The following is a 55,467-nucleotide window of genomic DNA, read 5'->3' as shown; positions in this document are numbered from 1 at the left end:
CAACGAAGTCTATGCGACGCACCTGACCGACGACACCTTCGTCGATGCGCGCGTGCAGCAATACAATTTGCTGGGCGATACGACCGACCAGACGCGCGAGCAGCAGGGCATTGCATTCCCCAACCTGCGCGTCGAGCGGACCTTCGATTTGGCGCCAGGCGCTGGTCGCATCGATGTCGAAGCGCGGATGCTGAACATTTATCGGGCGCGCGAGTATACGACCTCGGTCAACGGTGTTCCTTATGATCTGGGCTATGGCGGAACCCGTCTACACGGCATGACGCAGGCAAGCTGGCAGAACCAGTTGATCTTCGGCGGAGCGGTGGTCACGCCGTTCGCCGGTCTGCGCATCGATGCGGCTTCCTACGACCGCTCCTCGGCAACCGATCTTTCCAATCCGGGCCTGCCTCCCGCCGATCAGGTTCTGTTCGGCGCGACGCCGATCGCTGCGCTCGACGTCCGCTACCCGCTGTCCGCCTATGGCAATGGCATCACGCATCTGATTGAGCCCATCGCGCAGCTGGTCTACCGGGGCGCATCGAGCACCCAGCCGGGGATCACCAACGAAGACTCGCAGAGCGTGTTCTTCGATGACAGCAATCTCTTCAGCTATAATCGCTTCACCGGTATCGACCGGCAGGAGACGGGCCTGCGCGCCAATTTGGGTGGCCGCTATCTGCTCGACTTCAACGATGGCAATTATCTCGAACTGATCGGCGGGCAATCGTTCCAGCTTGCCGGAACCAACGCCTTTGCCGAGCCGAACCGGCAGCAGGTGGGCGTAGCGTCTGGTCTCGACATGGCTTCGTCCTATGCCGTCTTGGGCGCCTATGGTGTCCTGGCCGACACGGTCAAGGCTGGCGGCAAGGTGCAGCTCGACAGTGGTACGCTCGATGTCGCTCGGGCATCGCTCGGCGCGACCTATTCGGGCGAGCTTTTCAGCGCCGGGGTGAGCTATCGCTATGCCGAGGCCACGCCCGCGGCCGGCAATATCCGGGCGCAGCACGAGCTTGGTGGCGAGCTGACCGTGCCCTTTGCCGACTATTGGTCGGCGACCGGCCAAGCCTATTGGGACCTTTCCGCCAATAGTTTCCTCCTTGCCGGCGCTGGCCTTACCTATGATGACGGCTATCTCAGTGTTGGCGGGTCAGCCGTCAGAACCGGGCCGACGCATACCAGCCCGAACGACATGCGCTTTCTTGCATCCTTCCGCCTCAAGGCGCCGGCCGGACTCGATATCGGCTATGCGGGCGCAGTGCCGGTGGTGCAGGATTGGCTGAGCCGGGCAGGGACGCAATGACGATGAAACAGCTTCTTGGCCCGATCGCCGCGGGTCTGCTTGCCCTCAGCCTTTCCGCCTGCACGAGTTTTGCGCCGGTCTATGGCGATGTGTCGAGCACCAGCGTTTCGGCCGCGCGTTTCAATTTCGCGCCGCCTAAGAACCGCCTTGAACAGATCATTCTCAACCGGCTCGATATCGCTTTTCCGGGCCCGGCCAACCCGAGCCATCCGGTTCTTACGGTTACCGCGGCGACCACCGGTTTGGCTGGCGGGCTATCCGATGCCATTGACGTGGGCAATCCGGTCTCGACGCGGGTCGAGGCTACCGTGACGATCACCCAGGGCGACCAGGTTGTGTTCACCACGCGCCGCTTCACAGACTCGACCTATCAGTCCGGCAAGCTGACGCCCACGGACGTGTTCTCGGCCACCGGGGCGCAGGAAACTGCGGCCAGGAGCACGGCAGAGTCCTTGCGTGCAGCAATCCTTGCCGGTTACCGGCCGGGCATGACGCCGGTTACGCCGGCCCGATAGACCGCTGATTGTTTGGCAATCGGCAACGCTGCGTGGCGCCGGCCCGCTGTTGCCTTGCGACGGGTTTGTCCTGATATCGTGGGCAACACCGAGGAGCCCGCTATGTCCGCTTACCATTTCCGCGCCGACCAGAATGCCGACGCCGATACGCTGATCTTTCTCTTTCATGGCACCGGCGGCGACGAGAACCAGTTTTTCGATCTGGCGGGCCAGCTCTACCCGGCGCACGGCGCATTGGCCCCCGCGGCGATGTCAGCGAGGGCGGCGCACTCCGCTATTTCCGGCGCACCGGCGAGGGCGTTTATGACATGCCTGATCTTGCGGTTCGCACGAAGGCCATGGCCGAGTTCGTGCGCGAGCAGATCGGCGCTCGTCGCCCCGGGCGCGTCCTGGGATTGGGATATTCAAATGGCGCCAATATCCTGGCATCGGTCCAGTTTGCCGATCCGGCCTTGTTCGACGGGACGATCCTGATGCATCCGCTGATCCCGTTTGCGCCGCCGGCGCAGGACTTCAGCGGGCGCAAGGTGTTGATCACTGCGGGGCGGCGCGATCCCATCGCTCCGGTTGCGGCGACGCAAGGCCTGGCGGACTATTTCGAGGCCAATGGCGCCGCAACGACCCTGGCCTGGCACGAGGGTGGGCATGAGCTGCGCAACGACGAACTGGCCGCTATCCAGGCTTTTCTCTAGGCTATCGTGACGCCGCCCTAGCGAGCCGCTATGGTGCCCTCGACCACAGGGTTCGAGGGCTCCCATGATCCGCTTTGTTGCACTGACAACGATGTTTTTGGCAGGACTCACCGTGCCCAGCCTGCCGGTGATGGCGGCGAGCTTTGATTGCAGCAAGGCCGGCACGCCGTTCGAGCATGCCATCTGCGACAGCGACGAGCTTTCGGCAGCGGACGAGCGTTTGTCGCGGACCTATGCAACGGCGGCCGGTGGCCTGAGCGATGCGGCAAGTGGCGATCTGCGGTCTGGGCAGCGCGAGTGGCTCACCTATGCGCAGCGGGCGTGCACCATGGATGCTGAGCCCATGACCAGCGGCAAGTATGGGGAAGAGGGCGTCTCTTGCCTCGTCGACCTCTTCAAGTCGCGCGCCCAGGTGCTGGAAACCAGCCGCATGATCCAGGGACTGCGGTTTTACCCCATGAGCCAGTATGAGGCACTGCCCGACCCTGAAAATAAAGGCGACGCTTATTGGGGCGTGGCTGAGCACGAGCTGTCGATCGTGCAGCTTGATGGCGACGAGCCTTTTGCCGCGGCGTTCAACGCGTTGGTGCGCGCCGAGCGTGAAACCATGCAGGGTGGTGACGAAGACGTCGCCAGCCATGCCAGCAGCGACACCAGCAATTCGATTTCCGTCAAGGAAGTGGCGGGCACCGGACGCATCACGCTCGACGTCAGCACCTATTGGTATGGGCATGGCGCCGCGCACGGCAATTACACCCTCAGCTACCTCCATTTCCTGACCGATGAAGCCCGGTTCCTCAAGGCCGAGGACTTCTTTACCGGCAAGAAGTGGAAGCAGGCACTATCGGATCTGACCATCGCCGCGCTCGAGCGCGAACACGGCGAAAACCTGATGATGGACGGAACCGAATATATCGAGGATACGGTGGCGGATCCGACAAGCTGGGACCTATCGAACCCTTATGGATTGGTGATCCAGTTCCAGCCCTACCAAGTTGCCGCCTATGCTTATGGCGCTCCGACGGCAACCGTGAGCTGGGATGATCTCGAACCCTACTTGACCGAGGGCTCCAACAGCATCCGCTTCGGCTTCTAGCGGCTAGGCCAGGAGGTCGCCCCATTCCTTGTGGCGCCGGAACTGGGCCACGACATAGGAACATACCGGGCGGATCTTAAAACCCTGCTCGCGGGCATCGGCGATGGCCGCATTGACGAGCTTCGAGGCGATGCCGCGACCTTCGAAGGCGGGCGGTACGCCGGTATGGTCGATAACCATGGGGCCGTCGCCGGACTTGCTGAATGTCATTTCGGCTTCGGCGCCGCCGCCAAGGTCGATGAAGTAGCGGCCGCGACTGGCGTCATCTTCGCGCTGGATGGTGTAGTCCTGATCGGCCATGGCTTAAAATCCTTCAAGTTCAGCTGCGGATCGGGGGCGGTCCGAGCTCGGGAAAAAGGCTGCGCTCCGGCAGGAAGGGGTGGATGTCCAGCCCTTCGAGCAGCGCTGCCTTGGCCTCTTCATATTGCCTTGCGTGTGGAAGATTAAAGCCCTGCCGGCGAGGGCGCCGAAATGGCGGGGCTCGAGCTCGAGCGTTTTTGCAACGTCGCCCAGGGCGCTTTCATAGTCGCCGCGGAGGAAATTGGCGGTGGCGCGAAGATTGTAAGCCTCTGCATAGTCAGGGTAATCGGTGACCAGGTCTTCGATCTGCGGCAGCTGCGCGGCTGGACCGGCAAAGCCGCCGCCCTTGATGATGGCTTCGACGCGGGCGGCAAGGTCGGGGTCGTCCGGATGGGTCCAAAGCTGCCAGATCCGGTCGGCAATGGCACGGGCGCTGGCCTCGTCGGTGGCGCTGCGCAGGTCGGCGAAGAGGCTGTCGAGTTCGGAGGATTGTTGGGCGGAAAACTGCGCGAGGGTCGCCGTGGCCGGAGCGGCGGCGAGGAGGACGGCGAGGATGAAAGCGTGCGCCAATCTTGCCATTTTGCGAGTGTGGCGTCTTCGTGGAGTCGCATCAAGTGCCAATGTGCTAACGGAGGGGTAACACTTGCCGGCCCCGACGCGTCAACAAAGGAAAAACCATGAGCGAACTGCAATATCATCTCGTTTCATCCGGGCCGCGGCCGGTGGCGCCGTTCAGCCATGCGGTTGAAACCGACGGCTGGGTCTTCGTCACCGGGCAGATGCCGACCGATCCGGCCGCACCCGACGCGCCGCTGCCGGATGGGGTGGAGGCGCAGACGCGGCGCGTGGTCGAGAACCTCAAGATCGTCCTTGGCGGGATCGGGCTGGGGCTCGAGCATGTGACCATGGCGCGGATTTACCTCACGCAGTTCGAACGGGACTATGCGGCGCTCAACGCGCTGTGGCCGACATTTTTCGAGCCAGGCAAATTGCCGGCGCGGACCACGGTCGGCGTGACGGCGCTGGCGGTGGGTGCACTGGTCGAGATCGATCTCGTCGCGCGGCGGCCCTAGCCCCCACCCGCCTCCCCGTCAGGCGGGGGAGGAGAAGAAAAAGCAAATCCTCTTGCAGGATTTCACGCGGCCGCCTAACCCTTGCGCCAGCTTTTCGGGAAGGACGACCATGCCGCAGGACGCCAACGCAATCCGCTCCATTCTGTCGCTGGCGCCGGTGGTGCCGGTGATCATCCTCGACGATGTGGCGCAGGCGCGCCCGCTTGCCGAGGCTTTGGTGGCCGGCGGCCTGCCGGTGCTGGAAGTGACACTGCGGACGCCCAATGCCCTGCGCGTGATGGAAGAAATGGCAAAGGTCACAGGGGCCATCGTCGGTTCCGGCACGGTGCGCAATGCGGGGCACATGAAGGCGTCGGTCGATGCCGGTTGCCGCTTCATGGTGTCGCCGGGGGCATCGCCGCGGCTCCTCGATGCGGCCGATGACGTGTCCATTCCGCTGTTGCCGGGCATCGGCACGCCGACCGAAGCGATGGCGGCGGCAGAACGGGGCTATTCTTTCCTCAAATTCTTCCCGGCCGAAGCGCTGGGTGGGGCGCCGGTGCTCAAGGCCTTTGCCTCGCCGCTGCCGGACATCACCTTCTGCCCCACGGGCGGGATCGATGCGGAAAAGGCCAAGACTTATCTCAGCCTGCCCAACGTGATCTGCGTCGGCGGCTCCTGGATCATGCCGGCCGACGCCCTGGCCAGCGGCGATTTCGCCCGCGTCGAGGCCCTGGCGCGCGAAGCGAGCGCGTTGCGAGGCTAGGCACATGGCCAAGGGCGTTCCCGAACACGGACTTGGCCACCTTCGTATCGTCCTGACCGATACGGCCTATCTGGGGCCAGGCCGTGCCGACCTGCTGGAGGGCATTGCGCGGACGGGCTCGATAGCGGCTGCTGGCAAGGCCATGGGCATGAGCTACAAGCGCGCCTGGAGCTTGGTGCAGGCATTAAACGAGGGGTTCGGGTCGCTGGTGCTGTCGAGTCGCGGCGGCGCGGGGCAGGGTGGCGCGAGCCTCACGCCTCGGGGTGAAGAGGTTTTGGCGCACTACCGGAACATGGAAGCGAAGGCGCAAGCGGCCATTGCCGAGGACGTGGCGGCTTTGCGCGCAGCCATCTCCGATATTTCCTCGTAAACATATCGCTTGCCAGAATGGATGCTCGTGGTCACGATGTGTTCAGAAGAACATATCGGAGTCGCTCATGTCTCGCCTGCTGTTAGTGTCGCTGTTTTTGGCCGGGACTGCGGTCCCGAGCTTGGCGGAAAGCGTCAATGTCGCCGTGGCGGCAAACTTTACAGCGGTTGCCGAAGAGTTGGCGGCAATGTTCGAGGCCGAAAGCGGGCACGAGGTCGAGCTGAGCTTTGGCGCCACCGGCCAACTTTATACCCAGATCAGCCAGGCGGCGCCCTATGGCGTGTTCTTGGCTGCGGATACCGAACGGCCGGAAAAGGCGATTGCCGAGGGCCTTGCGGTCGACGGCAGTTTCTTTGTTTATGCCGAGGGGCAGCTGGCGCTTTATGGCGAAGGCGTCGATGCAGAAAATGGCGAGGCGGCCCTGTCGGGCAATTTCGCCAAGCTTGCCATCGCCGATCCGCAGGCTGCGCCCTATGGGCAAGCGGCTGTCGAGGCGCTGACGGCATTGGGGCTCTATGAGGCCCTTCAGCCCAAGCTGGTGATCGGCGAAAACATCTCGCAGGCGCTGCAGTTTATCGAAAGCGGCAATGCGGAACTGGGTTTCGTGGCGGCCAGCCAGGTTGCCGACAAACCGTTCTGGCTGGTGCCGGCCGACCTGCACGAGCCGATTTCGCAGGGAGCGGTGCTCTTGAAAACAAGCGAGGGCAATGCTGCTGCCGAAGGCTTCTTGGCCTTTCTGCGGAGCGAGGCAGCTGTGGCGCTGATCGAGGCATCGGGCTACTCTGTCCCTTAATGGACTGGGATAGCCTTTTTCCGCCAATCATCCTGACCGGTGCCCTTGCGCTCTGCGTGACGTTTATCCTCCTTGTCCTCGCGACGCCGCTGAGCTTGTGGCTGTCGCGTGGGCGGGGCCAGGGGCGGGAAGTCGTTGGCGCGCTTGTAACCCTTCCTTTGGTTTTGCCGCCGACGGTCTTGGGATTTTACCTGCTGCTGGCGCTTGGGCCTTTGGGCCCGGCGGTTGGCTTGCAAGTTTTTGGGGCGCGCGGACGCTCGCCTTTTCCTTCGGCGGGCTGGTGATCGGTGGGGTGATCGCTTCGCTCCCCTTCATGGTGCAGCCGCTGCGCAATGCTTTTGCGACGATCGAAGCCGAAGTGCTGGAATCCGCCGACACTCTAGGAGCATCGCGCTGGCAGCGCTTTTTGCGGGTGGCACTTCCCTTGGCCAAGCCTGGCTATCTTGTCGGCGCGATCATGAGCTTTGCCCATACGATGGGGGAATTCGGCGTGGTGCTGATGATCGGCGGCAATATTCCGGGGCAGACCAAGGTCTTGTCGATTGCCATCTATGATTTCGTCGAGCGGCTGGAATGGGAGCGCGCCCATGTCCTTGCGGGCGGCATGGTGCTGTTCGGCTTTGCCGTGATCTGGAGCTCGTTGCTGCTGGGTCGAGATCGTGAGCGAAGCCAGAATTGACGACTAACATGTTAGTTGCTAGGCCGGTTACGACAACAGCCGGGGTGCCCCTATGCCTGCCATCGACAAGGTTCTTACCGTCGACGAAATGATGCGTCTGGCGCGGCGAAGGGTGCCGAAAATGTTCTTCGAATATGCCGATAGCGGCTCCTATACCGAGGGAACCTATCGCGAGAACGAGAGCGACTTTTCCAAGATCAAGCTCAACCAAAAGGTGGCGGTGAACCTTGAGGGACGCAACCTCAAGGTGACCATGCTGGGCAAGGATATCGCCATGCCGGTGGCCATCGCGCCCGCAGCAACCGGGGGCATGCAGACCGCGGACGGCGAGATCAAGGCGGCGCGGGCGGCGGCGAAAGCTGGCATCCCCTTCACCCTTTCCACCATGAGCGTCTGCTCGATCGAGGACGTGGCGGAGAACACGACGGCGCCGTTCTGGTTTCAGCTCTATGTAATGCGCGATCGCGACTTCATCTATCGGCTGATCGATCGCGCCAAGGCCGCCAGATGCCCAGCACTGGTTCTGACCATGGACCTCCAGATACTTGGGCAGCGGCACAAGGACATCCGCAACGGGTTGTCGACGCCGCCAAAGTTCACGCCCTATTCGGTGTGGCAGATGATGCAGCATCCGCTCTGGTGCATGCGCATGCTGGGCACCAAGCGGCACACCTTCCGCAATATAGTGGGGCATGTAAGCGGTGATCACGACCTGGCGTCTCTGTCGGCCTGGACGGCGTCGCAGTTCGACCCAACGCTCAACTGGTCCGATGTGCGCTGGATAAAGGAGCGCTTCGGCGGGCCGGTGATCGTCAAGGGCGTGCTCGACGCTGACGATGCGCAGGCGGCGGTGGACAATGGTGCCGATGCGGTCGTGGTCTCCAATCATGGCGGACGGCAGCTCGATGGCGCGCCCTCGACCATTCGCGTGCTTCCGGAGATCGTCGACCGGGTCGGCAAGCGCACCGAGGTTTATCTCGATAGCGGCATCCGTTCGGGACAGGACGTGATCAAGGCGCTGGCCTATGGGGCCAAGTCGACCTTTATCGGTCGGCCGATGCTTTATGGGCTTGGGGCTGGCGGCGAAGAGGGCGTGACGCGGGTGCTCGAGATCATCCGGCGAGAGCTCGACACGACCATGGCGCTGTGCGGCGAGCGGGATGTGCGCAATGTCGGGCTGCACAATATTTATTCGAACGACATTCCGGCGAGGAATGCGCCGATGGTGCAATAGACTGCGGTTTTGAGCATCCCTCCCCTTGATGGGGAGGGACCGAGGGTGGGGTGGGGCCGAGCACTCGGAACTGTGTGCTTGGCCCCCACCCCACCCAGCTGCGCTAGGCCTATGGCCAAGCTTCGCTACGCTCCCCCCTCTCGGGGAGGGAGGTGCAGGAACTGCAAGGCCCCGTTAGCTCTCGTAGAGAGCCGCTGCCCCCGGGGTGAGCTGAGCGAATACGGCGTTGGCGATGGCTTGCAATTGTTCCGGCGTGCCGGTGCCGACGATGGTGCAGGTGAAGCTCGTGTTGGCCCAGTATAGCACCTGGTCGGTGCCGAGGCGGACGCTTTCGTAAGATGGTCCGTCGACCCCGGTCGAGGGGGTAATGTAGAGCGTCGTGCGGTTGCCGGCGCCGTCTTCATACATCAGCTGCGCGGCGCGGCCGCCGGGGATGGCGGGGGCGGGGAGGAGGCGGCCGCCGAGAAAGGTGAGGCCCTGAACGGATAGATCGGGCATGGCCAACGCCGTATCGAGGCGGTTGGAGAGCCAGGTGGAGAGGTGTTCACTGTCGCTGCCGGCCACTTCGACGGCGTGGCGGTTTTCGGCAACGTAGACGGTGTGGGCGCTGACGGCATCGGCGATCAGGCGATCGTAGAGGTCGGGCGCATCGGCGCTGGGGCGCAACAGCCAGCCGGCGGCGATGCCGATGCCGAGGACGCACACGATAATCGCGGTCTGCGCCACCGAGCGCCATTGACGGCGCTGCGCTTCAAGCGCGAGACGATGGGGGTCGAGCCGCACGGGCACAGGCTCGGCACCAGCCGGCGCATAAAGCGTGCGAATGGCGTCGGACTGGCGCATGTAGGCTGCGATCTCAGCCATGGCGGCGGGGTCGGCCTCGAGTTTGGCGCGGCTTGCGCCGTCGAGCTCGTTGTCGAGATAGGCCATCAGCGTGTCGCGGGAAATTTCGCTCATTTGACCGTCCGCAAATGGGGCTGCGCTTCCGCTCCCGTCAACTGGCGCAGCGTGGCGCGGGCGCGGCCGAGACGGCTCATCAATGTGCCGGTCGGGATCTGCAGGATCGCGGCAGCTTCGGAATAGGCGAGGCCTTCAAGGGTCACGAGCAGCAAGGCTTCCTTTTGATCAAGCGGCAGGGTTTCGATAGCGCGAGCAAGTTCGGCAAGCGCCAAGTGGCCCGGTTGCGGGGCAGGGGTTGCGAGTTCGACCGTTGCGACATCGACAGCCTCGCCGCGGCGGCGATCACTGCGGCGGCTGTTGCGGTGGAGGTTTGTGAGGATCGTGAAGAGCCATGGGCGCAAGGGACCGCGCGGGCGAAACAAGCCGCGGCGGGCAATGGCGCGTTCCAGCGTATCCTGCACCAGATCGTCGGCGCGGTCGATGTTGCGGGTGAGCGCGCGGGCGTAGCGGCGCAAAGCCGGCACGTCCTTTTCGAGCTCATCGAGAAAATCGACCACGCCGCAGCTTTCAGGCTTATTCGACAGCAAGATGCCAAACGCCGCCGACGCCGTCACCGGTGACGTCGCCAGGCGCCTTGTCGTTGACCCAGTAATAAAGCGGCATGTCCTTATAGGCCCACATCTTGGTGCCGTCGGTGCGCTCGATGATGGTGAAATCGCCTTCGGCCTGGGTTGTTTCGTCAGCCATCAGCGGCGGCCACTTTTCGGCACAGCTGTCGTAGCAATTGGTGACGCCGGCCGTGTCCTTGTCGAAGATGTAGAGCGTCATGCCGTTGTCGCCGGTCAGCACCTGCTTGCCGCCAATATCGGTCGATTTGACCATGCCGCCGAGATAATCGACGGCAAAGCTGGGGTGGCGATCAGGGCGAGCGTGGCGGCGCCCAGAAGAAGCGAACGGATGTGCATTGGATTTCCCTCCTGTTGCGGGGCCGGCAAGGCGGCCTCCACCAAGACCAACACCGCCAAGCCGAGTTTAATCCGCAATTAGGTGCAGATTTTTCCTCAACAGCCACAAGGCGCTGGACAGGTTCCAAACAGATTGCTTTGTTATCGCCAACGCTGCGCCGCTCGCAAAAGCGCAGCGAAAAGACAGTTCATTCCGGGAGGAACACCATGATGAAGAGACGCGAATTTTTCAAACAAGCCTCGGTGGCCACCGTTGGTGCTGCCGCCGTTACGGCCGGGCTTGCCGCTCCGGCGGTTGCCCAGGGCAATATCACCTGGCGCATGGTGACCACCTGGCCCAAGAACTTTCCAGGTCTGGGCGTTGGCGCGCAAACGCTGGCCGATCGCATCACCAAGGCTTCGGGCGGCCGCTTGACCGTCCAAGTGTTTGCTGCCGGTGAAATGGTGCCGGGCCTTCAGGCTCTGGACGCCGTCATCGACGGTTCGGCCGAAATGAGCCACGGCACGCCCTATTATTGGCAGAACAAGAGCCAGGCCCTGTCGTTCTTCACCGGCGTGCCCTTCGGCATGACCAATCGCGAACTCACCGCCTGGGTGCGCTATCTGGGCGGCCAGGAGATCTGGGACAAGGTCTATGACCAGTTCGGTCTCCAGGGTTTCCTGTCCGGCGATACCGGCACGCAGGCTGGTGGCTGGTTCCGCAACGAGCTGACCGGCGTCGCCGATATCCAGGGCCTGCGCTTCCGTACGCCGGGCCTTGGTGGCCAGGTCTGGGCGAAGCTTGGCGCTTCGGTGACCAACCTTGCTGCCGGCGAAATCTTTGCCGCGCTCCAGTCGGGCACGCTCGATGCCGCCGAGTTCGTAGGACCCTATAACGACCTTGCGCTCGGCTTCTACCAGATCGCCAAGAACTACTACTTCCCCAGCTTTGTCGAGCCGGGTCTTGCCACCGAACTCGTGGTCGACAAGGCCAAGTTCGCGGAGCTGCCGGAAGACTTGCAGGAAATCGTGCGCATCGCCGCCCAATCGTCCTATGACCAGGTCGCGTCGGATATGTATGCCAACGATCCCCGTGCGCTCAATGCGCTCGTGGCCGAGCATGGCGTGCAGGTTCGTGCATTCCCCGAAGAGATCGTCGAAGCCGGCGCCAAGGCCTCGATGGAATTGATCGCCGAGATCCGCGAAGGCGGCGATGCCCTGACCAAGGAAACCGCCGAAAGCTTTGTTTCGGCCTTCAATCTCCTCCGTCAGCGCACCGAAGGCACCGACATGCCCTATCTCGCGGCACGCGAGAAATACATCAAGTTCGAATAAGGACCGTTTGGTCGAAATGGAAAGCCCGGGTGAAAGCCCGGGCTTTTTTATCCCCGTCGCATTATCCAAGCTTATCTTCCTCCCATCTCCACTGACGACACACGCGGCGCCGACGAAGTGCCGGGGTGGGGAGAAGGGTTCGACCGGGGTCGCCTGGACGAATGCGTGGATGCCTACGCCGGCCAGGCGGAGTAACCTGCAAGGAGAGAGGGCGCAGATCCGCTTTGCAGGCCAGTCCGCCGTCACCTCGAGTGGGCTGCCCGAGGCGTGCGCAAAAAATCCCGATCGTGTGGAAGCGGCATTCGCCTCTTCATTTCACTTTTCCACCGGGGCGAATGCCGCTTCCCGCCGTGTGCACCGATAGCCAATTGGCGAGGCGGTGTTTTGGCTCGCCAAAGAAAATGCCCCGGCACAAGGCCGGGGCATGGGATTGGAGAGACCGATCAGCTCAGTAGAGCATGCTGGGCAGCCAGGTGATGAGCTGGGGGAAGAAGAACAGCGTCACGAGGCCCAGGATCTGCAGCAGCACGAAGGGGATGACGCCCTTGTAGATCATGCCCGTCGAGACGCGGGAGGGGGCGACGCCGCGCAGGTAGAAGAGGGCGAAGCCGAAGGGCGGGGTGAGGAAGCTCGTTTGCAGGTTCACGCCCACCATGACGCCGAGCCAGATCGGGTCGACATCTAGCGCCAGGAGCACCGGCGCGGTGATCGGGATGACGATGAAGATGATCTCGAAGGTGTCGAGGATGAAGCCGAGGAGGAACATCACGAACATGACGATGATGATGGCGCCGATGGCGCCGCCCGGCATGGACGAGAGGAATTCGTGCACCAGATTGTCGCCGCCCATCATGCGGAAGACGACGGAGAACACCGCTGCCCCAAAGAGGATGATGAACACCATCGAGGTGATGGTGGCGGTGGAGATCACAGCCTGTTTGAGGATCGGGAAGCTCAACCGGCGACGCAGTGCTGCCAGCAGCAGCGCACCAACAGATCCCACCGAAGCGGCTTCGGTAGGAGTTGCGATGCCTGCGAGGATCGACCCCAGAACTGCCAGGATCAACAGCAGTGGCGGGATAAGCGCAACCACGACTTCGCGCAGAAGACCGGCACGTTCAGATTCCGGCACCGGAGTGGCAGGAGCCGATTGGGGATCACGCCAGGCCTTGAAGATGACGTATGCGGCATAAAGCGCCACCAGCAGAAGGCCGGGGATAATGGCACCGGCAAAGAGCGCGCCGACCGAAACGGGCTCGGGGGCAAAATTGCCCTTTTCCATCTGCACCTGGGCATTGATGCCCGAAAGGATGTCGCCCATGAAGATGAGGACGGTCGACGGCGGAATGATCTGCCCAAGTGTGCCCGAGGCGCAGATGACGCCGGTGGCGAGCTTTGGATCATAGCCGGCGCGCAGCATGGCTGGCAGGGAGATCAGGCCCATGGTGACGACGGTGGCGCCGACAACGCCGGTCGAGGCAGCAAGAAGCGCGCCGACGACGATCACCGAAAGAGCGAGGCCGCCGCGCAGGTTGCCGAAGAGCTTGCCCATGGTGAGCAGCAATTGCTCGGCAATGCCGGATCGCTCCAGCATCACGCCCATGAACACAAAGAGCGGCACGGCGACCAGCACTTCATTGGTCATGAGGCCGATATAGCGGCCAGCCAAGGAGCCGTAATTTGAGGGGTCGTAGACGCCGAGCCACCAGCCGACGAGGCCGAAAATGATGGCGGTGCCGGCCAGCGAAAACGCCACCGGGAAACCGATCATCAGGACGCCGATAACGCCCACGAACATGAGGGCGGCGAGGATCTCGCCAATAAGGACGGGATCCATCAGTGAACTTCCCTTGTGTCTTCGATGGGATAGCGGAGATCAGCCGGCAGCAGATCCTCGCGGTTGGCAATCACCAGAATAGCCCGGGCAGCCATGGCTATGCCTTGCAGCCCAACAAGTATTGCAAAGGCGATGATGAAGGTCTTCAGAACAAAGAGGCCGGGCATGCCGCCAATATTGGCCGAGCCCTCGTAATAGCCCCAGGAACGGGCGACCGCCGGATAGCAGTAGCGGATGACCACATACATGAAGGGAAGGAGGAACACGACAACGCCGAAAAGATCGGCCATGGCTTTGCGGCGGATCGAGGCGGGGCGATAAAAGATATCGACCCGCACATGATCGTCGCGCAGAAGCGCAAACCCCGCGACGCCAGTAAACATGGCACCGGCGATCCAGACGTAAAGATCCTGAACCCAAAGGGTGGATGTGTTGAAAAAGTAGCGCTGCACCACGACGGTGAAGCATACCAGCACGCAGGCCAGTGCGAGCCACGACAAGATCTGGCCGATCAGCCAGTTGATGGCGCTGATGCCTCGCACCAGCACGGCAAGTCCCTGCACGGAACGCCCTCCCCCAAATTCAATCAGTCACGCTGATTTCTTTTGAATGATTGAACATCATCCGCAAGAGGGGTCAACCAATTGTGCCGGTATTTGTGGGGGATCGGCTTAGTGGTCGAGGGCGCCGTCTACCATCGCTTCGTGCAGGTGGATGATCTGCTTGCGTTCAAAGGTCTGGCCGCCGACGCGCAGCATGGCGCCACGCAGGCTGACGGGGGCGGCGTGTTCCATGGCAAAGGCGACGGCCTTTGCGGCGGAGCGGAAATGCCGGCCGCCTTGTGCAATTGCGGTCTGGCGATCGGAGCCCAGATAGAGTTCGCCAGGGGCGTTGAGGATTTTGGAGTACATAGAAGTCTTTCTGCCGGCATCGGGCCGGCCGGATGGCGCGCACGCCAGGGTGCGGCGCTGGAGCAGCGCCAGAATGAAGCACCCACATGTCAAATGGATGATACCGGCCGGCGCCTATCTGGCGCGCGGTTTGCCGGTAAAACGACTGCGCTCAGCGGCGGCGAGAAACCGCGATGCTGATGCTGCTGCGTTCGCCTTCATCCGCAACGAGGGCGGACTTGGCGGCAGTGCTTGGAACAAGGTCGGTCTCTTCAACAACGCGCTCATTGCGCTCGTTCAAGGACTGGACCCGGTAAAGAACCGGCCCCTTATCATGGGGCAGGCAGGCGACCACTTCGCAGGTGCCGGCAGGACGATTGCTGAGCCGAGGCGCAGAGCGCAACTCCAGCAACTGGCCGACCTTGTAGAGATGCGACATTGGACGCCTTGGTTGGCAGCGCTTGCCAGAAGCATGCGCCAGTGAACAACCGCGCAAGGAACGCGCAGCCGAAACGTTTGCAGATGGAGGGAAAAACAAACATCCGCCTTGACCGGCGGGAATGAGATTGCCAACGAGGGCAGAACGTATGGAGCACATATCGGAGCTTCATGCGTTTTTGTCAAGTGTGAGGGGTGCCGGACGGCCTTGCGCGGCGGGGTGGAGCGTGCTTTAGGGCGCCGTTGAACCATCAGCATCGCGCTGACCCCCACCTCAGCTTTGCTAGGGCCCGAGGCCCAAGCGCCGCTATCCTCCCCTTTTAGAGGGAGGACGCGAAAGGCTCCAACTTCCCAGGCTCCCCATGATCCGGCTCGAAAGCATCGGCAAGCAAAACGGCAAGCAGATCGTTTTTATCGAGGCGTCGGCGGCGCTGCAGAAGGGCGAAAAGATTGGACTGGTTGGGCCGAATGGGGCCGGCAAGACGACGCTGTTCCGCATGATCACCGGCGAGGAAGCGCCTGACGAGGGGCAGGTGTCCGTCGATCGCGGTGTGTCGATCGGCTATTTCAGCCAGGATGTCGGTGAGATGGGCGGCAAGCCGGTCGTCGCCGAGGTGATGAACGGTGCCGGCCCCGTCAGCGAGATGATGGCCGAAATGGCCGAGCTCGAGGCGGCGATGGCCGACCCCGATCGCGCCGACGAGATGGACGTCATCATCGAGCGCTATGGCGAAGTGCAGGGACGGTTCCAGGAGCTCGATGGCTACTCGCTCGACGGCCGGGCACGCGAAGTGCTGGATGGCCTGGGCTTTTCGCAGGAGATGATGGACGGCGATGCCGGGGCCCTGTCCGGCGGCTGGAAAATGCGCGTGGCTCTGGCGCGCATTCTGTTGATGCGGCCCGATGTCTTGCTGCTGGACGAACCGAGCAACCACCTCGACCTCGAAAGCCTGATCTGGCTCGAGCAGTTTCTGAAAGACTATTCGGGCGCGCTGCTGATGACTTCGCATGACCGCGAGTTCATGAACCGGATCGTCAACAAGATCCTCGAGATCGATGCCGGAACGCTGACGAGCTATACCGGCGACTACGAATTCTACCAAAGCCAGCGCGAGATCACCGATCGCAACCAGCAGGCGCAGTTCGAACGCCAGCAGGCAATGCTGGCCAAGGAAATCGCCTTCATCGAACGCTTCAAGGCACGCGCCAGCCATGCGGCGCAGGTGCAAAGCCGGGTCAAGAAGCTCGACAAGATCGACCGGGTAGAGCCACCCAAACGCCGCCAAACGGTGGTCTTCGAATTCCGGCCGGCGCCGCGCTCGGGCGAGGACATCGTGCGCGTTGAGGGCGTGCACAAGCGCTATGGCAGCCGCACCATCTATGAAGGGCTCGACTTTCATGTGCGGCGGCGCGAGCGCTGGTGCATCCTGGGCGTCAATGGCGCCGGCAAGTCGACGCTGCTCAAGCTCGTTTCCGGAGCGTCCGACCCGGACGCGGGGAGCGTCGCGCGCGGGCCGAGCGTCAAGATGGGCTATTTTGCCCAGCATGCCATGGACATGATCGATGGCGACCAGACCATTTTCCAGACGCTGGAAAGCAATTTCCCGCAGGCTGGACAGGCGCCGATCCGCGCCCTGGCGGGCGCATTCGGCTTCTCCGGCGACGATATCGAGAAGAAGTGCCGCGTGCTCTCGGGTGGTGAGAAGGCGCGCCTTGCCATGGCGCTGATCCTCTTCGATCCGCCCAACTTCCTGGTGCTGGACGAGCCGACCAACCATCTCGACATCCAGACCAAGCAGATGCTGATCGAAGCACTGTCGAACTTCGAAGGAACGATGCTGTTCGTGAGCCACGACCGGCATTTTCTCGCGGCGCTTTCCAACCGGGTGCTGGAGCTGACGCCGGAGGGTGTGCGTGCCTATGGCGGCGGCTATACCGAATATGTGGCCGCCACCGGCCAGGAAGCGCCTGGGCTTCGAAGCTAGCTAAAAGGTATCAATGCGGCCACGTACTAACCCTTATTGACGCACCGTAAATAGTGGTACGTATTTGGTGCGGACCGGTTCGGGCAATCGCGCCATGCGGCTCCTGCACCTCACGCTTTAACATGCGTAAACTCTGGAAAATGCTATGATCGGCCGCTTCGTCTACATGGCTGGCGCACCAGCGGGCTACATCGTCTTGCAGATGGTCTGGCGGGACAATTTACCGATGGCGCGGGTTCGATCTCCCGAGATCGTCGTCGATCGCCTGCGCGACGACAACATGGATGTCCGGCGCGAGGACGAGTATATGAGCCTTGCCGTGGCGCTCGGCTATGGCGTGCTCCTGGCTGGTCTTTCCGGCGCCGGCATGGTGCTGTCAGGCGATCGCAGCGTCTGGCCGGATGAGTGGGGCGAGCTCATGGACATGCAGCCCCTGAGCCTCGCCTGGGCTAAATCTCGTTAAGGCGCAGGGCACGCACCACGGTGTGGACCCGGTTGAGGCCGCCAAGTTTGGTGCCGGCATTGGCAACGTGGCTTTCCACCGTACGGCGGGTAATGCCCATGGCTTCAGCGACTTCCTCGCTGCTTTTCCCTTCCGCCAGATGGCGCAGCACATCGCGTTCCCGGTCGCTCAGTTCCCGGTAATTGGGACCGCGATGGGTGAGCGCGCGAAGCTGGTCATGCTCGATGGGGAAGGTAGTGCCGAAATAGCCCTGAAACACGCCGGTGTCGCTGAACTTGGGCAGGCCCACCGCCCATGCCAGAGTATAATGCCCATCGGGGCGAACTAGACGGTAGGCGATGCCATAGGCTTGTTGGGTATCGTTGGCGGTGAAAAAGCCTGGCGGACGTTGACGACATCGTCCGGATGGATTGCAAGCAGCCAGTTAAACCCCAGTCCTGCCCCAGGATCGGTGCCGGTGAAGCGATGCCATTCCGGGCTCATGTAAAAACAATGCCCGTCCACATCGGTGGCCCAAGCCATCAGTGATGTGCCTTCAGTGACGGCCCTGAAATTTTGCCGTTCGGGTGTCCAAATCTCTACGCGTGGGGTCTGCTCTAGTATGCTCATTTGAAAATCTTTTTGTGACGAATGTCCCTCGTCAGTATTGGGCGTAGCGGATTCTGCCAAAGTTCGGAAGATGTAATCTTTAACGTGGGTTACACAATCAAGCGCTAGTGAGCGCATGAGCGAAATGCTATGCGCACGCAAAAGGAGCGCGAACCATGTTTGTTGTGGGCGGGGAAAGCCTTATTGATCTGGTGCCCGGGAGCGATGGCACTCGACTGGCATTGGCGGGCGGCTCGCCCTTCAATTGCGCGATCGCCCTGCGCAAGCTCGGCAACGAGACCGGCTTTTTGTGCCCAATCAGCCAGGACGAGTATGGCGATCTGCTGCTGATGCCGCTTGCCGAGGCGGGCGTTTCGGTGCTGCTCGAGGAGCGCGTCGCGGCACCGACCACCAAGGCCATCGTCAGCTTCAACGACAAGATGCAGGCGTCCTATGTGTTCGAGCGCGGCGCGGACCGGGCCTTTACGCGCGACGGCCTGATGGCGGCGCTGCCGCGCAGCGTCGAGCTTTATCAGATCGGGGGATTTTGCCCGATCCTGCCCGAAGACGCCGCGGTGTGGGGCGATGTGGTCAAGGCGGCGATCGGACGCGGCGCGACGGTCTCGTTCGACATCAATGTGCGCGAAAAGCTGGTCGATGACGAAACGGGTTATCGCGAGCGGCTGGGGCATTTTCTCGATCTGGCGCATATCATCAAGCTTTCGGAAGAAGACCACGAGTGGCTTCATCCGGGCATGAGCATCGAAAGCCATGCCGACGCGCTGCTCGATCGGCCCAATTGCGAACTGGTGGTCGTGACGCTGGGTGAAGGCGGATCGCGCGCCTTTACGCGCGAAGCAACGGCAACGGGCTCGATCTACCGGCCGCCGGTGTTTGGCGATACCGTGGGGGCAGGGGACAGCCTGATGGCTGGCATTCTCACCTGGCTCCAGGAGGCCGATGCGCTCAAGGCGGACGCCCTGTTGGGGTTGAGCGAGGCGCAGTTAGGCGAAATGCTGCGGTTTGGCGCCGTGGTAGCGGGGATCAATTGCGGCCGCAAGGGCTGCCAGCCGCCGAGCCGGGCGGAGGTGGATGCGGTGCTTGGTACAGTTTAGGTGAGACGGTTCGGGCCCGTCCATGTTCCTGACCAGAACTCGACGGCGGCTTCATCGAAGTCGCTACCAACAACCATTCCGATGACATCTTTATAGGTGGCGTCAGAGACTTCGAACATCCCTGGTGTTGCCGGAATTTCCTGGCGAAATGCGGCGACGCTCGGGAAATTTTGGATTGAACTCACCATGGCAACCGTGCCGTCGTTCTCGGTTGCAAAGCCGTCCAGCTCGCCAAGCGCTATGAAGCCTTGGTCCTGGGTTGAGCCAATATTGGCGATAAGCAGCGGCTCGCCGATTCGGCTTGAGAAGCTGAGTTCATCGCGAAATGTGCAGGCGAAACGCTCGTTCGTTCCGTCGTTCAAGATCCCGTTCTGCAGAATGAAGATTGCCAGCTTGGACAAAGGCGAGCCCCGGTGTGGGGCTCAGCCTAGCGTGGATAAACGATCGGATAAACTACTTATCTGCGGCGCTGTACGCCCGGACATTCTGGCGCTGTTCGCCTAGGCCTTCGATGCCCAGATGCATGACGTTGCCGGGTTTGAGCCAGACGGGCTCGGGCTTGATGCCCATGCCGACGCCGGGCGGGGTGCCGGTGGTGATGACGTCGCCAGGCTGGAGGCTCATGAAGTGGCTGACATAGGAGACGAGCTTGGCGACGCCGAAGACCATGGTCTTGGTGGAGCCATCCTGGTAGCGGTGGCCGTCGACTTCGAGCCACATGGATAGGTTCTGCGGATCGGCGACTTCGTCCTTGGTGACGAGCCAAGGGCCGATCGGGCCAAAGGTGTCGGCGCCCTTGCCCTTGTCCCAGGTGCCGCCGCGTTCGGTCTGGAAGTGGCGTTCGGAGACGTCGTTGCAGACGCAATAGCCGGCAACGTGGTCGAGCGCATCGGCTTCCTCGACATAGCGAGCTTCCTTGCCGATGACGACGGCGAGTTCAACTTCCCAGTCCGGCTTGATGGCGTTCTTGGGGATGATCACGTCGTCATTGGGGCCGATGATGGCGCTGGTCGCCTTCATGAAGATGATCGGCTCCTCGGGTATCTTGGCGCCAGTTTCGGCGGCGTGGTCGGCATAGTTGAGGCCGATGCAGATGAACTTGCCGACATTGGCGACGCAGGGACCGATGCGTTCGCTGGCGCTAAGCTCAGGCAGCGCGGATATGTCGGTGGCGCGGATTTTGTCCAGACCTTCGTCGAGAAGCGTCGTGCCGCCGATATCGGGAACAATGCCGGACAGATCGCGAATGATGCCGTCATCGGCGAGGATGGCGGGCTTTTCGGCGCCCTTGGCACCGACGCGGAGCAGTTTCATGCTTGGTCCTTCTTGGGTTAGGCGGCAGAGGGGCGAATGATGCCCTTCTTGAGGATGATGTTGGCATAGAGCCGGCTCTCGCCGGTCTGGATGACGGCTGCAGCCTTGCGGGCGCGGTCGTAGAAGGCGAAGCGCTCGATGGTGGTGAAGGACATCTTCGGCTCGTGCCGGGTGATGATGTCCTGAAATGCGTCATAGATCGGTTCGCGCGCATCGGGATTGCCGACCACGGCCATGCCGATGGCGGCTTCGTCGACGAATTCATCGAGCGGCATGACGGTGAGCACGGCTTCGAGCATGTCCGTTGCCGAAATGCCATCGGCGCGCATGGTCAGCGGTCCCAAGAACTCGGCTGGGAAATTGGCGTCGGCGATGACGATTTCGTCGCCGTGACCCATGGCGCGAAGCGTCGACAGCAGTTGGGGGCCGAGCAGGGGCGGGATATTCTTGAGCATGGTGGGGTCCGGTCAACCGAAGGGGAAGTCGTTGGTTTCGGCGGCAAAATCAGCGCCGTCGGCGAAAAGCTCGGGGTGTTCCTGAGCAAAGGCGAAAAGCTCGACCATGACCGCGTCGATGTGAGCACGGATGGCCGCCATGGCCATGGCGGTGTCGGCGGCCAGAATGCCATCGAAGATCGCCTGGTGCTCGTCGATCGTATGGGCGAGGCGGCGGGGCGTGATGATGAGGCGCCGGGCGCGATCGAGATTGGCTCGGGCCCGGTCGATGATGGACTTGACCTTGGTCAGGCGCATGCAGCGAAAGATGATGTCGTGAAAATCGACGTCGATGCCATGGAAGGTATCGGCATCATCGCGGGACGCGGCTTCGCGTTGCGCCGCCATATTGGCATGAAGGCTGTCGATGACCTCGGCGTCGTGCCGGCCGATTAAGACGCGCAAGGCTTCTGACTCAAGGCCTTTGCGGATGAGCATATATTCGCGCACGTCGGCAATCTTTACGAGGGACACGGTCGTGCCGCGCTGCGGGGCGATGTCGACGAGACCTTCGTCGGCCAGACGGGCCAAAGCTTCGCTGACCGGGAAGCGCGAAACGCCGAGCTGGGTGCAGAGCGCGGATTTGTCGAGCATGGCGCCTGGCGGCAAAGCGAGCGTCACGATAGCGTCGCGCAAGGTATTGGTCACGTCGACGGTCACGCTGCCGCGCGCAAAGGTGCCGGGGGCGGCAGAAATTGATAGGGACCGGCTTCCGTTTTCATGCTAACATGTTAGTCAGAGCTACGCTGAATAACAAGCCGATGTTCCCCCTATACGTTCGCCAATCGGGGTGCAGCATCCGGCAAGTTGCGATGCAGACCGCATTCCACTGGCCCCTGGAAGATCGACCACAATGACCGACATCATGACCCGCCCCGAGGGCAAGACACTGGTGCTGAACGCGCTCGACAATATTGCCGTGGCGCTGAGCAAATCTCGATGTGGGGACGCCGACGCAGCAGGGGATCAATGTCGTCCGGCGCGTGCCCAAGGGGCACAAGTTCGCCACGCGGCCGATCATGGCGGGCGAGGCAGTCCGCAAGTTCGGGCAGATCATCGGCTTTGCCAAGGAAGCGATCATTCCCGGCGACTGGGTGCATGAGCACAATTGCGGAATGGGCGGCGCCGATGGCACCCTCCATCACGACTACGCCTTTGCCGAAGGCGCCGTGCCGGTCGACTTCCTACCGGTCGAGCAGCGGGCGACATTCGAGGGATATCGCCGTGCCAATGGCTCGGTGGGGACGCGCAATTTCATCGGCATCCTGACCTCGGTCAATTGCTCGGCGACGGTGGCAAAGTTCGTGGCCGAGGCGATCAATCGCTCGGGCATCCTCGACGACTATCCGGAGATCGACGGCGTCGTACCCTTTGTGCATGGCACGGGCTGCGGAATGGAGTCGCGCGGCGAGGGCTTCGATATTTTGAAGCGCACGCAGTGGGGCTATACGTCCAACCCTAATCTCGGCGCTGCCCTGCTGGTGGGCCTTGGCTGCGAAGTGTTCCAGATCGGGCGGATGAAAGAGCTTTATGGCATTGAGGAGGGCGACGCTTTCCAGTCGATGACCATCCAGGAGCGCGGCGGCACCAAACGGATGATCGAGTGGGGTGTCGAAAAGGTCAAGGAGATGCTGCCTGTCGCCGCGGCGGCGCGCCGGACGACGGTGGATGCTAGCGAGCTGACGCTGGCGCTGCAATGCGGCGGGTCGGATGGCTATTCGGGCATCACCGCCAACCCGGCGCTGGGCTATGCAGCGGACATTTTGGTGCGTAATGGCGGCACCGCTATTCTCTCGGAAACGCCCGAAATCTATGGCGCTGAGCATCTTCTCACTCGCCGTGCGGCATCACGCGAAGTGGGCGAAAAGCTGATCAGCCGGATCAAGTGGTGGGAGGATTACACCCGGCGCAATCATGGCGAGATGAACAACAATCCCTCGCCGGGCAACAAGCTGGGCGGGTTGACGACGATCCTTGAAAAATCGCTTGGTGCGGCGGCCAAGGGTGGCACGACGCCGCTGACGGCGGTCTACGAATATGCCGAAAAGGTCACCGAAAAGGGGTTCGTGTTCATGGACACGCCGGGCTTTGATCCGGTGTCGGCGACCGGGCAGGTGGCTGGCGGCGCCAATATCCTCGCCTTTACCACGGGGCGCGGCTCGGCCTATGGATGTAAGCCGGTGCCGTCGATCAAGCTCGCGACCAACTCCGATGTTTATGCACGAATGACGGACGACATGGACATCAATTGCGGCGACATCGTCGAGGGCGTGAGCATCGAGGACAAGGGCCGGCAGATCTTCGATTTGATGCTACGGGTGGCGTCGGGGGAGCGGACGAAGTCGGAAGAGCTGGGCTATGGCGACAATGAGTTTGTGCCGTGGCAGGTTGGGGCGGTGATGTAGGGGGCCTGCGGGTGACCAACTCGGATCATCTGCTCCCTCCCCCTTGAGGGGGAGGGCTGGGGTGGGGGTGGTGCAGTGGTCCACTGATGGACCCCCACCCTCGGTCCCTCCCCTCAAGGGGGAGGGAGGCGCAAGAGCCGCGGCACTAGCTTTCGAGGAAGCGGACCTTGCCGATATGGGGCAGGTTGCGGTTGCGCTGGGCGTAGTCGATGCCGTAGCCGACGACGAATTCGTCGGGGATGTCGAAGCCGATCCATTTTGCCGGAACATGGGCCTCGCGGCGGGATGGTTTGTTGAGGAGGGCGCAGACTTCCATGCGGCGGGGGTGGCGCGTCTCGAGGATTTCGAGCACGTGCTTGAGCGTGTGGCCGGTGTCGATGATATCTTCGACGACGAGGACATCGCGGCCGGCGATTTCGCCGCGCAGGTCCTTGAGGATGCGCACTTCGCGGCTCGATTCCATGGCATCGCCATAGGACGAGGCTTCAAGGAAATCGACTTCCACCGGCAGGTCGATCTCGCGCACGAGGTCGGCGATGAAGATGAACGAACCGCGGAGGAGGCCCACGACGACGAGCTTGTCGGTATCCGCGAAATGGGTGGAGATATCTCGAGCCAGGCCCTCGACGCGGGCGGCGATGGCTTTGGCGGAGATCAGCTCGTCGACAGTGTAGGGGGCTTGGGGCATTTCAGATCCAAGGGAAATCGCGTTTGCGGGACAATACCCCCACCTAGCCTCCCCTGATAGGGGAGGGACAGATCGCGTTTGTGGCGCGTCTGGGCCATTCGGGCGTAGCCCTCAAGGCCTGCTCAGCTAAAATCTCGCCACCGGCGCGATTTTGCCTTCGGCACGCTTCTCAGCGCGGCAGGGCGGTCTTGCCCATCAGGTCGAGGTCGATGGAGCGGGCGGCCTGGCGGCCTTCGCGGATGGCCCAGACGACCAGGGACTGGCCGCGGCGCATGTCGCCGGCGGCATAGACCTTCGGTACGGTGGTGCGGTAGCTCATGGTGTCGGCGAAGAGATTGCCGCGCTTGTCGAGATCGGCGCCCAACTCGGTCAGCATGCCATCCTGGATCGGGCCGGCAAAGCCGATGGCGAGGAGGACGAGGTCGGCCTTGATAATGAATTCGGAGCCGGGGATGGCGACGCGCTTGCGGTCGACGCGGGCGCATTCGACGCCGGTAACCTGACCCTTGGCATTGCCGACGATCTTCATGGTGCCGGCGGAGAATTCGCGGATGGCGCCTTCGGCTTGCGACGATGACGTGCGCATCTTGACCGCCCAATTGGGCCAGTTGGTGAGCTTGTCTTCGAGTTCGGGCGGCATCGGGCGGACGTCGAGCTGGGTGACGGCAATGGCGCCCTGGCGGAACGAGGTGCCGACACAGTCGGAAGCCGTGTCGCCGCCGCCAACGACGACGACATGCTTGCCGGCGGCCGAAAGCTGGAACTGGTCGGAGACGTCTTCGCCACCGACGCGACGGTTCTGCTGCACGAGGAAGGGCATGGCGAAGTGGACGCCGGCATAGTCGAGGCCTTCGACATCGACAGGGCGGGGCTTTTCGGCGCCGCCGGTCAAGAGCACGGCATCATGGTCGCGCTGCAGATCGGAAAGGGGCAGGGTGACGCCGATATTGGCGCCGTAGTGGAAGGTGACGCCTTCCGCTTCCATCTGCGACACGCGGAAGTCGATATGGTCCTTTTCCATCTTGAAGTCGGGGATGCCGTAGCGGAGGAGACCACCGGCCTTGGGCTCGCGCTCGAAGAGGTGGACTTCGTGACCGGCGCGGGCCAGCTGCTGGGCGGCAGCCATGCCGGCAGGACCGGCGCCGACGATAGCGACCTTCTTTCCGGTCCTGGCTTCGGGCGTTGCGGGCTTGACCCAGCCATTGCGGATGGCCTTGTCGGCGATGGCCTGTTCCACCGTCTTGATGGCGACGGGGGTGTCCTCGAGGTTGAGGGTACAGGCTTCCTCGCAGGGCGCGGGGCAGATGCGACCGGTGAATTCAGGGAAGTTGTTGGTGGAATGGAGGTTGCGCGAGGCTTCCTCCCAATCGCCGTTATAGACGAGGTCGTTCCAGTCCGGGATCTGGTTGTGGACCGGGCAGCCGGTATCGCCGTGGCAGAACGGAATGCCGCAGTCCATGCAGCGCGCCGCCTGATCGGCGACGCGGCCTTCGGACATGGGGATGATGAATTCGCCGAAATGGCGAATGCGATCGGAAGCGGGCTCATAGCGCGCTTCTTCGCGTTCGATCTCGAGAAAGCCTGTAACCTTACCCATTTTGCTCTCCCTTACTCGGCCGCCACGTAGCCGCCGGTGCCGCGCTTCTTTTCCATTTCGAGGATGGCGCGGCGGTATTCGACTGGCATGACCTTGACGAATTTGGGCCGCATCTCGACCCAGTTGTCGAGGATGGCCTTGGCCTTGGTCGAGCCGGTGTAGTGCAGGTGATTGGAAATCAGCTGATGCAGGCGCTCGTCGTCGTGCTTGGTCATGTCGCCCGAAATGTCGACGCGGCCGTGCCATTCGAGGTCGTTGCCGTGGTGATGCAGCTTGCGCATGAGTTGCTCTTCTTCCTCGACCGGTTCGAGATCAACCATGGCGAGGTTGCAGCGACTGCGGAAGGTTTCGTCTTCGTCGAGGACGTAGGCGACGCCGCCCGACATGCCGGCAGCAAAGTTGCGGCCGGTGGGGCCGATGACGACGACGAGACCGCCGGTCATGTATTCGCAGCCATGATCGCCGGTGCCTTCGACGACGGCGATGGCGCCCGAGTTGCGGACGGCAAAGCGCTCGCCGGCGACGCCGCGGGCATAGAGTTCGCCGGCGGTGGCGCCATAAAGGACGGTGTTGCCGACGATGATCGAGTTTTCGGGCGCGAACTGCACCTTTTCGGAGGGGCGCACGACGATGCGGCCGCCGGAGAGGCCCTTGCCGACATAGTCGTTGGCGTCGCCGATCATGTCGATCGAGATGCCCTTGGCGAGGAAGGCGCCGAAGGCCTGGCCGGCCGTGCCGCGCGCAGGGTGATCGAGACGGTGTCCTCGGGCAGGCCTTCGTGGCCGTACTTCTTGGCGAGGGCGCCCGACAGCATGGCACCAGCCGAGCGGTCACGCGAACGGATCGAAAGGTCGATCTGCACGGCGGTGCCGTGTTCGATCGCGGGCTTGGCCAGCTCGACGAGCTTGCGGTCGAGCACGGTTTCGAGGTGATGGTCCTGACGCTCGGACTGGAACAGGGTGTCGCCGCCGAGGGGCTCTGGCTTGAAGAAGACCTTGGATAGGTCGAGGCCAAAGCTCTTCCAGTGATCGTCGGCGCGGCGCTGATCAAGGAGATCAGAGCGGCCGATAATGTCGTTCAGCGTGCGGGCACCGAGCTCGGCCATCAAGCCGCGCAGTTCTTCGGCGACGAAGAAGAAGTAGTTGATGACATGTTCGGGCGTGCCCTTGAAGCGCTTGCGCAGCACCGGGTCCTGCGTAGCGACGCCGACGGGGCAGGTGTTGAGGTGGCACTTGCGCATCATGATGCAGCCGGCCGCGATCAGCGGGGCGGTCGAAAAGCCGAACTCGTCGGCGCCGAGGAGGGCACCGATCAGGACGTCGCGGCCGGTCTTGAGACCGCCGTCGACCTGGAGCTTTACGCGGCTGCGGAGGCGGTTGAGCACCAGGGTTTGATGGGTTTCGGCAAGGCCGATTTCCCAGGGTCCGCCGGCATGCTTGAGTGAGGTCAGCGGTGACGCGCCGGTGCCACCGTCATAGCCCGAGATGACGATATGGTCGGCGCGCGCCTTGGCAACGCCGGCGGCAACGGTGCCGACGCCGACTTCTGAGACGAGCTTGACCGAGATGTCGGCCTGCTCATTGACGTTCTTGAGGTCGTAGATGAGCTGGGCGAGATCTTCGATGGAATAGATGTCGTGGTGCGGCGGGGGCGAAATGAGGCCGACGCCGGGGGTGGAGTGGCGCGTCTTGGCGACGATCCAATCAACCTTGTGGCCGGGCAATTGGCCGCCTTCGCCGGGCTTGGCACCCTGCGCGACCTTGATCTGGATCTGGTCGGAATTGACCAGATATTCGGTGGTGACGCCAAAGCGACCGGACGCGACCTGCTTGATGGCGGAGCGCAGCGGGTTGGGCGAACCATCGGGCAGGGGCTTGTAGCGGTCGGGTTCTTCGCCGCCTTCGCCGGTGTTGGACTTGCCGCCGATCTTGTTCATGGCAATGGCAAGTGTCGTGTGGGCTTCGCGGCTGATCGAGCCGAAGCTCATAGCACCGGTGACGAAGCGCTTGACGATCTCGGCGGCGGGCTCGACCTGATCGAGCTCTACAGCGTCGCCGAAGGGGCGGATATCGAAGAGGTGGCGGATGGCGAGGTAGCCGTTTTCACCCGAGTTTACTCGCGCGGCGTAGCTCTCGTAGCGGGTGAGGGCGGTTTCCGGGCTTTCATCGGCCGTGCGGACGGCATGCTGGAGATCGGCAACGACGTCGGGGCTCCAGGCGTGCTTTTCGCCACGGATGCGATAGGCATATTCGCCGCCGATATCGAGCGCCTTGCGCAGGACGATGTCGTCGCCAAAGGCGTCGGCGTGGCGGCGCACGGTTTCCTCGGCGACTTCGGCGAGGCCTGCGCCTTCGATGGAGGTCGCGGTGCCAAAGAAGTACTTCTGCACGAAGTCCGAGTTGAGGCCGATGGCGTCGAAGATCTGGGCGCCGCAATAGCTCTGGTAGGTCGAGATGCCCATCTTGGACATGACCTTGAGGAGGCCCTTACCGACCGACTTGATGTAGCGGTAGACCACCTCGTCGGCGGTGACTTCAGGCGGATATTCGCCTTCGGCGTGCAAGGCAGCCAACGCTTCGAAAGCGAGGTAGGGGTTGATGGCTTCGGCGCCATAGCCGGCCAGCATGGCGAAGTGATGCATTTCGCGGGCTTCGCCGGTTTCAACGACGAGACCGGAAGAGGTGCGGAGGCCCTTGCGGATCAGGTGATGATGGACGGCGGCGGTCGCCAGCAATGCAGGGATGGCAATGCGGTCGGCGGCGACGAGGCGGTCGCTCAGAATAATGATGTTGTATTCGCCACGCACAGCGGCTTCTGCCACTTCGCAGAGGTCGCTCAGCGCCTTCTCCATCCCTTCCGCGCCTTGGCTGGCATGGTAGGTGATGTCGAGGGTGCGGGTCTTGAACTGGTTGTCTTCCATGTCACCGATGCCGCGGATCTTTTCGAGATCCGGGTTGGTGAGAATGGGCTGGCGCACTTCGAGGCGCTTTTCGCGCGAAGAGCCTTCAAGGTCGAAGATGTTGGGGCGCGGGCCGATGAAGGAGACGAGCGACATCACCGATTCCTCGCGGATCGGATCGATCGGCGGGTTGGTGACTTGGGCGAAGTTCTGCTTGAAATAGGTATAGAGCAGCTTGCTCTTGTTGGAGAGCGCCGAGATGGGCGTGTCCGTGCCCATCGAGCCGACGGCTTCCTGGCCGGTGGTGGCCATGGGCGCCATCAGGATCTTGATGTCTTCCTGAGTGTAGCCGAAGGCCTGCATGCGATCGAGCAGCGACTCCGAGGTGGACGGTGCCTTCGGCTCGGTTTCGGGCAGGTCTTCAAGGACGATCTGCGAGCGGGCGAGCCATTCGGCATAGGGATTCCTGGTGGCAAGCGTGCGCTTGATCTCGTCGTCCGAGATGATGCGGCCTTCTTCGAGGTCGATCAGCAGCATGCGGCCGGGCTGGAGGCGCCAGCGTTCGACGATGTCTTCGTCCGGAATATCGAGCACGCCGGATTCGGACGCCAGAACGACGTGGCCTTCCTTGGTGACAAGGTAGCGCGCCGGGCGGAGGCCGTTGCGGTCGAGGGTGGCGACCACATAGCGACCGTCCGACAGCGACATGGCGGCAGGGCCATCCCACGGCTCCATGAGGGCTGCATGGTATTCGTAGAAGGCGCGGCGCTGTTCATCCATCAGCGGATTGCCGGCCCAGGCTTCGGGGATCAGCATCATTGCCGCGTGGGGCAGCGAATAGCCGCCACGCACGAGGAATTCGAGCGCGTTGTCGAAGCAGGCGGTGTCGGACTGGCCCTCGTAGGAGATCGGCCAGATCTTGGTGATGTCGTCACCAAAAAGCGGCGAGGAGACCGATGCCTGGCGGGCCGCCATCCAGTTGACGTTGCCACGGATGGTGTTGATCTCACCATTGTGGGTGGTCATGCGGTATGGGTGCGCGAGCTTCCAGGAGGGGAAGGTGTTGGTCGAGAAGCGCTGGTGCACGAGGGCAATGGCGGACTCGAAGCGGTCGTCGTGCAGGTCGGTATAGAAGGAGCCGAGCTGGTCGGCGAGGAACATGCCCTTATAGACCAGGGTGCGCGCCGACATGGAGACGACGTAAAATCCGTTGTCGGAATTGGATTCCGGCACTTCGGCGTAAACGGTGTTGGAAATGACCTTGCGCACGATCAGCAGCTTGCGCTCGAACTCGTCCAGCGTCAGCCCGTCGGGTCGGCGGATCACCATCTGCTCGATGACGGGCTGGGTGGCGATGACGCCGCGGCTCAGCTTGCCGTTGTTGGTCGGCACGATGCGCTCGCCGAGAAGCTCGAGGCCTTCGCCCTCAAGGCAGCGGCGAATGACGGCGACGCACCGATCGCGCAGACCTTCCACATTGGGGTAAAAGATCATGGCGACGGCATAGCCGTGCTTGTCGGGAATGGCGAAGGGCAAGACCTTCTGGAAGAAGGCATGCGGGGTCTGCACCAGAATGCCGGCGCCGTCGCCCATCAATGGATCGGCGCCCACGGCACCACGATGCTCGAGGTTCTCGAGAATTTCGAGACCCTTTTCGACCACTTCGTGGCTGGGCTTGTTCTTGATGTTGGCGATCATGCCGATGCCGCAGGCATCGTGCTCGTTGGCCGGGTCGTAAAGGCCCTGAGCCTGCGGGCGTCCATCGACGCGCTTACCGTTCAAGATCAAGGTTTTGGTCTTGGCAGTGCTCGTCTGGGCGGGAGTTCCGGTCCGTTCGTATGCCATGGCTTTACCTCGTTTGTTCGGCGCCCTTTACGGGCTATTGCTTTGTCGTGGCGCATCCTTGAAGACCGGAATTCCGGCGGCTGGATGCTCTCTTTTCCTCTAGGGCGCAGAGCTCTGTGCGGGTCGTACTACAGGGTACGGCTCGGATGAGCAACTTCGACCTTTTTGTGGGGAGCGGCACTGCATCCAAATGGCCGCTCATACTCTTGGCTGTTTCAGCCCCGCCTATCCGTTTCCACTCATAGCAAAGTGGGCCAGCCGGACCAGCGTGCGCGCTGGCCGCGGAGAGCGGGGCGACGCGTCAGATAGGACAGACGTACTGCCCTAACGAAGTCACATTTGCATAATTCAAAACTGGCTGCAAGCGCTTTTGCCGCGATGCAGACACAAAAAATAGGACTTTGCGACAAAGTCCTATAGGAAAGCGTAGGAATTGGCGACTGGTCGCCCATTTGACGGACGACCAGCCTTATTAATTTTCGTAAATCCTATTCGAGATGAGACTTGATGAACCACAAGTCCTTGTCGAGCTCGCGCGAAAAGGCCGTCAGAATATCGGCTGCATCAGCATCACCGGCTTCGTCGGTGGCATCGATATCTTCGCGCACCTGGTTGGCGAGTGTCGCAAAACGGTCGGCAAGGGCGGCCAGATGATCCGGAACCTTGCGGATGTCGGTGGGGTAGGGCTCAAGCTTGGTGGCCTTGGCGATCACCTGACTGGTGCCCAGGGCAATGCCATCGAGCTGGGCGACACGCTCGGCAATGATGTCGACATGGGTATCGATGGCGGCGCGCATCGGATCAAGCATTTCATGCACAGCGATGAACTGGATGCCCTTGAGGTTCCAGTGCGCCTGCTTGACGATCAGGGCGAGATCGATGGCGTCGGCCAGGCGGGCATTGAGGATGTCGATCACGGTCGACTTGGCATTGCCCTCAAGGGCGATGGATGGGGTGCTCATGGGTAATTCCTTGGGAGGGGATTGCCCATCTAAACCCGCCGCCCGCAGGGCAGTTCCTTGAGCGCGCGCAAACAAAAAGCGCGGCCCTTGTGGACCGCGCTTCTATCACCAGGATGTCGTCGATGTTAGTTAACCGACTGGTCCTCGATGGTCTGCTGGGTGCCACCATTGATCTGAATGGTGCGCGGCTTCTTGCTTTCGGGCAGTTCGCGCTTCAGTTCGAGATGGAGCAGGCCGTTCTCGAGCGTGGCACCATGAACCTCGACATAGTCGGCAAGCTGGAAACGCAGCTCAAAGGCGCGTTCGGCAATGCCGCGATGGAGGAATTCACGCTTACCATCATTGGTCTCGGCGGGCTTGGCGCCCTTGACCACGAGGCTGTTCTCCTTGGTTTCCACGGCAATGTCGCCATTGGAGAACCCGGCTACGGCGATGGAGATACGGTAGGTATCATCGCCGGTGCGCTCGATGTTGTAGGGCGGGTAGGACTTGGTTTCCTGGGCGCCCAAGGTGTCGAGGCGGTTGAACAGGCGGTCGAAGCCGACGGTGGAACGATAGAAGGGGGAAAAGTCGATGGTCTGCATTTTCACGTTCTTTCACTAAGCAACATGGTTGAGCATTCCGCCTCTGCATTGACCGTTCCCGAAAGCGGCGAACGGTCGTTTCCTGCATCGGCGGCGTCCCCGGATATCCGGCGGACAGCCATGATGTAGGGGGTGTTTTTCCCGGTTCAAGAGCTTTTGCGGCATGAACCGAAAATGAACGTTTCGGTCCGATCCGGTTCAGTCATGGCGGCTTAGAAAGGGTCATGTGAACGGCGACGCAAACCGTTTACGAGGCCCTTTGGCCTGCCCATCACCCCGCCCCCGCATGGGACGGGCCAGGACCAAGCCAGCAGCTTTCGGGCTGCTGGCTTTTCTGTGTTCAGCGGTTATGGTGCGCCAAATTCTCACGAGGCCGAACGTGAACGCCCAAGTCGATCCTAACGGACCCAGGCTGGTCAATATTGCCAGCAATCCCGTGCCCGAGGGGGCGCGGCCGGGCTATTTCATGACTTCGGACCGGGTGCGGCTGCGCTATGCACTGTGGCCGAAATCGGCGGGGCCGCAACGGGGCACGGTGTGCCTCGTTCAGGGGCGGACCGAATATATCGAAAAGTATTTCGAGACGATCGAGGATTTTCGCAGGCGCGGCTTTGCGGTGGCGACCTTCGACTGGCGGGGGCAGGGCGGGTCGGACCGGCTGATCCCTAACCGGACGCTGGGCTATGTCGATCGCTTCGACGACTATGTCACGGACCTCAGGTGTTTTCACGCCGAGATCCTGCTCCCCGATTGCCCGCCGCCATTCTATCTGGTCGGGCACTCGATGGGCGGGCTCGTGAGCCTCCATACCGCGACGCGGGACCGGCTGATGTTCGACCGGATGTTTTTGTCGACGCCAATGGTCGGCCTTCACAACATGGACGAGAGCCTTGGGCGCAGCCGGATCATTTCAGAGACGCTGAGTTTTATCGGGCTCGGGCATATGCCGCTGGCGCGGCGGGGCGATCGGCGGCCGGACGAGGCCATGTATCCCAACAATCCGCTGACCTCGGACATGCTGCGCTATAAGCGCATGGTCGAAACAGTGCGGGCCGATGACAGCCTCTACCTCGGGTCGCCGACCTTCCGGTGGCTGGCGGCGGCGATGCGGGGGATGCTCGAGACAAGGAGCGACGCCTTTCCGGGCGATATTCGCATTCCCTTGCTGATTCTGGCGGCAGCGCGAGACACGATCGTCTCGACGCCGGCGATCGAGCAACTCGGCCTACGGCTGCGCACGGGGCGGCACATGGTCATCCCCAATGGAAGGCACGAGCTCTTCATGGAGACCGACATAATCCGCGGACAGGTGCTAGCGGCGTTCGATGCCTTCATAACGGAGCAGACTGCGTAAATTCATCTACGTAGATAAGCCTTTGGTAATGCAAGGCATCTAGGGTGCTCGGACGGTCAGAATGACCTTCTATTCCCAGAACGGGCACAAACGCGATGCGGTTATTCCGTCGCTTCTCCGGCGATACACGGGGCAATGTCGCAGTCATCGTCGCACTTTTAATCCTGCCCATGATGGTGCTGGCAGGCGGCGCTACCGATATTGCCCGCTACGAGGCGTATCGAGTGCAATTGCAGGACGGTGTCGATCGCGGCGTCCTGGCCGCGGCGTCGTTGACGCAGACCGTGGCCGTCGAGACCACCGTCGAGGAATATCTTAAGTCTTTGTCGTTCTACGGCGATGTGGAAACCGACTACGACTACACCACCAACCTCAATGTGCGCCGCATCAACGTTAAGGCCAATTACGACATGCCGACCGGCTTTTTGCCGCTGATCGGGATTCAGACCCTTCATGTCCAGGTCGAGGCGACGGCACAGGAAAAGCGCACCAATATCGAGATCTCGCTGATCCTCGATATTTCAGGCTCGATGCGGGAAGGGTCGCCGCAAAAGCTGAGCCTGCTCAAGCCTGCGGCCAAAAAGTTCATCGACCTTATGCTGGCGCCCGCTAACCGCCCCACGACCTCGATGAGCATCATCCCCTATGCAGGTTCGGTCAGCGTGGGATCGACGGTATTTGGCGGTATCGGTGTCCCGCGGCAGCACAATTATTCGTCCTGCATGGAGTTCGCCACGACGGACTTCGCCTCCAATGTGGGGCTGATCCCGTTCAACCAGCGCACGCAGGTGCCGCATTTTACGCATAACAATAATAACGTGAACTATCCGGGGCTCGACTGGAGCTGGTGCCCGACCGAAGTCACCTCGATCAGCTACATCACCAATGACGCGACGGCGCTCAAAAACAAGATCGACGCCATGCGCATGGCCGATGGCACGGGCTCTGCGATCGGGATGAAGTGGGGGATGTTGCTGCTGGAGCCGGCGGCACAGCCCTATATCCAGCAGGCGGCAGGCGCCGGGATGATCCCGCCCTCGTTCGCATCGCGTCCCGCGCCGTTCAACGATAGCGGTACCCTCAAGATCATCGTCCTGATGACGGACGGCGCCATCACGGACCAGTACCGCCCCGACCAGTATGCCTTTCCGCGAAATCCGGAGGGACGTTCGGGCAACTACACCTGGTACGGCTCAGGCACCGCCAACACGCATCTTCAATCCGTGTGCACGCGCGCCAAGAACAATGGTGTCCTGGTCTTCACCATCGCCTTCCAGACCAACAGCACCGGCCGCAGCCAGATGCAGTCCTGCGCCAGCTCGACCAGCCATTATTACGATGTTGCCGGTCTCGATATCGAGGCTGCCTTTCGCTCCATTGCGACGGCCATCCAGAAAGTGAAGCTGACGGAATGATGCGGCGGTCAAAAGCTGGGCAGGGTTTCTGGCAGGATGGTGCGGGTGCGGCGGCGGTCGAATTCGCGCTGGTCATTCCCATGCTGCTGGTCCTGGTGTTTTCAACGCTCGAAGCGGGCTGGATGATGATGCAGACCATCATGCTCGATCGGGCGCTCGACCAGACGGTGCGCGAGTTGCGGGTCGGAAGCTTTGCCAATCCGACCCAGGAGAAAATGCGTCAAAAGGTATGCGAACGGGCAATGATCCTTGCCGATTGCCAAGCCCATCTGGCGCTGGAGCTTTTCCCGATCACCGGAAGCACTGGCTATCCAACCGACGAGCAGCGCTGCGTCAATCGCAACAGCACCGTCGCGCCCGTGTTGCGCTTTACGCAGGGCGCGCGCACGCAGACCATGTATGTGCGGGCCTGCTTTGTGGTGTCGCCGATGACCCCGGGAATGGGCCTTGGTCTGGCAATGCCAAAGGACTCGACCGGCGCCATCCGCATTATCGCCAAGTCCGGCTTCATCAACGAACCATGATGATGAAAAAGCTTAGCCGTTTTGGTCATGATCAGCGCGGCGCCTCCTGATCGAGTTTGCGCTCCTGGCGCCGATCCTGATCGCGCTGCTGCTGGGCACGGTCACGCTCTTCGACTTGTTCCGCAACTTTCAGAGCGTCGAAAAAGCCACCTTCACGGTGGGAGACATGATGTCTCGCCAGACAGAGATGGATCAGGCTCGCCTCGACGAAATGCTGGTGCTGCTCAAGCATATGGTGCCCAGTGCCGACGATGGCGGTCTGCGCGTTTCCAGCGTGTCCAATAGCGGTGGGCGCCTTGTCGTGAACTGGAGCGAAAAGACGGGTTCGGCAATCCCGGTCACCCCCGTCAATACGGCGGGTCTGCCTTCCATTGCGGAAGGCGACTCGGTACTCGTGACCGAAAGCTTCGTGCCGCACCGGGCGCTGGTCGACTCGTTCGGCCTCGATGCCTTGACCTTTCGAGGTCACGCAGCGCATCGGCCGCGCTCTGTTTCGGCCATTTCGTTCAAGCGCTAGCTGGCATTTACCAGAGCAAGCGCCTTGGCCAGGAGCTCAGGCGTCGCCGCTGCCACCACATTGCCGCCGCCGGTTGGTTCGGAGCCGTCCCAGCAGCTGATGGCGCCGCCGGCTTCGCGGATGATCGGGACGAGAGCGGCGATGTCGTAGGTGTTGAGGTATGGCTCGATCACAAGGTCGGCCTGGCCGGCGGCAAGAAGGGCATAGCCGTAGCAGTCCATGCCGAAGCGCTGCAGGCGCGTTGCCGCTTCAATCGCTTCCCATTTGAAGAGCAGTTCGCTGGTGTTGAAAAGACGAGGCGTCGTGGTGAAGACGCGCGCCTTGTCGAGATCGGTCGCGCCGCTGGTGCGGTTGTGCAGGGCAGCGTCGCCGCGGCGATAGGTAGAGCGGCCAGGTATGGCAAGGAAGGTTTCGCCGATAAAGGGCTGGCTCATGAGGCCGGCGACAGCGACGCCGTCAATGGCAAAGCCGATCAGCGTGCCCCAGACAGGGGCGCCGGAGATGAAGGCGCGGGTGCCATCCACGGGATCGATGATCCAGGAAAAGCGGCTGTCACCGGAAGTGCCCCATTCTTCGCCAATGATGGCATGGTCTGGGAACGCCGCCTCAATCACGGCGCGGATGGCGGTTTCGGCGCCCTTGTCCGCCTCGGTCACCGGATCGAAGCCGCTCGCGAGCTTGTTGTCGACGGCAAGCTGCGTGCGGAACAGCGGCAAGGTTTTTCGGCGGCTGCCTGGCTGGCCTCGAGCAAAACCGCTTCGACGCGTGCAAAATCGATTGGGGGATTGCTCATCTGGGTCCTGGGAAGGCTATTCGGCGGCGCGTTGCGCCAAAGGCGCGCTGCCGGCAAGGGAAGCAAGATCAAGACCGATCAGCGTCTGGATCAGGCGTTCGATTAGGGCCTTGATGGTGTCGAAGCCGTCGTGTTTTTCAAGCGTCGCCTCGTTCATGTAGAGGTGGCGGCTAATCTCGATCTGGAGGGCATGAACGCCATGGGGCGGGCGGCCATAGGTGCGGGTGCAAAAGCCACCGGCATAGGGGCGATTGCGCGCTACGCGCAGGCCGGCGGCCGTGAAGACGGTTTCCACAAGATCGATCAGCGGACCGGCGCAGGTCGTGCCATAACGGTCGCCGAGGACGATGTCGGGCGTTGCCCGCTCGCCATGCTTGCCGATGCGCGGCATGGAATGGCAATCGATCAGGACTGCAAGGCCAAAGCTCGTGACGCTTTCGCTCAGAAGCTTTTGCAGGGCAGCATGGTAGGGATGGTAGATCCCCTCGATGCGCATGCGGGCATCGTCGAGGCTGAGGCGATCACGATAGATCGGCTTGTTTTCGGCAACGACGCGCGCCAGCGTTCCGAGGCCTGCAGCGACACGGGGCGAGGTGGTGTTGAACCGATCCGAAAGCGGCTCGGCGAACATCGTGGGGTCGAGTTCCCAAGGCTCGCGATTGACGTCGAGATAGGCACGCGGAAAGTGCGCCCGTAGCAAGGGTGCGCCCAGATGGGGGCACGCGAAAACAGCTCATCGACAAAAGCGTCTTCGGACTGGCGGATCGACAGATGATCGAGCCTTGTCATTGCAAGGAAGCGCTCGGGATAGACCCGGCCGGAATGGGGCGAATTGAACACAACCGGCGCGACCAGGCGGCGTGGCCTGATGGTCTCAAATGCCGGTTGATCCCAGTAATCCGACCGCACGCCGTCTCCCCCAAAGTGCGGCCGGGCCGCCAAGTGATTTGCTTTGCATTAGTTTCGCCCGCCCCGGGCCTGTTGTCCAGTTGTCGCACAAAGAGTTCGACGTGGCGGAAACCGCAGCGAATTGAAGCTCTAATGGTTGCGAAAGCGATCAGGTGGCATAAACATCGCAACAAATGCGACTCACCTGCCGGCGCGGCCCTTTCGGAGCCTTCGGCGCGGACCCATGGAGTTTTGATGAAGCGGATCCTGCTCGCCGAAGACGACAACGACATGCGCCAGTTTCTGACGCGGGCGCTCAAGACTGCCGGTTATGATGTGGTTTCGTTCGACAATGGGCTTTCAGCCTATGAGCGGCTGCGCGAAGAGCCGTTCTCGCTTCTGTTGAGCGATATCGTGATGCCGGAAATGGACGGGATCGAGCTGGCGCGGCGGGCAACGGAGCTCGATCCTGATCTCAAGGTCATGTTCATCACCGGTTTTGCGGCCGTTGCGCTCAATCCCGACAGCGACGCGCCCAAGGATGCGTCGGTGCTGAGCAAGCCGTTCCACCTGCGCGACCTTGTGAGCGAAGTCGAGCGTCTGCTCGCCGCCTAGGTCTTGGGGTGAGGGCGGTCTGCAAATGGCAGTTTTCTGCGCTTCCGGTACTCACGTACTGATGTACGCTCCGTTCCGGTTCTCGAAAACCACCATTTTCGCCTCGCCCTGACCCCTATCCCTCCCGCTCATGTCGCTATCCACAGGCATGGAAATTGGCGCTTGACCAACACCGCGGATTTATGGTCTATCCGCGCCACCGGAAGGGCCTAGCGGCTTTTCCTTCCCGGAGAGATGGGCGTATAGCTCAGCGGGAGAGCACCTCGTTGACATCGAGGGGGTCACAAGTTCGATCCTTGTTACGCCCACCATCTCTCTAAGACTTTCGCCTTCAGGCGATGGGAGTATAGCTCAGCGGGAGAGCATTCGCTTCACACGCGAAGGGTCACAAGTTCAATCCTTGTTACTCCCACCATCCTGTTTCCGGCATGATCACTACGTCTTTGACATCGCTGCCCGTAGCCGCAACATGTGTGGCTATGCGACGTGGCACGATCCTGGAACCATCGGGTGGTGAAGTCGTTCGCGTGACGGCGCATCGCAGCTGGGGAAATCATGACTGATTCGGAACAGTGGGCCGGCGAAGACGAGGAAAACGCGCGCTTCCGCCTACTGGTCGATTCCATCACCGACTATGCCGTCTATATGCTTGACCGCGATGGCGTGGTGACGACGTGGAACCGGGGTGCGGAACGCATCAAGGGTTATCGGGCCGACGAGATTATCGGCCGGCATTTTTCCTGCTTTTACCCCGAGCCCGACCGCGCCGCCGGTGCACCGCAGAGGGCACTCGATACTGCCGAGCATGACGGGCGTTTCGAAACCGAAGGTTGGCGGCTGCGCAAAAGACGGATCGCCGTTTTGGGTACATGTGGTCATCGACCCGATCAAGGACGCCAGTGGCGCACTCATCGGCTTTGCCAAGATTACGCGCGACCTCAGCGAGCGCAAGCACGCCGAAGCGGCTTTGGCCGAAAGCGAAGAGCAGTTTCGCCGCCTTGTGCTCAACGTCGTCGACTATGCCATCTATATGCTCAGCCCCGATGGCATGGTGACGAGCTGGAACCTTGGCGCTGAGCGCATCAAGGGCTATGCCGCCGAAGAAATCGTCGGACAGCATTTTTCCCGCTTTTATCCCGATGAGGACCGGGAAAAGGGTGGGCCGGCGCGCAGCCTCGAACTGGCGCGGACCACGGGGCACTACCATGCCGAGGGCTGGCGGGTGCGCAAGGACGGCTCGCGCTTTTGGGCCAGCGTCGTCATCGATGCGATTCACAATGACCAGGGCGAGCTAATCGGCTTTGCCAAGATTACGCGCGACGTCACCGAGCGGTTGGAACAGCAGAAGCGGCTCGAGGAAGCGCGCGAGGAACTGTTCCAGGCGCAAAAGGTCGAGGCCATCGGCCAGCTGACCGGCGGGGTGGCGCATGACTTCAACAACCTCCTGATGGTGGTGTTGGGGAGCCTCGAAGTGCTGGGCCGGCGAGTTACGCTCGAAGAGCGGGATCGCAAATTGCTCGACAATGCCGTGCATGCAGCGCAGCGGGGCGCGCAGCTGACGCAGCGCATGCTGGCCTTTGCACGGAAGCAAGACCTGCAACAGACGCCGGTGGACCTGCCTGACCTTGTGCGCGGGATGAGCGATCTTTTGTCCCGAACGCTCGGGCCAACGATCCTCATCGAGACGCGCTTTCCAATAGCCCTGCCGCAAGTCCTGGCGGATCCGAGCCAACTCGACTCCGTGCTGCTCAACCTTGCCGTCAATGCGCGGGACGCAATGCCCGAGGGCGGTCCGCTGATCATTTCGGCGCGCGAGGTTGTGGTCGGTAGCGACCAGCCAGACCTCAAGCCGGGGCGCTATGTGTGCCTCGCCGTACAGGATCATGGCGAGGGCATGGATGCGGAAACCCTGGCGCGGGCGACCGATCCTTTTTTACCACCAAGGGCGTGGGCAAGGGCACGGGGCTCGGGCTGCCGATGGTGCAGGGCATCGCCCAGCAATCGGGCGGCAAGTTCCTGCTCAAGAGCAAGGTCGGGGAGGGCACGACGGCCGAAATCTGGCTGCCGGTCGTGGTCGACAAAGCGCCAGAGGCTGCCGAGTTCGTTCCTGAGCCCGCAATGGTGCAGGGACGGCAGCTCAAGGTGCTGGCCGTCGACGACGATGCGCTGGTGTTGATCAACACCTCGATGATGCTGGAAGAGCTGGGTCACCAGGTGTTGGAGGCAAGTTCAGGCGAGCAGGCGCTGCAGCTGCTGGAGGCCAATGGCGATGTCGATCTCGTGGTCACCGACCAGGCAATGCCGCGCATGACCGGGCTGGTTCTGGCGGGCGAGATTGCCAAGCGATGGCCGGGCATGCCGGTGATCCTTGCCAGCGGTTACACCGATATCGAGGAAGCGCGCGTGATGAACCTTCCGCGCCTCGCCAAGCCTTTTTCCGAGACGGATCTGGAGCGGGTCATTGCCCGCATTACTGAAGCCCAGCCGAGTGCCGAGGCGGTATAGCTACCACATGGTGGCCTTGGCGCGCTCCGGCCAGGCCTTGTCATAAGGGTCGCCGCCCACCGCATTCTCGGTCATGCCGGCAAGGATCTGGCCGGGCGTCGGCAGGGTTGCCGGGTCGACGTGCCGCTCCGGGTTCCAGAGTTCGGAGCGGATGATGGCCCGCGCGCACTGAAAATAGAGTTCGTCCAGTTCGAGCACGACCACGGTGCGCGGCGCCTTTTCCTCGACCGCAAAGCTTTCGAGCAGCTCCGGATCGACGGAGAGGTGCGCGCGGCCATTGGCACGCATTGTGGTGCCGGAGCCGGGGATCAGAAACAAAAAGGCGCAGCGCGGGTCGCGGACGATGTTGCGCAGCGAATCGATACGGTTGTTGCCGCGCCGATCGGGCATGGCGAGGGTCTGGTCATCGAGGATGCGGACGAAGCCGGGCTTGTCGCCACGCGGAGAGCAGTCGATGCCTTCGGGTCCGATGGTCGCCAGCGCGGCAAAGGGGCTGGCTTCGATCAGCCTTCGGTAATCGGGGGTGACGCGATGGGCGACCTTGACCATGGAGGCCGGGGCGGGCGCGGGTTGGTAGAGCGCTTCGAGAGCTTCGAGAGAGACAATTCTGGTCATGAAAATGGAACGCCGGTTGGTGTTTGGGTGTAACTATCCCCATATCGAGAGCGAATGACAGGCCGACAAAGGAGTTATGCCATGGACGCCCATGCTTATCCCGTGACCCGCACCGATGCCGAATGGCGCCAGAAGCTGACGCCGGAGCAGTACCAGGTGATGCGCGAGCACGGCACCGAACGGCCCGGCAGCTGCGCGCTGCTGCACGAACATCGCCAAGGCACGTTTGCCTGCGCCGGATGCGATACGCCGCTTTTCGGCTCGACGCTGAAGTTCGAAAGCGGCACCGGGTGGCCGAGCTTCAATGACCCGATTCCAGGTTCGGTCGCGACCACGACGGATCGTTCCTATGGGATGACGCGCACGGAAGTGCATTGCGCCACCTGCGGCAGCCATTTGGGTCATGTCTTCCCGGACGGCCCGCCGCCCACCGGCTTGCGCTACTGCATCAATGGCGTGGCGCTGAATTTTACGCCCAACGCCTAAGAGAAGCCCCGGACGAAAGTTCGGGGCTTTTTATGTGCCGCGCGGTTTGGCGCGGTTGGTGGCAGGGGCGGCGATGGGGTCATCTGGCCAGGGATGGCGCGGGTAGCGGCCCTTGAGGTCTTTTTGCACATCACGCCAGCTGCCGCGCCAGAAGCCGGGAAGGTCGCGGGTGGTCTGGATCGGGCGATGCGCTGGTGACAGGAGGACCAGCAGCAGCGGGATCTTGCCATTGGCGATGGTGGGATGGCGGTCGAGGCCGAAGAGTTCCTGGACGCGAATTTCCAGCGCCGGACCGTTCTCGGCGCCGTAATCGATCAGCAGATGCGAGCCTGAGGGCGCGTGGAAGTGGCTGGGCAGCAGCCGGTCGATCTCCTGACGCTTGGACCAGGGCAGTAGCGTATCAAGCGCCTGGCCGAGAAGATCAGCAGTCATGGCCGAGAGGCGGGTTTCGCCGAATAGATGCGGGGCGAGCCATGCCGGGTTTGCGCCAAGGCTTATGTCGGAGAGGTCGGGCCACTCGTCGCCAAGGGTCTGATGAAGGTAGGTGCTGCGAGCGCGAAGAGCCTTTTGCTCCTTGCTCCACGGCAGTGTGTCCAGGCGTTTTAGAGCGGCTTCAGCCAGCAGCATGGCTGCGGCCTCGAAGTCGGTGACTTGTGCGGTGTCGTCGGCGAGGCGCAGGGCATCGAGCTTGCGCTGGCGGCGGGCGCGGACGGAATTTGTCTGCGGGTCGAAACTGAGGGTGGTTTCGGATTTGATGTGTGCAGCAAAGAGCGTTTCGATGTCGGCAGCATCAAGGGCTGCGGCGGAGCGGATACGGCCGGCGGTGGCGCTGCCGGTGATATCGGCGACGACCAAAAACGGAGCGCTCGCGAGGGGATGCGTTTCATCGAGCTGAGCCTGGCGGCCATTGGCGAGCCGGAAGCGACCGCGAGGCCCAGCACTTTGCGCGACGCGGTCAGGAAAGGCGCGGGCAAGGTGATGGCCTGCGGGGAAGCTTTGGTCCGAGGATTTGCCGCAAAGCTTCGCCCAACGCTGCGCAAGGTTGCGGGCGTCATTTGCTCGGGGTGAGCGATCAGCACGAAAGCGTTCGAGGCGGCGCGAGAGGTCGGGGTCATCGCCGCCAAGACCGCGTTCGCCGATGAGGACGGCCAATTCGCTGGCGCTACGAGCATCGCCGTCGTCAGCGCCGGCGACCACCATGTGCGCCAGGCGTGGATGAAGCGGCAGACGGGCAAGCGCCTTGCCGGATGCGGTGAGGCGGCCGCCGGGATCGATCGCATCGAGGCGGGTGAGCAGGGCTTTGGCCTCAGCCCAGGCGGGCGCCGGCGGAGGATCGAGGAAGCGCAGGGCTTTGGGATCGCTGATGCCCCAGGCAGCGAGATCGAGAACGAAACCGGCGAGGTCCGCGGCAAGGATTTCCGGGGTCTCGAAAGCGTCGAGAGCTGCTGTTTGTCCCTCGTTCCAGAGACGAATGCAGACGCCGGGGCTGGTGCGACCCGCGCGGCCGCGGCGCTGGTCGGCGCCGGCGCGGGATACGCGTCGGGTAGCGAGGGTCGTAAGGCCTGTTGCCGCTTCATAGACCGGGACACGGCGAAAGCCACTATCGACGACGATGCGGACGCCTTCGATGGTCAGCGAGGTCTCGGCAATCGAGGTGGCAAGCACGATCTTGCGGCGGCCGTCCGGAGCGGGCTGGATGGCGCGGTCCTGCTCGGCAGGGGTAAGCTGGCCGTAAAGCGGTGCAAGGTCGGTGTTCGGCGGCAACCTGGCGGCCAAGCGCTCGGCCACGCGGGTGATTTCGCCTTGGCCGGGAAGGAAGACGAGGGCGGAGCCTTCATGCTCGCGCATGGCCTTGAGCGTGGCGTTGGCAAACTGGTCTTCGAGACGGACCAGAGGATCCGGCTCGGCGTAAAAGGTTTCAACGGGGAATGTTCGTCCGGGACTATCGATTACCGGCGCATCGTCGAGCATGGCGGCAACGCGGGCACCGTCGATGGTGGCGGACATGACCAGAATGCGCAAATCTGGCCGGAGGGCGCGCGCGTCGAGGGTCAGGGCGAGACCGAGATCGGCGTCGAGGCTCCTTTCATGGAACTCATCGAAAAGCACTGCTGCGACGCCGGTAAGCTCGGGATCGTCCAGCAGCATGCGGGTGAAGACGCCTTCGGTGACGACCTCGATGCGCGTTTTAGCGGAGGTTCTGGACTCAATCGCACGCGATAACCGACGGTTTGACCGACTTCCTCACCAAGCAGGTTTGCCATTTGCCTTGCTGCCGCGCGGGCAGCAAGGCGCCGGGGTTCGAGGACGATAACGCGGCCATCTCCGCGCCAGGGCGCAGCGAGCAAAGCCAGCGGCACACGCGTGGTCTTGCCGGCGCCGGGCTGAGCGACGAGTACAGCCGCAGTGCCACTCGCCAAGGCTTTAGCCAGGGTGGGAAGGGCGGCGTCGATGGGCAAAGCGGGCCAGGACATGGCTTGGGATAGCCGCTGATGGCGGGCTGGGCAACGGGCGGAATAATCTTTCAACCACGACCGTACCGCTCCGTTCTCAGGCCTGTCGCTTGCGTTTAGGGTGCGGCGCCTGAGTAATCGAATCGGCTGGAGAGACCGTGCAACTAACCCGCATCAGCAATGGCGAGATCACCGTCGACATCGCGGCCCTCGGCGCGGAAATGCAGTCGATCCAGACGCGGGATGGCCGGCAGTGGCTCTGGCATGGCGACGCATCCTATTGGACCGGGCGGTCGCCGATCCTTTTTCCCATGGTTGGGCGCGCGCCGAACGATACGGTCAGCATCGAGGGCGAGCGCTTTCAGATGAGCCAGCACGGCTTTGCACGGCGCAGTAATTTTTCGCTGGTGGTGGAAGAGACCGATCGCTGTGTCTACCGGCTCGAGGCTTCCGAGGCGACGCTTGCGATGTTTCCGTTTCACTTCCGTCTCGATGTCGAGCATCGGCTGGAGGGACGGGCGGTGGTGGTGACGGCCGAGGTGACCAACCAGGATCGGCGCGTGATGCCATATGGCATCGGCTTTCATCCGGCCTTTGCCTGGCCGCTGCCAGGCGCAGGAGATGCGCCGCATTGTGTGGTGCTGGACAATGGCGGGGCGCCTGAGCTGCATCGGTTGTCGGGCGGGCTGGTCGAGCCGGAGCCGCTAGCTTCGCCCTTTGCGGCGGGGGCGCTGACTCTTGCGCACGAGATGTTCCGGGCCGATGCGATGGTGTTTCCGGAAGGGGCGGGCGCGGGGTTGCGCTATGGGCCGGATGTGGGACCTTCGGTAAAGTTCACCTGGGAAAATCTGCCCAATTTCGCGCTGTGGTCCAAAGGGGATGCAGGCTTTATCTGCCTTGAGCCATGGCATGGGACGGCGGCGGAAGTAGGCGGGTCGGATGATCTGAGCGAACGGCCCTACTCCGAAACACTGGGGCCGTGGTCGACCGCCCGCTATTCGTTCCGGGCGGAATTGCTGGGCTAATTAGGCCCCTCACCCGGCGCTTCGCGCCGACCTCTCCCCGAAGGGGCGAGGTAGGGAGGAGTTATTCGGCGGCGCCGCGGAGGTCTGCCATGGCGTCCGGGCCGGCAGGGTCGCCGGGGGCGGTTTCGCAGCTGAGATCGGGGAATGCGGCGATGCGCTGGTTGCGGAAATCGGTGCGGAGGACGATCAGGCCCCGTTCTTCGAACCAGGTGAGGAGACGCCTGGCCCTGCTGGATGAATGGGTTCCATAGAGCCGGGCGAGGGTCGCGTCGGAGGGGCAGGGCTGGGCGGTGAGCGCGGCTTGCGCAAGAACCAGGAAGACGCCCTGAACGTCGTCGGTCAGGGTTGCGGAGAGGGCAAGTGCCTGCTGCCAGCCGTCGGAACTCGCGGTTGTTTCGTCGGGTGCGACGCGCGCGACCGCAAGGAGGCGCTTGAAGGCGGGCAGGGCTGGCGGCTCGCCGGGAACGCGGCGGATGCGGCAGCGGACCAGGAAATCCTGGTAGAGCACGGCGGTGGTGCGGAAGCCGGCGTCGGGGTCGCTCAAGAGCTCGGCCATGACGCTGGCGATCTGTGCTTCGCGTTCGGCTTCATCGATCTCGGGGAAAAGCGAGATCGGTTCGGGCGTCGCTTCTGCCCGCGCTTTCGCGACCTGGGCCAAAAGCTCGTTGGTCGAGGGTGGCGGTGGAGGCGGCGGACGCCGAACGACGGGACGGCTCAGTTCTTCAGGAGCCTGGGTGAAAATCAGGTCGGCAGCGTCGGCGGGCGCTTCGGGGAGCGGTGTCAGCTTGGGGCTGGTGGAGCGCGCCGAGGTCTCGACATCGCCGATGATCACCGGCAAAGGACGGCGGGAGATAGCAGGGCCGAGTGCGACGAAGTGGCCGCGGGCGAGGTCGCGGAATTGCTCGGCCTGGCGGCGATCCATGCCCAGAAGGTCGGCGGCGCGGGCCATGTCGATATCGAGAAAGGTGCGGCCCATTAGGAAGTTGGAGGCCTCGGCGGCGACATTCTTGGCAAGCTTGGCAAGGCGCTGGGTGGCGATGACGCCGGCAAGGCCACGCTTGCGGCCGCGGCACATGAGGTTGGTCATGGCGCCGAGGGATAATTTTCGAGCCTCGTCAGACACTTCGCCGGCCGCAGCGGGGGCGAAGAGCTGGGCTTCGTCGACGACGACGAGGACGGGGTACCAATAGTCGCGATCGGCATCGAACATGCCGCCGAGGAAGGCGGCGGCGGCGCGCATCTGCTGTTCGACGTCGAGGCCTTCAAGATTGAGGACGACGGACACGCGGTGCTGGCGGACCCGGGCGGCAATGCGGGTGAGTTCGTTGTCGGTGCGGGCTGCGTCGACTACCAGATGCCCGTAACGGTCCGACAGCGTTACGAAATCGCCTTCCGGATCAATGATGCATTGCTGCACCCAGGGGGCAGATTGTTCGAGCAAGCGGCGAAGGAGGTGGGATTTGCCGGAGCCGGAATTGCCCTGCACCAGGAGACGGGTGGCCAGCAGTTCCTCGAGATCCATGTGAGCCGGGCCGGTGCCGCGGCTCTCACCCATGTCGATAGAAACCTGCATTGGAACTCACGCTGACTCAGTGGGTGGTGTTTATGGCAAAGAGTTTGGCGATTCGGGGGAAGGGTTAGAGGTTGCCCACAGATAGAGAGTTTAAACGAGGTAACGCGGGCACCCCCTCCCTACCTCTGCTACGGCCTTCGGCCTAGCGACGGTACCCAGTCCATTCGAGCGTAGCTCTCATGGCCTCCTCCACTAAGATCGCTCCACGGGAGCGATCTTGCCTTCGGCACATTTCGGAGCCCCTCAAGGGGAGGGTGAAGAAGGTCAGAGATCGCGCAGCAGCCGGGCGGGTCGTGCCGACGCGGCGCGGAGGATGGTCATGGCGCCCAGGAGGGCGGTGACCAGAAGGGCGACGCCGAGGACGATCGTGATCACGTCGGGCCGGTAGGTGAACTCTACTTCGAGCATCAGCGCGCTGACGACGCGACCAGCGCCGAGGCCGATGATGGTTGCCGGAATGGCGGCGAGGAGGGCGAGCAGTCCATATTGGATGAAGGCGGTGGCGATGAGCTCGGTGCGGGTGGCGCCGAGGACTTTGGTGATGACGGTATCGGCTTCGCGCTGGCGGCGGCCGGTGGAGAGGCTGCCGATGAGCACGAGGAGGCCGTTGCCGACTGCGAGGCTGCCGACGAGGGTTGCGGCGAAGGAGAGTTGGCTTAGGGCATCGGTCACTTGCTTGAGGGTATCGCCAACCGAGATGAAGCGGATGTCGGGGAGGTCGGCAGCGAGGCGGCGGGTGACGGCTTCTTCCTGGCCGGGCGCGGCGGTGACGGCGGCAAAGAGGGTGGTGGGGTAGTTGTCGAGGACGCCGGGGAGAAGCTGGCGAGGAAGTCGATGCCGCCTTGCCAGGAATAGTCGCGGAAATTGGCGACCGTGACTGTTGTGGGTTCGCCGAAAATTTCGAAGGTGAGGGTGTCGCCGATGTCGACATCGAGGCCATTGCGGAGGCTTTGGTGCAAGGAGACGAGGCCGGGGCCCGAATAGTCGGTAGGCCACCAGTCGCCGGCGACCAGGCGGGAACTCAGGGGCATTTCGGTGCGCCAGGTAAGGGGGACTTCACCGGAAAGGAGGAAGGTGGCTTCGGGACCGCGGGTGCGGGTCTCGGACACCGGCACATCCTCGATGGACGTAAGACGGCCGCGCAACATCGGCGTCGAGACGAAGCGGCTGATGCCGCTTGCCGGTTCGCTGGAAAGGGCCTCTAGCGCTTCGACTTCGTCGGGGAAGAGATCGGAGCCAACAAGGGTGGGCGCATCGAAGGCGGAGGCGCCCAGAAATTCCTGCTGCAGATTGGCTTGCATGACGAGGACGACGATCAGCATGGCAAGGGCCATGCCGGCTGAAACAGCGACGGCAGCGGCATTCTGGCCGGCCGTGGAAATGTTGCGCAGGGCGTGGCGCAGCACGCGTGGACCGCGTTCCGGCAACCGGGCGAGGCCGAACTGGACGAGGCGAATGAAGAGCTGGAACAGGATTGCAGCCATGGCGCTGGCGAGGCCAAAGGCAAGGACAAGGGTCCAGTCGCCGGTCATCAACCAGGCAAGGATGAAGAAGGCGGCAATGGAAGCCAGAAGCGGGAGCACCTGCCAGGAGAGGAGCAGGGCGCCCCAATCGACCGGCGGGGCGTCGAGGCCCTTGGCTCGGAACAGGAGGACCGGACGAATTGTCTGCGCCTGTTGCAGCGGCAGATAGGCAAAGGCAAAGGCGGTGACGAGCCCTGCGCCGGCGGCGACCAATAGCGGCTGCGGGTAGATGGAGGGGGCGAGCGAGATACCGACGGCGCCGCCGATATAGGGCAAGAGGATCCAGGCGATGCTGGCGCCGACCAGGAGGCCGATCAGCACGCCCACCAGCGCGAGGGCCGCGACTTGGGTCAGGAAGTGAATGAAGACGCGCGAGCGGCCGGCGCCGATGGAGCGCATCACGGCGATGACGCCGGAGCGCTCGGCAATATAGGCGCGCATGCCGGTCCAGACGGAGACACCGCCGATCAGCAGCGAACCGAGACCGACGATGACGAGGAAGCGCATGAACAGGTCGTAGTAGCGCACCATCTGGCCAAGACCATCGCGGGCGGAGCGGATGGTCCAACCGCTGTCGATGAAGCGGGCGACGACAGTTTCGAGGCCGCGATCGATGTCGCGATCGGTGAGGTGGAGCTTGTAGCGATACCAGGTGCCAAGGCCGGGCAGGGGCGAGGTGCGGTCGCTGACGGCGTTGAAGCCGTCGACAAGGATCAGTGCCGGCATGCCGAGGCGGAAGCCGCGCACGGCGGCGTCGGGGAGGCGGGAGAGGGTGCCGCGGATGATGAACTGGCTGCCGCCCAGGCCGATGGTGTCGCCGACACTGGCCTCAAGTTCGTCGAGCATGACGGGATCGACGAGGACGCCGGGAATGTCGTTTTCGCGGGCGAGAAGGGTGTTGACGTCCCCGTCCGCGGGAAGGTTGGGGCTCACCACCTGGCCAAGCAGGGGTAGCTCGGGCCGACGACGCTGACATCGGCAAAGGCTTCACTGGTAAAGCTTTCGGCGCGCAGATTGGTGTCGATGACAAGGACGGTGCGGCCGAGTTCGCTGAGCGACGCGAGTTCTTCGGCAGTGGCGAGGCGGTCGGCGCGCGAGATTTCGATGTCGCCGCCCATGAGTTCGGCGGCGCCTTCCTCGATGGCCGAGGTGATGCTGGCACCTACGGAGTTCACCCCAGCGATCAGCGCGGTGCCCACGGCGAGGCAGACAACGAGCAGCAGGAAACGACGCAGGTCGCCGCGCATGTCGAGAAGGCCGATGCGAATGGCGGGCCAGATGTTCATGTAAAGATGCTGCGTTGAGACGGTTGAACGATCAATGGGTGCGAGTGAAGAGCACCCCCACCCGGCCTCCCCTTAAGGAGGGGGAGGAGTTTGGCCGGTGCGAGACCGCCATTTTTCGCTCATCCACAGGAGCGCTCCTCCCCCGACTTACGGGGAGGTTGGGTGGGGGCTCGTCTCAAAGAAGAAGGCGTTAGACACTATGCGTCGTCTCGGTCAGTTCGCCCGCCGTCATCGTGTAGACGCGGTCGGCTTTGGCGGCGAGGGCGGGGTCGTGGGTGATGAGGACGACGGCGGTGCGGTTGCGGCGGGCGAGGTCGAACATGAGGTCGACGACGACGGCGCCGGTTTTCTGGTCGAGATTGCCGGTGGGTTCGTCGGCGAGGAGGAGCGGGGGATTGGCGACGGTGGCGCGCGCGAGGCCGACGCGCTGCTGTTCGCCGCCGGACATGGCGGACGGACGGTGATCGAGGCGGTCGCCGAGACCGACGGCGGCAAGGGCCGCGGCGGCCTTGGTGCGGATTTCGGCCATGCCGAGCTTGGGCTCGGCGATTTCGGTGGCGAGGCCGACATTGTCGAGGGCTGTAAGGGAAGGGATGAGGTGAAAGCTCTGAAAGACAATGCCCAGCGTATGGCGGCGGAAGCGGGCGAGTTCGTCTTCGTTCATCTTGCCCAGATCACGGCCATTGACGACGACGGCGCCGCCAGTGGCTTTTTCGAGCCCGGCGAGCAGCATCAGCATCGAGGTCTTGCCGCTGCCGGACGGGCCGACAATGGCGACCACTTCGGCGGGGGCTACCTGAAGCGAAACATTGCGCAGAATGGTCAGCGGACGGCCGGCGACATCGAGCGTGTAGTCGATGTTTTTTGCGTCAACGATAAGAGCTTCCGAACCGGCCATAGATGCTTTTCCCCCTGGCCCACTTGTCTGGGTGGTTTGCCAAACCTTCTCTAGCGGTAAGTTATTGGCCAATCCGTAACAAGGGCGTCATTGCCGTCAGTTTTGCTCTGGTGTCAGCCGGGCAGTGCTGGCAGGAATGGGCCGGGCGGTCTTTTCGAGGGAAGCATATGACGATACGATTGTTGCGCGTGGTTCTGGCGGCGCTGGTCTTGCAGGTGACGGCGATGGTGCCGAGCTTTGCGCAGGACCAGATGGCATTGTTGAACACCTATATCGGGAACTGGCGCGGCGAGAGTGCCCTGATCGGTGGCGATCGCAACGAGCCCTTCCGCTGCCGCTTGAACGTGGCACAGGGTGACATCGGCAAGGTCAACTATACCGGCCGCTGCACGCTGGTGAATGCGACGCTCTCGATCAGCGGCACCATTGCCTACAAGCAGGAACTGGGACGCTACGAAGCGGCGATGAGCTCCAATGCCGGCTATACCGGGCTGGCCGTCGGCCGGGTTTCCGGCGACACGATCAGCTTCGATCTGCGCGAGCAGGCCAAGGATCGCGCCGGCAGCGACGTGCGCATCGGCGCCAAGATCGTGCTGGTGCGCGACACGATCCAAGTGGATTTCGAAGTCGAGTTCAACGATTCGGGTGAAGTGCTGACAGCGGCTGTGCCGTTCAGCCGGTAGAGTTTGAGGCGCACCCCCACCTCAGCTTGCTAGGGCCGGGGGCCCAAGCGACGCTATCCTCCCCGTAAGGCGGGGGAGGAGGCGCAGGAGCGGCTAGATTCATATCGGTCGCAGGACAGTTTCGCCGCGGGCCCCGTTCGGATAGAAGTCGCGCATGAGCGAAGGCGGGGCCGACATCGTTGCGCAGGAAACCATGGCCATGCGGGTCGTCGGCGCGTTGCGCGACGAGATCGTGTCCATGGCGCTCAAGCCTGGCGATGTGATTTCGGAAAGCGATATCGCGGCGCGCTATGGCATTTCGCGGCAGCCGGTGCGCGAGGCGTTTATCCGCTTGGCTCAGCAAGGGCTGCTCCTGATCCGGCCCAAGCGGGCGACGGTGGTCAAGAAGATCTCGCCCGACGGCGTGCGGCAGAGCCGGTTCATCCGCGAAAGCATCGAAGTCGAAATCATCCGCAGGGTTGCAGCGCAGCCCGGCAAGGATGCGGCCGCGGTTCTCGCGGGCTTGATCGCGGACCAGGAAGCGGCGTCCAACAAGGGCGATAGCCGGGGCTTTCACCTGCTGGACGAGTTCTTTCACCGCAGCCTGGCGCGGCTCGCGGGCGTCGAATATGCCTGGCAGTTAATCGATGATCATAAAATGCAGCTCGATCGGGTGCGCTATCTGACGCTGGGCGTAAGCTCGAGCCAGCGCGCCATTGCCGAGCACAAGCTGATCGCCGAAGCCGTTGGCCGGGCGGATGTTGCCGGGGCCGAGCGGGCGATGCGCGACCATCTCGGGCGGGCGGAAATGCTTCTGGCGCAGACGATTGCCGATTTCCCGGATTATTTCGAGTAGGCCTCTACGATGAGAAAATCGACGCGCATCTTCGTGTTGCTGCTGGTGATTGAAGTGCTGTTGGTGCTGGGTTCGGTTTATATGGTCGGCCAGGTGAGTGGTGGAAACTGGAATGCGCCCGACCACCAAGAGGCGATCTCGCGCATTATGACTGTAATCGGTGCGGCGATCCCGCTTGTGGCCCTGCCTTTCCTGCTGATCGGCATCGGGTTGCGCCGCAAGGGCGAGTAGTTTGGAGAGTGTGATGAAAACGCGGCGTTTGGGCAAGACTGGGTATGAAGTCAGCGAGATCGGGCTCGGCTGCTGGCAGCTGGGCGGCGATTTCGGGCCGGTGGGCGACGAGACCGCCAATGCCATCCTCGATCGTGCGCTTGCGGCGGGCGTGAGCTTTTGGGACACGGCGGACGTTTATGGCGGCGGACTTTCGGAAAGCCGGATCGGCGCCCATGCCAAGAGTGCCGACGTGAAGGTCGCGACAAAGCTCGGACGTTCAGGCTCGCTGTTTCCGAACGGCTATACCAAGGATGGCATTCGCGAGAGTCTCGAGGCCTCGGCCTCGCGGCTCGGGGTGGCGACGCTGGACCTGGCGCAGCTTCACTGCGTGCCGACGGAAGTGCTGCGCGATGGCGCGATCTTTGGATGGATGGACGAGCTCAAGGCCGAAGGGCTGGTGCGTCACTGGGGAGCAAGCGTCGAGACCATCGAGGAGGGTCTGATCTGCCTCGACCAGAAGGGCTGTGCGACGCTGCAGATCATTTTCAACATTTTCCGGCAGGACGCGGCGGACAAATTGCTGCCGCTGGCGGCGGAGCGCGATGTCGGCGTAATTGTGCGGCTGCCGCTGGCGAGCGGGTTGTTGAGCGGGAAATACGACAAGACCACGCGCTTCGATGAAAGCGACCACCGCAATTACAATCGCGACGGCGAGGCTTTTTCGGTGGGCGAAACTTTTTCGGGTATCCCCTTCGAGCGCGGCGTCGAGCTGGTGGCGCAGCTCAAGGGCCTGGCGCCCGAAGGCATGCCGATGAGCCAGTTCGCCCTGCGCTGGATCCTCGATCACCCGCAGGTGTCGACGGTGATTGCCGGCGTCAGCAAGCCCGAACAGATCGACGACAATGTCGCCGCGAGCGAGCGCAAGAGCCTGTTTCCCGCGCTCAACAAGCAGCTGGCCGAATGGTACGACAAGAATGTGAAGACGGAGATCCGGGGCGGGGTTTAACCCGCCTTGCGCTTCTCGTCAGTCGTTCGCGCCGCAGCTTCTTTTGCCTCCTGCGCACGCACATAGGCTTTGAGCACGTCCTGCATGCGGGTGATGTGGCCTTTGCCTTGGCGCTTGAAGAAAAAGAAGACGTCGGCGTCGAGCTTGAGATGGACCGAGGTCTTGCCGTTTTCGAATGGCACGGCGTTTTCCCAAAACTCGTCGCCAAGTTCGGGGCCTTCGGGGGCGTCCGGGTTTTGGTAAAGCTCACCCCTGCTCTTCATCGCCTTTATTTCGGCCAAAGAGATACGTTTCCAGGTCTCGTCGGTCACGTCGACCTCCTTTCCAGGCAGAAATCAGCCTGATGATGCCATCTCGATCCGTATGGATTACGACGTAACACTGACCGTCCACAACGCCAGTCGATCGCAATCGTATCTCGCCATAATCATACCTTTGATCTTCGACTGTCAGGCATTCGTCGTCGAAAATCAGCGCCGCATCAAAGATGTCGACGCCGTGCTTCTTCAGGTTTGATTGGCGTTTTTCCTCGTTCCACTCAAAGTCCAAATTGCCGCTCCGGAAAATATGTTGCTACTCATATCCCTACTCCTGGGTCCGGGCGGCACAATTGCCTAATCGACCAACGAATAAATCGACCGTCGCCTATGTACACGAAAAGTGTACATCTCGTCAATCTGATCTGCTGGATCTAGCCGAGCGGCCCGGCCGCACCTAGGTTAGGGCCACCTGCCGCATAACCAGAGTTTCCTGATGTCCCATCCTGCCTTCGAGCTTGTCCGCGACGAGCGTTTTGCCGAGATCAATTCGCAGGCGCTGCTCTACAAGCACAAGAAGACCGGGGCGGAGGTGCTGAGCCTCGTCAATGACGACGAGAACAAGGTGTTCGGCATCACCTTCAAGACGCCGCCGGAGGACTCGACCGGGATAGCGCATATTCTCGAGCACTCGGTGCTGTGCGGAAGCCAAAAATACCCGGTGAAGAAGCCGTTCGTGGAGCTTCTGAAGGGCTCGATGCACACCTTCCTCAACGCCATGACCTATCCGGACAAGACGGCCTATCCGGTGGCGAGCCAGAACCTCAAGGATTTCTATAACCTTGTGGATGTCTATCTCGACGCGGTGCTGTTTCCGCTGATCTCGGAAGACACGTTCGAGCAGGAGGGCTGGCATTACGAGCTCGAAAGCGCGGATGCGCCACTGGTCTATAAGGGTGTGGTCTTCAACGAGATGAAGGGCGTTTATTCGTCGCCGGATTCGGTGATGCATACGCTGAGCCAAAACGCGCTTTATCCGGACACGACCTATGGCAAGAGCTCGGGTGGCGATCCAAAGGTCATTCCGGAACTGACCTACGAGCAGTTCAAGCGTTTTCACCAGACCTATTACCACCCCTCCAATGCGCGGGTGGTGTTTTCGGGAGACGATGCGCCGGAGCAGCGGCTGGCCATCCTCGATGATTATTTCAGCCGGTTCGATCGTATCGCGGTGGATGCGGAGGTGAAGCTCCAGCCGCGCTGGAATGCGCCGCGGCAGGTATCGGGCACCTATGCGGGTGCGATCGATCCCGAGAAACGCCGCGACGGGATGGTGACGGTCAACTGGATGATCGATCCCCGGAAGATCGCGAAGAAACGCTGAGCCATGGCTTGCTGAGCTATTTGCTGGCCGGCAATTCGGCGGCGCCTTTGCGCAAGAAGCTGACTGAAAGCGGGCTAGGCGAAGGCATGATCGGGGGCGGGATCGGGACGTATCTGCGCCAGCCGATGGGCGGCTTTGGGCTCAAGGGTATCGATCCGGCGGATGCCGAGAAGGTCGAAGCGCTGGTGCTCGAAACGCTGGGCGAGATCGCCGAGAGCGGTTTTTCAGAAGAGCAGCGCGAGGCGGCGCTCAACACGTTTGAATTCAACCTTCGCGAACAAAATACCGGCGGCACGCCACGGGGCATGACTTTTATGTTCTCGGCACTCGGCTCGTGGCTGCATGGCGGCGACCCGCTGGCCCCGCTGGTCTATGAGGATGCGCTGGCGTCGCTGAAGCGGAAGGCAAGCGAGGGGCACTTCGAACGCGAGATTCGCCGGCTGTTCCTCGATAACCAGCATCGGGTGACGGCAAAGCTCGAGGCCGACCCGGAGCAGGGTGCGCGCGAGGCCAAGGCCGAGGCCGACCGGCTTGCGGCG

General features: G+C 62.5%; 56 protein-coding genes, 2 tRNA genes and 7 pseudogenes (2 of these 65 running past the window's edge). 35 read left to right on the top strand and 30 right to left on the bottom strand.

Annotation, left to right across the window (positions count from 1 at the left end):
* The 4 genes and pseudogenes from G5575_RS18860 to G5575_RS18845 all read left to right on the top strand — a co-directional run.
* Positions 1-1,300, top strand: partial view of an LPS-assembly protein LptD gene (locus G5575_RS18860; RefSeq protein ID WP_164535669.1) — the 3' portion only. 1,034 nt of this gene lie to the left of the window's left edge; only the last 1,300 of its 2,334 coding nucleotides appear in the window; the start codon falls outside the window, past its left edge; it ends in the stop codon at positions 1,298-1,300.
* Between the two features lie 2 nt (positions 1,301-1,302).
* Complete coding sequence (locus G5575_RS18855) at positions 1,303-1,815, top strand: hypothetical protein (RefSeq protein ID WP_164535668.1); 513 nt, start codon at positions 1,303-1,305, stop codon at positions 1,813-1,815.
* Between the two features lie 102 nt (positions 1,816-1,917).
* Positions 1,918-2,507: pseudogene (locus G5575_RS18850) on the top strand (alpha/beta hydrolase).
* A 64-nt stretch (positions 2,508-2,571) separates the two neighbouring features.
* Positions 2,572-3,603 (top strand): DUF3298 domain-containing protein, encoded by a 1,032-nt coding sequence (locus G5575_RS18845; protein ID WP_164535667.1) that lies wholly within the window; start codon positions 2,572-2,574, stop codon positions 3,601-3,603.
* Between the two features lie 3 nt (positions 3,604-3,606).
* On the opposite strand, the gene G5575_RS18840 is transcribed toward G5575_RS18845, so the two are convergent.
* The gene (locus G5575_RS18840; RefSeq protein ID WP_164535666.1) at positions 3,607-3,903 is read right to left on the bottom strand and encodes a GNAT family N-acetyltransferase; all 297 of its coding nucleotides are present in this window, start codon (positions 3,901-3,903) and stop codon (positions 3,607-3,609) included.
* Between the two features lie 3 nt (positions 3,904-3,906).
* Positions 3,907-4,473 carry a tetratricopeptide repeat protein gene (locus G5575_RS18835; RefSeq protein WP_164535665.1) on the bottom strand — a complete coding sequence of 189 codons (567 nt, stop codon included), beginning with the start codon at positions 4,471-4,473 and terminating at the stop codon, positions 3,907-3,909.
* 107 nt (positions 4,474-4,580) lie between these two features.
* Here G5575_RS18835 and G5575_RS18830 point away from each other — a divergent pair, with 107 nt between their 5' ends.
* From G5575_RS18830 to G5575_RS18805, 6 genes and pseudogenes are all read left to right on the top strand, one after another.
* Positions 4,581-4,976, top strand: a complete 396-nt coding sequence (locus tag G5575_RS18830; protein ID WP_407924883.1) for a RidA family protein — start codon at positions 4,581-4,583, stop codon at positions 4,974-4,976.
* A gap of 109 nt (positions 4,977-5,085) precedes the next feature.
* Positions 5,086-5,721, top strand: a complete 636-nt coding sequence (eda, locus tag G5575_RS18825; RefSeq protein ID WP_164535664.1) for a bifunctional 4-hydroxy-2-oxoglutarate aldolase/2-dehydro-3-deoxy-phosphogluconate aldolase — start codon at positions 5,086-5,088, stop codon at positions 5,719-5,721.
* 4 nt (positions 5,722-5,725) lie between these two features.
* Positions 5,726-6,091, top strand: coding sequence for a winged helix-turn-helix domain-containing protein (locus tag G5575_RS18820; RefSeq protein WP_164535663.1), 366 nt, complete (start codon positions 5,726-5,728; stop codon positions 6,089-6,091).
* 67 nt (positions 6,092-6,158) lie between these two features.
* Positions 6,159-6,884, top strand: a complete 726-nt coding sequence (gene modA, locus G5575_RS18815) for a molybdate ABC transporter substrate-binding protein (RefSeq protein ID WP_164535662.1) — start codon at positions 6,159-6,161, stop codon at positions 6,882-6,884.
* A pseudogene (gene modB, locus G5575_RS18810) lies at positions 6,884-7,563 on the top strand (molybdate ABC transporter permease subunit). The gene modA and the pseudogene modB overlap by 1 nt, the downstream one beginning before the upstream one ends.
* Positions 7,564-7,615: 52 nt before the next feature.
* Complete coding sequence (locus G5575_RS18805; protein ID WP_207633264.1) at positions 7,616-8,797, top strand: alpha-hydroxy acid oxidase; 1,182 nt, start codon at positions 7,616-7,618, stop codon at positions 8,795-8,797.
* A gap of 174 nt (positions 8,798-8,971) precedes the next feature.
* Here the strand turns inward: G5575_RS18805 and G5575_RS18800 are convergent, their stop codons facing one another.
* From G5575_RS18800 to G5575_RS18790, 3 genes are read right to left on the bottom strand one after another with little or no spacing between them, the layout of a single operon-like run.
* Complete coding sequence (locus G5575_RS18800) at positions 8,972-9,754, bottom strand: anti-sigma factor family protein (protein ID WP_164535661.1); 783 nt, start codon at positions 9,752-9,754, stop codon at positions 8,972-8,974.
* A complete protein-coding gene (locus G5575_RS18795) occupies positions 9,751-10,254 on the bottom strand; it encodes a sigma-70 family RNA polymerase sigma factor (protein WP_164535703.1) in 504 nt (167 codons plus the stop codon). The genes G5575_RS18800 and G5575_RS18795 overlap by 4 nt, the downstream gene beginning before the upstream one ends.
* A gap of 16 nt (positions 10,255-10,270) precedes the next feature.
* The gene (locus G5575_RS18790) at positions 10,271-10,579 is read right to left on the bottom strand and encodes a COG4315 family predicted lipoprotein (protein WP_164535660.1); all 309 of its coding nucleotides are present in this window, start codon (positions 10,577-10,579) and stop codon (positions 10,271-10,273) included.
* 290 nt (positions 10,580-10,869) lie between these two features.
* On the opposite strand from G5575_RS18790, the gene G5575_RS18785 reads away from it, so the two are divergent.
* Complete coding sequence (locus G5575_RS18785; protein WP_235936146.1) at positions 10,870-11,976, top strand: TRAP transporter substrate-binding protein; 1,107 nt, start codon at positions 10,870-10,872, stop codon at positions 11,974-11,976.
* Between the two features lie 448 nt (positions 11,977-12,424).
* On the opposite strand, the gene G5575_RS18780 is transcribed toward G5575_RS18785, so the two are convergent.
* From G5575_RS18780 to G5575_RS18770, 3 genes are all read right to left on the bottom strand, one after another.
* A complete protein-coding gene (locus G5575_RS18780) occupies positions 12,425-13,813 on the bottom strand; it encodes a TRAP transporter large permease (protein ID WP_164535659.1) in 1,389 nt (462 codons plus the stop codon).
* On the bottom strand, positions 13,813-14,376 hold the full coding sequence (locus G5575_RS18775) for a TRAP transporter small permease subunit (protein WP_164535658.1): 564 nt from the start codon (positions 14,374-14,376) through the stop codon (positions 13,813-13,815). The genes G5575_RS18780 and G5575_RS18775 overlap by 1 nt, the downstream gene beginning before the upstream one ends.
* A gap of 108 nt (positions 14,377-14,484) precedes the next feature.
* Positions 14,485-14,724 (bottom strand): hypothetical protein, encoded by a 240-nt coding sequence (locus G5575_RS18770; protein WP_164535657.1) that lies wholly within the window; start codon positions 14,722-14,724, stop codon positions 14,485-14,487.
* A 73-nt stretch (positions 14,725-14,797) separates the two neighbouring features.
* Between G5575_RS18770 and G5575_RS18765 the strand changes: the two genes are divergently transcribed.
* From G5575_RS18765 to G5575_RS18755, 3 genes are all read left to right on the top strand, one after another.
* A complete protein-coding gene (locus G5575_RS18765; RefSeq protein WP_164535656.1) occupies positions 14,798-15,187 on the top strand; it encodes a hypothetical protein in 390 nt (129 codons plus the stop codon).
* A 316-nt stretch (positions 15,188-15,503) separates the two neighbouring features.
* On the top strand, positions 15,504-17,126 hold the full coding sequence (locus G5575_RS18760; RefSeq protein WP_164535655.1) for an ABC-F family ATP-binding cassette domain-containing protein: 1,623 nt from the start codon (positions 15,504-15,506) through the stop codon (positions 17,124-17,126).
* Positions 17,127-17,271: 145 nt separating this feature from the next.
* Complete coding sequence (locus tag G5575_RS18755; RefSeq protein WP_164535654.1) at positions 17,272-17,589, top strand: hypothetical protein; 318 nt, start codon at positions 17,272-17,274, stop codon at positions 17,587-17,589.
* On the opposite strand, the gene G5575_RS18750 is transcribed toward G5575_RS18755, so the two are convergent.
* Both G5575_RS18750 and G5575_RS18745 read right to left on the bottom strand, forming a co-directional pair.
* Positions 17,576-17,878, bottom strand: coding sequence for a LuxR C-terminal-related transcriptional regulator (locus G5575_RS18750; RefSeq protein ID WP_207633263.1), 303 nt, complete (start codon positions 17,876-17,878; stop codon positions 17,576-17,578). The two genes, G5575_RS18755 and G5575_RS18750, sit on opposite strands and share 14 nt — an antisense overlap.
* 35 nt (positions 17,879-17,913) lie before the next feature.
* Positions 17,914-18,198, bottom strand: coding sequence for a PAS domain-containing protein (locus tag G5575_RS18745; protein ID WP_164535653.1), 285 nt, complete (start codon positions 18,196-18,198; stop codon positions 17,914-17,916).
* A 155-nt stretch (positions 18,199-18,353) separates the two neighbouring features.
* Between G5575_RS18745 and G5575_RS18740 the strand changes: the two genes are divergently transcribed.
* Positions 18,354-19,292, top strand: coding sequence for a carbohydrate kinase family protein (locus G5575_RS18740; RefSeq protein WP_164535652.1), 939 nt, complete (start codon positions 18,354-18,356; stop codon positions 19,290-19,292).
* On the opposite strand, the gene G5575_RS18735 is transcribed toward G5575_RS18740, so the two are convergent.
* From G5575_RS18735 to G5575_RS18720, 4 genes are read right to left on the bottom strand one after another with little or no spacing between them, the layout of a single operon-like run.
* Positions 19,289-19,693, bottom strand: coding sequence for a hypothetical protein (locus G5575_RS18735; RefSeq protein ID WP_164535651.1), 405 nt, complete (start codon positions 19,691-19,693; stop codon positions 19,289-19,291). The two genes, G5575_RS18740 and G5575_RS18735, sit on opposite strands and share 4 nt — an antisense overlap.
* 52 nt (positions 19,694-19,745) lie before the next feature.
* Positions 19,746-20,606, bottom strand: coding sequence for a fumarylacetoacetate hydrolase family protein (locus tag G5575_RS18730; protein ID WP_164535650.1), 861 nt, complete (start codon positions 20,604-20,606; stop codon positions 19,746-19,748).
* 17 nt (positions 20,607-20,623) lie between these two features.
* On the bottom strand, positions 20,624-21,061 hold the full coding sequence (locus tag G5575_RS18725; RefSeq protein WP_164535649.1) for an RbsD/FucU family protein: 438 nt from the start codon (positions 21,059-21,061) through the stop codon (positions 20,624-20,626).
* Between the two features lie 12 nt (positions 21,062-21,073).
* A complete protein-coding gene (locus G5575_RS18720) occupies positions 21,074-21,760 on the bottom strand; it encodes a GntR family transcriptional regulator (protein ID WP_164535648.1) in 687 nt (228 codons plus the stop codon).
* 281 nt (positions 21,761-22,041) lie between these two features.
* On the opposite strand from G5575_RS18720, the gene G5575_RS18715 reads away from it, so the two are divergent.
* Positions 22,042-23,505, top strand: coding sequence for a UxaA family hydrolase (locus G5575_RS18715; RefSeq protein WP_328766620.1), 1,464 nt, complete (start codon positions 22,042-22,044; stop codon positions 23,503-23,505).
* Positions 23,506-23,650: 145 nt separating this feature from the next.
* Here G5575_RS18715 and hpt read toward each other — a convergent pair whose 3' ends face one another.
* The 5 genes and pseudogenes from hpt to G5575_RS18690 form a co-directional block, all read right to left on the bottom strand.
* Positions 23,651-24,193: a hypoxanthine phosphoribosyltransferase gene (hpt, locus tag G5575_RS18710; protein ID WP_164535647.1), complete on the bottom strand. Its 543-nt coding sequence runs from the start codon at positions 24,191-24,193 to the stop codon at positions 23,651-23,653.
* Positions 24,194-24,362: 169 nt separating this feature from the next.
* Entirely contained in the window at positions 24,363-25,790 is a 1,428-nt protein-coding gene (locus G5575_RS18705) for a glutamate synthase subunit beta (RefSeq protein WP_164535646.1), read from the bottom strand.
* A gap of 11 nt (positions 25,791-25,801) precedes the next feature.
* Positions 25,802-30,534, bottom strand: a pseudogene (gltB, locus tag G5575_RS18700) (glutamate synthase large subunit).
* A 488-nt stretch (positions 30,535-31,022) separates the two neighbouring features.
* Complete coding sequence (gene dps, locus G5575_RS18695) at positions 31,023-31,496, bottom strand: DNA starvation/stationary phase protection protein Dps (RefSeq protein ID WP_164535645.1); 474 nt, start codon at positions 31,494-31,496, stop codon at positions 31,023-31,025.
* Positions 31,497-31,621: 125 nt separating this feature from the next.
* A complete protein-coding gene (locus G5575_RS18690; RefSeq protein WP_164535644.1) occupies positions 31,622-32,080 on the bottom strand; it encodes an Hsp20 family protein in 459 nt (152 codons plus the stop codon).
* A 379-nt stretch (positions 32,081-32,459) separates the two neighbouring features.
* Between G5575_RS18690 and G5575_RS18685 the strand changes: the two genes are divergently transcribed.
* The 5 genes and pseudogenes from G5575_RS18685 to G5575_RS18670 all read left to right on the top strand — a co-directional run bounded on the left by G5575_RS18685 (position 32,460) and on the right by G5575_RS18670 (position 35,890).
* A complete protein-coding gene (locus G5575_RS18685; protein WP_164535643.1) occupies positions 32,460-33,434 on the top strand; it encodes an alpha/beta fold hydrolase in 975 nt (324 codons plus the stop codon).
* 95 nt (positions 33,435-33,529) lie between these two features.
* Entirely contained in the window at positions 33,530-34,849 is a 1,320-nt protein-coding gene (locus G5575_RS18680; RefSeq protein ID WP_164535642.1) for a pilus assembly protein, read from the top strand.
* On the top strand, positions 34,846-35,373 hold the full coding sequence (locus G5575_RS18675; protein ID WP_164535641.1) for a TadE/TadG family type IV pilus assembly protein: 528 nt from the start codon (positions 34,846-34,848) through the stop codon (positions 35,371-35,373). The genes G5575_RS18680 and G5575_RS18675 overlap by 4 nt, the downstream gene beginning before the upstream one ends.
* Positions 35,374-35,419: 46 nt before the next feature.
* Positions 35,420-35,512 (top strand): annotated as a pseudogene (locus G5575_RS22470) (TadE/TadG family type IV pilus assembly protein); the annotation flags it as partial.
* A gap of 30 nt (positions 35,513-35,542) precedes the next feature.
* A complete protein-coding gene (locus G5575_RS18670) occupies positions 35,543-35,890 on the top strand; it encodes a hypothetical protein (RefSeq protein ID WP_235936145.1) in 348 nt (115 codons plus the stop codon).
* Here the strand turns inward: G5575_RS18670 and G5575_RS18665 are convergent.
* Both G5575_RS18665 and G5575_RS18660 read right to left on the bottom strand, forming a co-directional pair.
* On the bottom strand, positions 35,887-36,606 hold the full coding sequence (locus tag G5575_RS18665; protein WP_164535640.1) for an inositol monophosphatase family protein: 720 nt from the start codon (positions 36,604-36,606) through the stop codon (positions 35,887-35,889). The genes G5575_RS18670 and G5575_RS18665 overlap by 4 nt on opposite strands.
* A 93-nt stretch (positions 36,607-36,699) precedes the next feature.
* Complete coding sequence (locus tag G5575_RS18660) at positions 36,700-37,383, bottom strand: N-formylglutamate amidohydrolase (RefSeq protein ID WP_268904462.1); 684 nt, start codon at positions 37,381-37,383, stop codon at positions 36,700-36,702.
* Between the two features lie 443 nt (positions 37,384-37,826).
* On the opposite strand from G5575_RS18660, the gene cpdR reads away from it, so the two are divergent.
* The 6 genes and pseudogenes from cpdR (at position 37,827) to G5575_RS22455 (ending at position 40,691) form a co-directional block, all read left to right on the top strand.
* A complete protein-coding gene (cpdR, locus tag G5575_RS18655; RefSeq protein WP_164535639.1) occupies positions 37,827-38,186 on the top strand; it encodes a cell cycle two-component system response regulator CpdR in 360 nt (119 codons plus the stop codon).
* 236 nt (positions 38,187-38,422) lie between these two features.
* Positions 38,423-38,497 (top strand) — tRNA-Val (locus tag G5575_RS18650).
* A gap of 29 nt (positions 38,498-38,526) precedes the next feature.
* A tRNA-Val gene (locus G5575_RS18645) sits at positions 38,527-38,601 on the top strand.
* A gap of 140 nt (positions 38,602-38,741) precedes the next feature.
* Positions 38,742-39,044, top strand: a pseudogene (locus tag G5575_RS22465) (PAS domain S-box protein); the annotation flags it as partial.
* Positions 38,992-40,196, top strand: a pseudogene (locus G5575_RS22460) (PAS domain S-box protein); the annotation flags it as partial. The pseudogenes G5575_RS22465 and G5575_RS22460, both read left to right, overlap by 53 nt.
* Positions 40,197-40,304: 108 nt before the next feature.
* Complete coding sequence (locus G5575_RS22455; protein WP_235936144.1) at positions 40,305-40,691, top strand: response regulator; 387 nt, start codon at positions 40,305-40,307, stop codon at positions 40,689-40,691.
* On the opposite strand, the gene G5575_RS18635 is transcribed toward G5575_RS22455, so the two are convergent.
* On the bottom strand, positions 40,692-41,306 hold the full coding sequence (locus G5575_RS18635; RefSeq protein ID WP_164535638.1) for a pyridoxamine 5'-phosphate oxidase family protein: 615 nt from the start codon (positions 41,304-41,306) through the stop codon (positions 40,692-40,694).
* An 81-nt stretch (positions 41,307-41,387) separates the two neighbouring features.
* Between G5575_RS18635 and msrB the strand changes: the two genes are divergently transcribed.
* Complete coding sequence (msrB, locus tag G5575_RS18630) at positions 41,388-41,792, top strand: peptide-methionine (R)-S-oxide reductase MsrB (protein ID WP_164535637.1); 405 nt, start codon at positions 41,388-41,390, stop codon at positions 41,790-41,792.
* Positions 41,793-41,822: 30 nt separating this feature from the next.
* On the opposite strand, the pseudogene hrpB reads toward msrB, so the two are convergent.
* Positions 41,823-44,266 (bottom strand): annotated as a pseudogene (gene hrpB, locus G5575_RS18625) (ATP-dependent helicase HrpB).
* Positions 44,267-44,403: 137 nt separating this feature from the next.
* Here hrpB and G5575_RS18620 point away from each other — a divergent pair.
* Complete coding sequence (locus tag G5575_RS18620) at positions 44,404-45,270, top strand: aldose 1-epimerase family protein (RefSeq protein WP_164535636.1); 867 nt, start codon at positions 44,404-44,406, stop codon at positions 45,268-45,270.
* Between the two features lie 61 nt (positions 45,271-45,331).
* Here the strand turns inward: G5575_RS18620 and G5575_RS18615 are convergent, their stop codons facing one another.
* From G5575_RS18615 to G5575_RS18595, 5 genes are all read right to left on the bottom strand, one after another.
* Positions 45,332-46,843, bottom strand: coding sequence for an ATP-binding protein (locus tag G5575_RS18615; RefSeq protein ID WP_164535635.1), 1,512 nt, complete (start codon positions 46,841-46,843; stop codon positions 45,332-45,334).
* A gap of 264 nt (positions 46,844-47,107) precedes the next feature.
* Positions 47,108-47,515, bottom strand: coding sequence for an FtsX-like permease family protein (locus tag G5575_RS18610; protein ID WP_164535634.1), 408 nt, complete (start codon positions 47,513-47,515; stop codon positions 47,108-47,110).
* Positions 47,512-49,299: an ABC transporter permease gene (locus G5575_RS18605; RefSeq protein ID WP_164535633.1), complete on the bottom strand. Its 1,788-nt coding sequence runs from the start codon at positions 49,297-49,299 to the stop codon at positions 47,512-47,514. Before G5575_RS18605 ends, G5575_RS18610 begins: the two co-directional genes overlap by 4 nt.
* Positions 49,296-49,652 carry a hypothetical protein gene (locus tag G5575_RS18600; protein ID WP_164535632.1) on the bottom strand — a complete coding sequence of 119 codons (357 nt, stop codon included), beginning with the start codon at positions 49,650-49,652 and terminating at the stop codon, positions 49,296-49,298. The genes G5575_RS18605 and G5575_RS18600 overlap by 4 nt, the downstream gene beginning before the upstream one ends.
* Before the next feature lie 190 nt (positions 49,653-49,842).
* Positions 49,843-50,550, bottom strand: a complete 708-nt coding sequence (locus G5575_RS18595) for an ABC transporter ATP-binding protein (RefSeq protein ID WP_164535631.1) — start codon at positions 50,548-50,550, stop codon at positions 49,843-49,845.
* Positions 50,551-50,717: 167 nt separating this feature from the next.
* On the opposite strand from G5575_RS18595, the gene G5575_RS18590 reads away from it, so the two are divergent.
* The 4 genes from G5575_RS18590 (at position 50,718) to G5575_RS18575 (ending at position 53,287) form a co-directional block, all read left to right on the top strand.
* Positions 50,718-51,233 (top strand): hypothetical protein, encoded by a 516-nt coding sequence (locus G5575_RS18590; RefSeq protein ID WP_164535630.1) that lies wholly within the window; start codon positions 50,718-50,720, stop codon positions 51,231-51,233.
* A 154-nt stretch (positions 51,234-51,387) separates the two neighbouring features.
* On the top strand, positions 51,388-52,068 hold the full coding sequence (locus G5575_RS18585) for a GntR family transcriptional regulator (RefSeq protein ID WP_164535629.1): 681 nt from the start codon (positions 51,388-51,390) through the stop codon (positions 52,066-52,068).
* Positions 52,069-52,077: 9 nt separating this feature from the next.
* Positions 52,078-52,299 (top strand): hypothetical protein, encoded by a 222-nt coding sequence (locus tag G5575_RS18580; protein WP_164535628.1) that lies wholly within the window; start codon positions 52,078-52,080, stop codon positions 52,297-52,299.
* A 13-nt stretch (positions 52,300-52,312) separates the two neighbouring features.
* Entirely contained in the window at positions 52,313-53,287 is a 975-nt protein-coding gene (locus G5575_RS18575) for an aldo/keto reductase (RefSeq protein ID WP_164535627.1), read from the top strand.
* On the opposite strand, the gene G5575_RS18570 is transcribed toward G5575_RS18575, so the two are convergent.
* Both G5575_RS18570 and G5575_RS18565 read right to left on the bottom strand, forming a co-directional pair.
* The gene (locus G5575_RS18570; RefSeq protein ID WP_328766610.1) at positions 53,284-53,598 is read right to left on the bottom strand and encodes a BrnA antitoxin family protein; all 315 of its coding nucleotides are present in this window, start codon (positions 53,596-53,598) and stop codon (positions 53,284-53,286) included. The two genes, G5575_RS18575 and G5575_RS18570, sit on opposite strands and share 4 nt — an antisense overlap.
* On the bottom strand, positions 53,534-53,836 hold the full coding sequence (locus G5575_RS18565) for a BrnT family toxin (protein WP_164535626.1): 303 nt from the start codon (positions 53,834-53,836) through the stop codon (positions 53,534-53,536). The genes G5575_RS18570 and G5575_RS18565 overlap by 65 nt, the downstream gene beginning before the upstream one ends.
* A 204-nt stretch (positions 53,837-54,040) precedes the next feature.
* Here G5575_RS18565 and G5575_RS19655 point away from each other — a divergent pair, with 204 nt between their 5' ends.
* Both G5575_RS19655 and G5575_RS19650 read left to right on the top strand, forming a co-directional pair.
* Positions 54,041-54,928 (top strand): insulinase family protein, encoded by an 888-nt coding sequence (locus G5575_RS19655; RefSeq protein ID WP_207633262.1) that lies wholly within the window; start codon positions 54,041-54,043, stop codon positions 54,926-54,928.
* Between the two features lie 8 nt (positions 54,929-54,936).
* Positions 54,937-55,467 carry the 5' end (the start) of an insulinase family protein gene (locus G5575_RS19650; RefSeq protein ID WP_207633261.1) on the top strand. Its footprint extends 807 nt past the window's final position, so 531 of the gene's 1,338 nt are visible here — the first part of the coding sequence; its start codon is at positions 54,937-54,939; its stop codon lies off the right edge, out of view.

Origin of the sequence: Devosia aurantiaca, assembly GCF_011058215.1 — a bacterium.
Lineage (GTDB): Bacteria > Pseudomonadota > Alphaproteobacteria > Rhizobiales > Devosiaceae > Devosia > Devosia aurantiaca.
The sequence above is the reverse complement of the archived record's forward strand: the minus strand, read 5'-3'. Positions and strand labels throughout refer to the sequence as shown.

Coding starts and splice junctions, on each gene's coding strand:
- G5575_RS18600 (WP_164535632.1), bottom strand. CDS start 49,652: ATGAACATCTGGCCCGCCATTCGCATCGGCCTTCTCGACATGCGCGGC.
- eda (WP_164535664.1), top strand. CDS start 5,086: ATGCCGCAGGACGCCAACGCAATCCGCTCCATTCTGTCGCTGGCGCCG.
- G5575_RS18590 (WP_164535630.1), top strand. CDS start 50,718: ATGACGATACGATTGTTGCGCGTGGTTCTGGCGGCGCTGGTCTTGCAG.
- G5575_RS18820 (WP_164535663.1), top strand. CDS start 5,726: ATGGCCAAGGGCGTTCCCGAACACGGACTTGGCCACCTTCGTATCGTC.
- dps (WP_164535645.1), bottom strand. CDS start 31,496: ATGAGCACCCCATCCATCGCCCTTGAGGGCAATGCCAAGTCGACCGTG.
- G5575_RS18670 (WP_235936145.1), top strand. CDS start 35,543: ATGTCTCGCCAGACAGAGATGGATCAGGCTCGCCTCGACGAAATGCTG.
- G5575_RS18745 (WP_164535653.1), bottom strand. CDS start 18,198: ATGAGCATACTAGAGCAGACCCCACGCGTAGAGATTTGGACACCCGAA.
- G5575_RS18830 (WP_407924883.1), top strand. CDS start 4,581: ATGAGCGAACTGCAATATCATCTCGTTTCATCCGGGCCGCGGCCGGTG.
- G5575_RS18855 (WP_164535668.1), top strand. CDS start 1,303: ATGAAACAGCTTCTTGGCCCGATCGCCGCGGGTCTGCTTGCCCTCAGC.
- G5575_RS18770 (WP_164535657.1), bottom strand. CDS start 14,724: ATGTACTCCAAAATCCTCAACGCCCCTGGCGAACTCTATCTGGGCTCC.
- G5575_RS18690 (WP_164535644.1), bottom strand. CDS start 32,080: ATGCAGACCATCGACTTTTCCCCCTTCTATCGTTCCACCGTCGGCTTC.
- G5575_RS18785 (WP_235936146.1), top strand. CDS start 10,870: ATGATGAAGAGACGCGAATTTTTCAAACAAGCCTCGGTGGCCACCGTT.
- G5575_RS18730 (WP_164535650.1), bottom strand. CDS start 20,606: ATGAAACTGCTCCGCGTCGGTGCCAAGGGCGCCGAAAAGCCCGCCATC.
- G5575_RS18840 (WP_164535666.1), bottom strand. CDS start 3,903: ATGGCCGATCAGGACTACACCATCCAGCGCGAAGATGACGCCAGTCGC.
- cpdR (WP_164535639.1), top strand. CDS start 37,827: ATGAAGCGGATCCTGCTCGCCGAAGACGACAACGACATGCGCCAGTTT.
- hpt (WP_164535647.1), bottom strand. CDS start 24,193: ATGCCCCAAGCCCCCTACACTGTCGACGAGCTGATCTCCGCCAAAGCC.
- G5575_RS18635 (WP_164535638.1), bottom strand. CDS start 41,306: ATGACCAGAATTGTCTCTCTCGAAGCTCTCGAAGCGCTCTACCAACCC.
- G5575_RS18760 (WP_164535655.1), top strand. CDS start 15,504: ATGATCCGGCTCGAAAGCATCGGCAAGCAAAACGGCAAGCAGATCGTT.
- msrB (WP_164535637.1), top strand. CDS start 41,388: ATGGACGCCCATGCTTATCCCGTGACCCGCACCGATGCCGAATGGCGC.
- G5575_RS19655 (WP_207633262.1), top strand. CDS start 54,041: ATGTCCCATCCTGCCTTCGAGCTTGTCCGCGACGAGCGTTTTGCCGAG.
- modA (WP_164535662.1), top strand. CDS start 6,159: ATGTCTCGCCTGCTGTTAGTGTCGCTGTTTTTGGCCGGGACTGCGGTC.
- G5575_RS18575 (WP_164535627.1), top strand. CDS start 52,313: ATGAAAACGCGGCGTTTGGGCAAGACTGGGTATGAAGTCAGCGAGATC.
- G5575_RS22455 (WP_235936144.1), top strand. CDS start 40,305: ATGGTGCAGGGACGGCAGCTCAAGGTGCTGGCCGTCGACGACGATGCG.
- G5575_RS18595 (WP_164535631.1), bottom strand. CDS start 50,550: ATGGCCGGTTCGGAAGCTCTTATCGTTGACGCAAAAAACATCGACTAC.
- G5575_RS18580 (WP_164535628.1), top strand. CDS start 52,078: ATGAGAAAATCGACGCGCATCTTCGTGTTGCTGCTGGTGATTGAAGTG.
- G5575_RS18615 (WP_164535635.1), bottom strand. CDS start 46,843: ATGCAGGTTTCTATCGACATGGGTGAGAGCCGCGGCACCGGCCCGGCT.
- G5575_RS18740 (WP_164535652.1), top strand. CDS start 18,354: ATGTTTGTTGTGGGCGGGGAAAGCCTTATTGATCTGGTGCCCGGGAGC.
- G5575_RS18845 (WP_164535667.1), top strand. CDS start 2,572: ATGATCCGCTTTGTTGCACTGACAACGATGTTTTTGGCAGGACTCACC.
- G5575_RS18780 (WP_164535659.1), bottom strand. CDS start 13,813: ATGGATCCCGTCCTTATTGGCGAGATCCTCGCCGCCCTCATGTTCGTG.
- G5575_RS18705 (WP_164535646.1), bottom strand. CDS start 25,790: ATGGGTAAGGTTACAGGCTTTCTCGAGATCGAACGCGAAGAAGCGCGC.
- G5575_RS18805 (WP_207633264.1), top strand. CDS start 7,616: ATGCCTGCCATCGACAAGGTTCTTACCGTCGACGAAATGATGCGTCTG.
- G5575_RS18680 (WP_164535642.1), top strand. CDS start 33,530: ATGCGGTTATTCCGTCGCTTCTCCGGCGATACACGGGGCAATGTCGCA.
- G5575_RS18800 (WP_164535661.1), bottom strand. CDS start 9,754: ATGAGCGAAATTTCCCGCGACACGCTGATGGCCTATCTCGACAACGAG.
- G5575_RS18790 (WP_164535660.1), bottom strand. CDS start 10,579: ATGGTCAAATCGACCGATATTGGCGGCAAGCAGGTGCTGACCGGCGAC.
- G5575_RS18765 (WP_164535656.1), top strand. CDS start 14,798: ATGAAGCACCCACATGTCAAATGGATGATACCGGCCGGCGCCTATCTG.
- G5575_RS18755 (WP_164535654.1), top strand. CDS start 17,272: ATGATCGGCCGCTTCGTCTACATGGCTGGCGCACCAGCGGGCTACATC.
- G5575_RS18725 (WP_164535649.1), bottom strand. CDS start 21,061: ATGCTCAAGAATATCCCGCCCCTGCTCGGCCCCCAACTGCTGTCGACG.
- G5575_RS18675 (WP_164535641.1), top strand. CDS start 34,846: ATGATGCGGCGGTCAAAAGCTGGGCAGGGTTTCTGGCAGGATGGTGCG.
- G5575_RS18585 (WP_164535629.1), top strand. CDS start 51,388: ATGAGCGAAGGCGGGGCCGACATCGTTGCGCAGGAAACCATGGCCATG.